Here is a 57,671-nt window from a genome sequence, read left to right on the forward strand (position 1 = left end):
TCTAACGCACAAGCCTGCAAGCTGTTAGAATCTCGCGCGGTTTGGGATGCTGCTGGCTATTAGCCTGACCAGCAGACTATCGCTCCCGAACCTGGCGACCCCACCCTGAAGGGGCTCCGCCGCCGCCGCCTGAGGAGAGAATTAGAAATGACCTTCGTCGTCACCGACAACTGCATCAAGTGCAAGTACACCGACTGCGTAGAAGTCTGTCCGGTGGACTGCTTTTACGAAGGCCCGAACTTCCTGGTGATTCACCCGGATGAGTGCATTGACTGCGCGCTTTGCGAGCCAGAATGCCCTGCTGTGGCTATCTTCTCCGAAGATGAAGTCCCGGAAGAGTTGCAAGAGTTCATTCAGTTGAACGTTGAGCTGGCCGAAATCTGGCCCAACATCACTGAGAAAAAAGAATCGCTGCCAGACGCTGAAGAGTGGGATGGTGTGAAGGGCAAGATCAAAGACCTCGAACGCGGATAATCACCGCGCCCCCGAAAAGGCCCCTTGCGGGCCTTTTTGCTTTGTAGGCAGGCAAAAAAAAGGGGCGGTATGACCCGCCCACATTTTTTCCCTAGTCCCTGTGTTCCTTCTCATCGTCCTGATGAATCGCTTCCTGCAATGTCCTTAACCATCGTCCCTGATGGCTGTGTCTATCCTTTGACACAGTGCCGATAGTAGAGAGTTCCCCAGCAAGAGCAATCGCACATCCCAGGGGAAAGGGTGAGCACGCTGCCGCCAAGTTGCTAAAAAAATCCTTTTAAATCAATCAAATAATAAAAAACAACAACACTAATGGATGCCTGCCTCGAGGCAAAAAAACCGAACACTTACAAAATAGTAGGCCAAGGCTTACACCAGCAAAAGACTAAACAGGGGATGGTGACAGGACGCTGTCCTGCCCATCAGCTTTCTTGAGCGCAATAAAAAACCCCGAACCAGTCGAGGTTTTTTATTGCCGGATGAACGCGTTCCAGTTACTGGAACAGCGACTCACTCGACAGGCCGTTCTTCTCAAGAATTTCTCTAAGGCGCTTGAGGCCTTCAACCTGAATCTGTCTGACCCGCTCGCGGGTCAGGCCAATCTCCAGGCCTACATCTTCCAGAGTGCTGCTCTCGTGGCCGCGCAACCCGAAGCGGCGTATCACCACCTCTCGTTGTTTGTCGGTCAGCTCCGAGAGCCACTGGTCAATACTTTGCGACAGATCATCGTCCTGAAGCAACTCGCAAGGGTCGGTTGGACGGTCATCAGTCAGGGTGTCCAGCAGGGTTTTATCCGAATCCGGACCCAGTGAGACGTCGACCGAAGAAACCCGCTCATTGAGGCCCAGCATGCGCTTGACCTCACCTACCGGTTTTTCCAGCAGGTTGGCGATTTCTTCAGGGGAAGGTTCATGATCGAGCTTTTGTGTCAGCTCACGTGCTGCCCGCAGGTAGACGTTGAGTTCTTTGACCACATGGATCGGCAACCGGATGGTCCGGGTCTGATTCATGATCGCGCGCTCGATGGTCTGACGAATCCACCAGGTTGCGTAGGTCGAAAAGCGGAAGCCGCGTTCCGGATCAAACTTCTCCACTGCGCGGATCAAGCCGAGGTTGCCCTCTTCGATCAGATCGAGCAACGACAGCCCGCGATTGACATAGCGTCGAGCGATTTTCACTACCAGCCGCAGGTTGCTTTCAATCATGCGCTTGCGCCCAGCCGGATCGCCACTCTGCGACAAACGCGCAAAATGAACTTCTTCTTCTGGAGAGAGCAATGGGGAAAAGCCGATTTCATTGAGATACAACTGGGTCGCATCGAGCGCCCGCGTGTAATCAATGTACTTGTGTTGCTTTAGTGAAGCGGAGTGTTTGGATTTGGCGCGAACTGAAGGTGCAGCAAATCCCTCATTCGACATCGAATCCGTAGCGACGCCAGTCTCCATAAGGAGAACCTCATCGTCGATGTCAAACTCCGGCACTTCTTTACTGAGAGCCATTGTTATAGTCCTTTGGTGAGTTCGACCTCAAGCTCAAGCGACGCCTTTATCCTTGGCAGCGCTGGAGCCTGTTCCTACTACGCGAAGGAACAGGCTGGTAACGGATCAACGACGTGGCAGGAATTGCAACGGATCTACAGGTTTACCCTGACGGCGAATCTCAAAGTGCAGTTTCACCCGGTCTGTACCAGTTGACCCCATTTCGGCAATTGTCTGTCCGACTTTGACCTGCTGCCCCTCCCGAACCAACAGCCTACGGTTATGGCCGTAAGCACTTACGTAGGTATCGCTGTGTTTGATGATGACTAACTCGCCGTAGCCCCGCAAGCCACTCCCGGCGTAAACAACCGTCCCATCAGACGCAGCTAAAACAGGCTGTCCCAAATCTCCGGCGATATCAATGCCTTTATTCAAACTGCCGTTTGAAGAGAATTTTCCAATCAGGATGCCGCTGGAAGGCCACCCCCAACCGGTCGGAGCAGGCCCTGCTGGCGGAAGCGGAGCAGGTGCCGGCTTGCTTGCAGCACTGGCTGTAGCGCCGGCTGTGGTGTCGACTGCAGTGCCGACCGGACGACGAATTACCGTGAATTTACTGGAAGAGGAAGGTGTTGAATTCGATGTTGAAACGACGGTTGTCGGTGTTGAACCTGAACGGCCGTCGAAGCGAATCGTCTGACCCGGATGAATCGTATAAGGCTCAGGAATATTGTTGCGTGCCGCCAGGGCCTTGTAGTCCCAACCATAGCGAAAAGCGATCGAGAACAACGTATCGCCGCGGCGAACGACATATTGGCCAGTCGTCACGACCGGCTTCTGGGGCGCCGCGTTATTGCGATCAACCACCTGCGCTCCACCCGAAGGGTTGCTGGAGCACGCAACCAACATGGAACTCAAGACAAGGCCAATCACCAGTCGCTGAAAGCTTGTTATACCCATACGCTGCGCAATGACTGTGAGACTCACCCGCCGCTCCCTTTGTGGTGGCTGATAATAAAGATTGCCTGTTCAGGCCTGGAATGTCGCAAGTATAACCGGCCGCTCACTCTTTACCGCTGGCAAAGCGAAATCGAGAGAAGCACACGACTGCTGACCGACGTTCAATAGCGTTTATTTGAATAGCCCCGCTGTAAGACAAACGCTATCAAGCAGAATTCATCGCGATTAAACAAAAGTTCAAGCCAATGGACCGTTGAGCAAAGGCACAAAGCGTACAGCGCCCAAAACCTGCCGAGAAAAGCCCTGCTCTTCACGGATGATCAGCATCAGTTGCTGTACCTCACCAGCGCCAACCGGGATCACCAAACGCCCCCCAGGGGCCAGTTGATCGAGCAAGGCTTGAGGGACATCGGTGGCAACGGCGGTGACGATGATGCCGTTATACGGTGCCAGCGCCGGCCAACCTTCCCAGCCATCCCCCCAACGAAACACCACATTACGCAGGTTCAATTCGACCAAGCGTTCCTTGGCGCGATCTTGCAGTACTTTGATCCGTTCGACCGAGAACACACGCTCAACCAGTTGCGACAGGACCGCTGTTTGATAGCCGGACCCGGTGCCAATCTCCAGAACTTTGTCCAAGGGACCCGCCGCCAACAACAGCTCGCTCATGCGAGCCACCATATAGGGCTGGGAAATTGTCTGGTTATGGCCAATCGGCAATGCGGTGTCTTCATAGGCGCGGTGCGCCAGCGCCTCATCGACGAAGAGATGACGCGGGGTACGACGGATTACTTCCAACACCTGAGCGTTAGTCAGTCCCTCTTCGTACAGCCGCTGAATCAAACGCTCGCGAGTTCGTTGAGAGGTCATACCGATACCTCGACGCAACAGGTCGTCTTGTTCACGTCCCATCAACTCAACCCCTCCAGCCAACCATCGATACTTCTGAAGGCATCATTGAAGGTGCGATCGAGCTGCAACGGGGTGATCGAAACATAACCTTGCATCACCGCATGAAAGTCAGTGCCCGGGCCGCCGTCTTCGGCATCGCCGGCAGCCGCGATCCAGTAACCGGCATTGCCTCGTGGGTCGACCACTTTCATCGGCGCCGCAGCACGGGCGCGATGGCCCAAGCGAGTCAGCTGAATGCCACGAATGTGATCAAGTGGCAGATTAGGAATATTCACATTCAGCACGGTACGCGGCGGCAAATCCAGCAGGGCTTGAGCCTCTACCAGTTTGCGCGCGAAGTACGCGGCGGTCGACAGGTTCTCGACCTGACGCGACACCAGCGAAAAGGCAAAGGACGGACGCTCGAGAAAACGCCCTTCGAGTGCCGCCGCGACAGTACCGGAATACAGCACGTCGTCACCCAGGTTGGCGCCCAGGTTAATCCCTGAAACCACCATGTCCGGCTCGCGTTCCAATAGGCCATTGAGGCCCAGATGAACACAATCGGTGGGTGTTCCATTGATGCTGATAAAGCCGTTTGCCAAGGTTTGCGGGTGCAACGGACGGTCGAGCGTCAGCGAGCTGCTGGCGCCACTTTTGTCTTGATCCGGGGCGATAACCACGCACTCGGTGTAATCCGCCAGCGCAGCATAAAGCGCGGCGAGACCGGGTGCTGTCACCCCATCGTCGTTAGAAATCAGAATACGCATGGGCTGTCCGTCTGCCCCACCGGCACCAGATCGACGAGTTCGCGCACTAATACAGTCGCGAAGCATCCGGCCGGCAGGACGAATTCCAATTGCAGAATGTCAGGCTCGGGATAATGCCACGTCAATCCGCCAATGGGCAGCCGCAGGATGCGTCGTTCGTGGCTCATTCCGGCGTTGACCAACCAATCGCGCAGATCGGCTTCACGGGCTGCGACTTCCTGCTCAAGGACATGCGTGGCACCCGTCGCAGGTGAATCGCCTTCGCCCCACTGCGGCCCGGTCGGGTGCAGATCAAGAATAGCCAAACGCGGATCGCTGCATTCCGCTTCACCTGCCGGGAAAAAGCTGCGGCTATCGGTGAACGCGAGCAAATCGCCAACCTGCGCTCGCTGCCAACTGCCATCGGCAACACGCGCCGCCAGCACCTGATTGAACAAATAGCTGCGGGCGGTGGAGAGCAGTCGGGAACGCACATTGCGTTGTTCTGGCAGAGCCTTGCGAGCGGCCCAGTCACGAGCATCGACCACATTACCGCCATGATGGCCGAAGCGTTGGGCGCCAAAATAGTTTGGAATACCCTGCTTGGCGATCAGTTGCAGACGCTCTTCGATTGCGGCTTTGTCACCGGCGAACTGAGTCAAACGCAGGGTAAAACCATTAGCCGCATGGGCACCGCGTTGTAACTTGCGTTTATGCCGAGCGCTTTTCAGAATTTTCAGCGTGTCGTTTTCAGCCGCCGACAGATCGGGGTCAGCCTTGCCAGGCAGTTGCAGGCTGAACCATTGCCGGGTCAGCGCCTGACGATCCTTCAGCCCTGCATAACTCACGGTGCGAAGCGGCACACCTGCAGCCTTGGCAATGCGCCGGGCCGCATCTTCGGTATTCAGGCCGCGTTTTTCCACCCATAACCACAGGTGTTCACCGTCACCGCTCAAGGGAATATCCAGCACTTCGTCGACCTGAAAATCTTCAGCCGTCGCTTTCAGTACCGCCGTTCCAAGCGCTTCGCCATAGGCGCGCGGGCCAAGCAATTGCAGTTCATTCATGCTCGCAGCAACAAGGCAACGGAGTGCACGGCAATGCCTTCTTCGCGACCGACAAAGCCGAGCTTTTCGGTGGTGGTAGCTTTCACGTTCACTTGATCCAACTCAACTTGAAGATCCGCGGCAATCAGCGCGCGCATCGATTCGATATGCGGAGCCATTTTTGGCGCCTGGGCAACGATGGTGTTATCGACGTTGGCGACTTTCCAGCCTTTGGACTGAACCAAAGCAACGACGTGACGCAGCAGCGCACGACTGTCAGCACCTTTGAATTGCGGGTCTGTGTCCGGAAAGTGTTTGCCGATGTCACCCAACGCGGCAGCACCGAGCAACGCATCGCTCAGGGCGTGCAGCAAGACGTCACCGTCGGAGTGGGCGAGCAGCCCGAAGCCGTGTGCAATCCGCACGCCGCCCAGAGTGATGAAATCGCCTTCAGCGAAACGGTGCACATCATAGCCGTGGCCAATACGCATAAAAAAACGCCCCGATTTAGTCAGGGCGTGATTCTACCTGCTTTGTCGGACATTAGGCGTTTAGAGCTTGTCCATGATGTCGCAAGTGATCGTCGATGAAGCTGGCGATGAAATAATAGCTGTGGTCGTAGCCTGGCTGCAGTCGCAAGGTCAACGGGTGGCCTGCGAGCTTGGTCGCTTGTAGCAGCGCTTCGGGCTTGAGCTGTGTCGCCAGAAAATCATCGCGATCACCTTGATCCACCAGCAACGGTAGCTTCTCGGTCGCCTCGGCGATCAACGCACAGGCATCCCACTCGCGCCAACGCGCACGCTCTTCACCCAGATAGCGCGAGAACGCCTTCTGACCCCAAGGGCAATCCATTGGATTATTGATCGGCGAAAAGGCCGACACTGACTGATAGCGCCCAGGGTTACGCAACGCACACACCAGTGCGCCGTGGCCACCCATGGAGTGACCACTGATTCCACGCTTGTCGGACGCAGGAAAATGCGCCTCGACCAGTGCCGGCAATTCCTGCACCACGTAGTCATGCATCCGATAGTGTTTGGCCCAAGGTTCTTGCGTGGCATTCAGATAAAAGCCGGCACCCAGCCCAAAATCCCAGGCGCCATCCGGATCACCCGGCACATCAGCCCCGCGTGGGCTGGTGTCTGGTGCGACGATGATCAAACCGAGCTCGGCGGCCATTCGCATGGCACCCGCCTTGTGCATGAAGTTCTCGTCGGTGCAGGTCAACCCGGACAGCCAGTACAGCACCGGCAGCTTGCCACCCTGCTCCGCTTGCGGCGGCAGGTACACGGCAAACACCATGTCGCAGCCCAGGATTTCAGAGTGGTGTTTGTAGCGTTTATGCCAGCCGCCGAAGCTTTTCTGGCAGGACAGGTTTTCAAGGCTCATGGCCGACCTCAAAAATGGATGACGGTACGAATGCTTTTGCCTTCATGCATCAGTTCGAAAGCCTTGTTGATGTCTTCCAGGCCCATGGTGTGGGTGATGAAGGTATCCAGCGGGATCTCACCGTTCTGCGCCATTTCAACGTAGCTCGGCAACTCGGTACGACCGCGTACGCCACCGAAGGCGGAACCGCGCCAGACCCGACCAGTCACCAACTGGAACGGACGGGTAGAGATTTCCTGACCGGCGCCAGCCACACCGATGATCACCGACTCGCCCCAACCCTTATGACAGCACTCCAATGCAGCGCGCATCAGTTGTACGTTGCCGATGCATTCGAAGGAAAAGTCCACACCGCCGTCGGTCATGTCGACGATGACGTCCTGAATCGGGCGATCGAAGTCTTTCGGGTTGACGCAATCGGTCGCGCCCAACTGCTTGGCGATTTCGAATTTGGCCGGATTGATGTCGATGGCAATGATGCGCCCAGCTTTGGCTTTGACTGCGCCGATCACCGCCGACAGGCCGATGCCGCCGAGACCGAAGATCGCCACGGTATCGCCCGGTTTGACCTTGGCCGTGTTGATCACCGCACCGATCCCGGTGGTGACGCCACAACCCAGCAGGCAGACCTTTTCCAGCGGTGCTTCTTTAGGGATCTTAGCGACCGAGATTTCTGGCAATACGGTGTATTCGGAGAAGGTCGAGGTGCCCATGTAGTGGAAAATCGGCTGACCTTTATAGGAGAAACGCGAAGTGCCGTCGGGCATCAAGCCTTTGCCCTGGGTCGCACGAATCGCCTGGCAAAGATTGGTTTTGCCCGACAGGCAGAATTTGCACTTGCCGCACTCGGGCGTGTAAAGCGGAATCACGTGATCGCCGACCGCCACCGAGGTCACGCCCTCACCGATCGCCTCGACCACCGCGCCACCTTCGTGACCAAGGATCGACGGGAAGATGCCTTCCGGATCCGCGCCAGACAGGGTGTAAGCATCGGTATGGCAGACACCGGAAGCGACGACTCGCAACAGGACTTCACCAGCCTTGGGCATGGCGACATCGACTTCAACGATCTCAAGGGGTTTCTTGGCCTCGAAGGCAACGGCAGCGCGCGACTTGATCATCCTGCATCTCCAGTGAATAAAAACGAGACAAGGAGTGTAAAACACTGCAAGACGATTAATAATCAGATCAAAAGCAAAACATTATTGCTGTACAGGGATAATCACAATGCACGTCTCGTTATGAATGCCTCTTTATGAACGAGAACCGCTGGGAAGGCATCGACGAGTTCGTCGCGGTCGCCGAATGCAGCCAATTCACCGCCGCCGCTGAACGCCTTGGTGTTTCGTCTTCGCACATCAGCCGGCAGATCGTCCGACTCGAAGAGCGCCTGCAAACTCGCCTGCTCTACCGCAGTACTCGCCGAGTGACGTTGACCGAGGCCGGGCAGACCTTCTTGCAGCACTGCCAACGTTTGCAGGATGGTCGCGAAGAAGCGTTGCGCGCAGTCGGTGATCTGACTAGCGAACCCAAAGGCATGCTGCGCATGACCTGCGCCGTGGCTTACGGCGAGCGCTTTATCGTGCCGCTGGTGACCAGCTTCATGGGGCTCTATCCACAATTACGGGTGGATATCGAGTTGAGTAACCGACAGCTCGATCTGGTGCACGAAGGCCTGGACCTGGCAATTCGCCTCGGCCGCTTGCAAGACTCACGACTGGTAGCCACACGCCTGGCACCACGGCGCATGTATCTGTGCGCCTCACCCTCCTATCTGGAACGTTACGGCCGACCGCACAGCCTGTCCGAACTGAGTCGGCATAACTGCCTGATCGGTAGTTCGGATATCTGGCAACTGGAACAGAACGGGCGGGAATTTTCGCAAAGAGTGCAGGGAAACTGGCGCTGCAACAGTGGGCAGGCGGTACTGGATGCGGCGCTACAAGGCGTCGGTCTGTGCCAGTTACCGGACTATTACGTGCTTGAGCATCTCAACAACGGCAGGCTGATTTCCTTGCTCGACGCCCATCAACCACCCAACACTGCAGTCTGGGCCCTTTATCCGCAACAACGGCATCTGTCACCGAAGGTGCGAAAGCTGGTGGATTACCTGAAGGAGGGGCTGGCCAAACGGCCGGAGTATAGTGTTTGATCGATGATCAAAAGGTCGGGACCGAGATCAAAAGATCGCGCAGCCTGCGATCTTTTACCTGCGATTGGCCCAGCGCTGACGCAGCCATTCGAGGTCTTCGGGACGGGTGACTTTAAGGTTGTCTGACCGACCTTCAATCAGGCGCGGGGCCTGACCTGACCACTCCATGGCCGAGGCCTCGTCGGTGATTACCACGTCCGCCACCAGACTGTCTGCCAAGGCCCGATGCAACGCACCGAGACGGAACATCTGCGGTGTATAGGCTTGCCAGATCAAACTGCGATCAACGGTTTCTACCACCCTGCCCTGCTTGTCGACACGCTTCAGAGTGTCGCGCGCCGGCACAGCCAATAGCCCGCCAACAGGATCATCCGCCAGCTCAATGAGCAGCTTGTCCAAATCATCGCGAGACAGGTTCGGCCGTGCAGCATCGTGGACCAACACCCAGTCCTCGTCTGCAGCACCTTGCGCATGTAAATGAAGCAACGCGTTGAGTACCGAGCCCGAGCGCTCCTGGCCGCCATCTACCCGCTGAATTCGCGGATCATGGGCGCAAGCCAGTGTTGGCCAATAGGGATCATCAATAGCAAGACTGACCACCAGCCCCTTCAAGGCCGGATGGTCGAGGAAACAGCCGAGACTGTGTTCGAGAATTGTGCGCCCGCCCAGTTGCAGATATTGCTTGGGACGGTCCGCGGCCATACGGGCACCGACGCCCGCGGCAGGAATGACGGCCCAGAAGGCCGGTAACGTCTGAATCATTGGGCCAACTGGTAGAGGGTTTCACCCTCCTTGACCATACCCAACTCATGGCGAGCACGCTCTTCAACGGTCTCCATACCTTTTTTCAACTCGAGGACTTCGGCATCCAGAACGCGGTTACGCTCCAGCAGTGCCTCATTTTCGGCGTGCTGGTCAGCAATTTGCTGAGTCAGGTCGGCTACCTGCGCCAGGCTGCCATTCCCCACCCACAGGCGGTACTGCAGGCCAGCCAGCAGCAAGAGCAAGACGAGGAACAACCAATTGGGACTGCGCATCGAATATCGGGTTTCCAGTGAAAAAAGACAGCCATGCCAACAACTTTGAAACGACTAATAGCACGAAGCCTGGAAGAACCAGGCTCGTACTCTAAGGCATCAGATTAGTAGCAAAAAACTCGCTATCACGACTTTTTCGACACAATCCGGTGTCTTTTTACCATGCAGTGCCGTGCCTCACCAATACGCTCCTTTTTTGACGAGTGACTGTTGTCGTCAGACAAGGCGCCGCGACGAGTCATAGCTGGCTATGGCGAGGAGCGGCAACGCTGTATGACGGCAACAGACACCGTCAAAAAGGAGCAGTATTGGCGAGGCACGGCACTCTATCAGCCGCGAAACTCGCTGCGACCATTGTACTTGGCCTTGGCGCCCAGTTGCTCTTCGATACGCAGCAATTGGTTGTACTTGGAAACGCGGTCGGAACGGCACAGCGAACCGGTTTTGATTTGGCCCGCAGCAGTGCCCACCGCCAGATCGGCAATGGTCGAATCTTCGGTTTCGCCGGAGCGGTGCGAGATCACAGCAGTGTAACCAGCGGCCTTGGCCATCTGGATGGCTTCCAGGGTTTCGGTCAGGGTGCCGATCTGGTTGAACTTGATCAAGATCGAGTTGGCGATCTTTTTATCGATGCCTTCTTTCAGGATCTTGGTATTGGTCACGAACAGGTCGTCGCCTACCAGCTGGGTCTTCTCGCCGATCTTGTCGGTGAGGATTTTCCAGCCAGCCCAGTCGGACTCGTCCAGGCCATCTTCGATGGAGATGATCGGGTAACGCTCGGTCAGGCCTTTGAGGTAGTCGGCAAAACCTTCAGCGGTGAACACCTGGCCTTCGCCGGACAGGTTGTACTTGCCGTCTTCGTAGAATTCGCTGGCGGCGCAGTCCAGAGCCAGGGTCACGTCGGTGCCCAACTTGTAACCGGCGTTGGCCACGGCTTCGGAGATCACTTTCAAAGCGTCTTCGTTGGACGCCAGGTTCGGCGCGAAACCACCTTCGTCACCGACGGCAGTGCTCAGGCCACGGGCCTTCAGCACAGCTTTGAGGTGATGGAAAATTTCGGTGCCCATACGCAACGCTTCAGAGAACGTCTTGGCGCCAACCGGCTGAACCATGAATTCCTGGATGTCGACGTTGTTATCAGCGTGCTCACCACCGTTGATGATGTTCATCATCGGCACCGGCATCGAGTAAACACCCGGCGTACCGTTCAGGTTGGCGATGTGAGCGTACAGCGGCAGGTCCTGATCATGGGCTGCAGCCTTGGCCGCGGCCAGGGAAACGGCGAGGATCGCGTTGGCGCCCAGGGTTCCCTTGTTTTCGGTACCGTCCAGCGCGATCATCGCGCGGTCCAGAGCCTGCTGGTCAACCGGGTCTTTACCCAGCAACAGGTCACGGATCGGACCATTGATGTTGGCTACAGCCTTGAGCACGCCCTTGCCCAGGTAACGGCTCTTGTCGCCATCACGCAGCTCGAGTGCTTCACGCGAGCCGGTGGAAGCACCGGACGGCGCGCATGCACTGCCGATGATGCCGTTATCGAGAAGCACGTCCGCTTCGACGGTGGGATTGCCACGGGAGTCGAGAACTTCACGACCTTTGATGTCGACGATTTTTGCCATTGTTGTGAACACTCCAAAGTTGACGAAAACGACGCAGCTGAAGGAAATCTTTTATCGCCGGCAAGTGTTGAGTAGCGGGCAGACTTGCGGACGATAAGCCTCAGGCCCGGAGGCCTGAGAAATAATCGTGCGGTACTTTACCGGAGAAATCAGGTTTACGCGGTTTCTACCGTCGGAAAACTCTTCACCAGCTCATCCAGAGCCTTGAGCTGAGCCAGAAATGGCTCCAGCTTGTCCAGACGCAAGGCACAAGGGCCGTCGCATTTGGCGTTGTCCGGATCCGGATGCGCTTCGAGGAACAAACCAGCCAGCGACTGGCTCATGCCGGCCTTGGCCAGGTCAGTGACCTGGGCGCGACGACCACCCGCGGAATCGGAGCGACCACCAGGCATTTGCAGCGCGTGGGTCACATCGAAAAATACCGGGTATTCGAACTGCTTCATGATGCCGAAGCCGAGCATGTCCACAACCAGGTTGTTGTAGCCGAAACTCGAACCGCGCTCACAGAGGATCAACTGATCGTTACCCGCTTCTACGCACTTGCTCAGGATGTGTTTCATTTCATGAGGGGCGAGGAATTGGGCTTTCTTGATGTTGATCACCGCGCCGGTCTTGGCCATGGCCACCACCAGATCGGTCTGACGCGACAGGAAGGCCGGCAACTGGATGATGTCACAGACCTCGGCGACCGTGGCTGCCTGCTCAGGCGCATGGACATCGGTGATGATCGGCACGCCGAACGCTTCTTTGATGTCCTGGAAAATCCGCATACCTTCTTCCAGGCCAGGACCACGGTAAGAGGTCACGGACGAGCGGTTCGCCTTGTCGAAGCTGGCCTTGAACACGTAAGGAATACCGAGTTTCTCGGTAACCCGTACGTACTCTTCACAGACCTGCATGGCCATGTCACGGCTTTCCAGCACATTCATACCACCGAACAACACCATCGGCTTATCGTTGGCGATCTCGATGTTGCCTACGCGGATGATTTTCTGTGCCATGGAATCAAGCCTTCTTCTGATGTTGAGTCAAAGCCGCCTTGACGAAGCCACTGAACAACGGGTGACCGTCGCGCGGTGTCGAGGTGAACTCAGGGTGGAACTGGCAAGCGACGAACCATGGATGATCCGGTGCTTCAACCACTTCAACCAATGCACCATCGCCGGAGCGACCGGTGATTTTCAGACCGGCTTCGATCAGGCTCGGCAACAGCTTGTTGTTCACTTCATAACGATGGCGATGACGCTCGACGATGACGTCTTTGGCATAGCAATCGTGAACCAGAGAACCCGCTTCCAGCAGACAATCCTGCGCGCCGAGGCGCATGGTGCCGCCCAGATCGGAAGTTTCGGTACGGGTTTCGACCGCGCCGGTGGCGTCTTCCCACTCAGTGATCAAGCCAACCACAGGATGACCGCTGGTGCGATCGAACTCGGTGGAGTTGGCGTCTTTCCAGCCCAGCACGTTACGGGCGAACTCGATGACCGCCACTTGCATGCCCAGGCAGATGCCCAGGTACGGCACCTTGTTTTCGCGAGCGTACTGCACGGTGATGATCTTGCCTTCCACGCCACGCAGACCGAAGCCGCCCGGCACCAGGATGGCATCGACGCCTTCCAGCAGCGCGGTGCCCTGGTTCTCGATGTCTTCGGAATCGATATAGCGCAGGTTGACCTTGGTGCGGTTGGTGATGCCAGCGTGACTCATCGCTTCGATCAGCGATTTGTAGGCATCCAGCAGCTCCATGTACTTGCCGACCATGGCGATGGTGACTTCGTGCTCAGGGTTGAGCTTGGCGTCGACCACAGCTTCCCACTCGGACAGATCGGCACCGTTGCATTGCAGGCCAAAACGCTCGACGACGAAATCATCCAGGCCCTGGGAATGCAGAATGCCCGGAATCTTGTAGATGGTATCGGCGTCTTCCAGGGCAATCACCGCACGCTCTTCAACGTTGGTGAACTGGGCGATCTTGCGTCGCGATGCGATGTCGATCGGGTGGTCCGAACGGCACACCAGCACGTCCGGCTGCAGGCCGATGGAGCGCAGTTCCTTGACCGAGTGCTGGGTGGGCTTGGTCTTGGTTTCGCCGGCAGTGGCGATGTATGGCACCAGGGTCAGGTGCATCAGCATCGCGCGCTTGGCGCCGACTTCGAAGCGCAACTGACGGATGGCTTCAAGGAACGGTTGGGATTCGATGTCACCCACGGTGCCGCCGATCTCGACCATGGCCACGTCGGCATCGCCTGCGCCCTTGATGATCCGGCGCTTGATTTCGTCGGTGATGTGCGGAATCACCTGGATCGTTGCACCCAGGTAGTCACCACGGCGCTCCTTGCGCAGGACGTGTTCATAGACGCGGCCAGTGGTGAAGTTGTTGTTCTGGGTCATGGTCGTGCGGATGAACCGCTCGTAGTGGCCCAGGTCCAGGTCGGTTTCGGCGCCATCGTGAGTGACGAACACTTCACCGTGCTGGAACGGGCTCATGGTGCCCGGGTCAACGTTGATGTAGGGGTCCAGCTTGAGCATGGTGACCTTAAGTCCCCGCGCCTCCAGGATGGCCGCCAATGAAGCCGAGGCAATGCCTTTCCCCAATGAAGAAACAACACCGCCCGTGACGAAGATGTAGCGCGTCATGAAAAACCCTAGAAGTCTGCGTTAAAGCGGTCGAAGCCGCCGGGGAAAGCGAAGGAGGGCCGAAGCCCCCGATCACCTGCATTAATTACAGTGCATCTTTCGAAAAACTGCTGCGTTGGAACAGATCGGCAGAGACCACCGATGCGGTACGCGCTACACATTTTTTTTGAGAATCGCCCAGCAAAGACTGCTTGGTAATCGGCAACTCCTGCAATTCATGCGAATCCACAGAAGTTGTATCAAGAAGGGAGCGTAGTCTACCGGAAAGCCCCTTTCAGCTCAAACCTTGATCGCTCATCGGTGGCTGCCAAGTCAATTTCCAGCATTCATGGGCACTTGCATCCAGCCCGGGAAGGCTCGCAACCGCCAGTAATTGCTCGTCGCGGTACACCAGCGGCAATCTGCCACGGGCAAACAACGGCACACCGTTTTCGTTAAGCAACCGCTTCAAATCCCGATGACCACGCCCCGACAGGTGCATGACTTCGCCGCCTTGCCGGTAGCGGACGTGTAATGGCCCTTCGGGAATTTGGCCACTGAGTCTCAACTGGCCGTTATTGGGCAGCAGCAGAACCGAGGACGGATCCGTCCAGATCGGGGCCGGTTCTGCCGCTCGCAGCCAACTGCCGGACAACCACCAGATCCGGCCACCGGCCCGATGCAGTTCACCGTCCGCCAGTCGCCAGACGGGTCGCGCATCGCCCGATGCGTCCCGCAAAGCCTGCCAACCCGACCAGTGGTCGCTATCGGGCAAAAGGGTCCGCGCCGACAGCCAGTGACTCAAGGCATTACGCTGGCGCGCCATCGACAGTTTTTCCAGGGGTGCCAACGCCAGCGAAGGTAATCCCAGCCAATCGAACTCGCTACTCGTGCCTGCATTGGCGAGATCCATTTCAGCCAATTCGTCGAGCAGACCTTGGGCCTCATTCAAATGTGCAGCACTGCGAGCGATGGTCGCCACCGCCTGCGGCCAACGCGCGGTCAGCACCGGGAACACCTGATGGCGCAAGTAGTTGCGGGAAAACCGTCGATCATCATTCGAGGGATCTTCGATCCAGCTCAATTGCTGCTCGCAGGCATAGGCTTCCAGCTCATCGCGCGACACATCGAGCAGCGGCCGCAGTAGCTGCCCGAGCCCCAGCGGACGTTGCGCAGGCATGGCAGACAAACCTCTCACTCCTGCCCCACGCAACAAACGGAACAACAACGTTTCAGCCTGATCGTCACGATGCTGAGCGGTCAACAGCACTTCATTGGCCTGAGTCACCTCAGCAAACGCGGCATACCGCGCATCGCGGGCGGCGCGCTCAAGACTCGCACCAGGTTGCACCTGCACACAAATCACCTGCAGGGGCACGCTCAAGACGTCACACATCACCTGGCAATGACTCGGCCACGCATCTGCCGCAGCTTGAAGGCCGTGATGGATATGGATGGCAGAAAGTGCCGGCAGGGATTCGGTTTTAGCGAGTTGCGCGAGCAGATGCAGCAGAACGGTGGAGTCGAGACCACCGGAGAAGGCGATGCGCCAGGTTGCAGCGTTGCGCCAAGGCGTGAGGCTCAGCAGGAGCCTGGCAGGCAGATCAATGTTGGATTGACTCATATCCGTCACTTCGCGCAAATCAAATGTGGGAGCGAGCCTGCTCGCGAAGGCTGCTTAACATTCAACACATCGGTTGACTGTTATACCGCCTTCGCGAGCAGGCTCGCTCCCACATGGGTATAGCGAGGTCAGATCAAAGACCGTAGCTCATCAGACGCTCGTAGCGACGGGCCAGCAGCGCGTCGTTATCGAACTTCTTCAGCATCGCCAGTTGCGAGCTGAGTTCAGCACGGATCGACGCTGCAGCGGCTGCAGGGTCACGGTGAGCGCCACCCAGCGGTTCGCCGATGACTTTGTCGACGATACCCAGGCCTTTCAGACGATCAGCAGTGATACCCATAGCCTCAGCGGCATCTGGCGCCTTCTCGGCAGTTTTCCACAGAATCGAGGCGCAACCTTCCGGAGAGATAACCGCGTAAGTCGAGTACTGCAGCATGTTCAGTTGATCGCAAACACCAATCGCCAGCGCACCACCGGAACCACCCTCACCGATCACGGTGGCGATGATTGGGGTTTTCAGGCGTGCCATGACTCGCAGGTTCCAGGCAATCGCTTCGCTCTGGTTGCGCTCTTCAGCATCGATGCCCGGGTATGCGCCCGGCGTGTCAATGAAGGTCAGGATTGGCATCTTGAAGCGCTCAGCCATTTCCATCAGACGGCAAGCCTTGCGGTAGCCTTCCGGACGCGGCATGCCGAAGTTGCGGCGAACTTTCTCGCGCACTTCGCGGCCTTTCTGGTGACCGATGATCATCACCGGCTGATCGTCCAGACGGGCAACGCCACCGACAATGGCAGCATCGTCGGAGAAATGCCGATCGCCGTGCAGCTCATCGAACTCGGTGAAGATATGCTCGATGTAATCGAGGGTGTATGGGCGACGCGGATGACGCGCCAGGCGCGCGATCTGCCAACTGGTCAACTTGCCGAAGATGTCTTCGGTGAGCGTGCTGCTCTTGTCTTGCAGACGAGAGATCTCATCGCCGATATTCAGCGAATTGTCATTACCGACCAAGCGCAACTCTTCGATCTTGGCTTGCAGGTCGGCGATCGGCTGTTCGAAATCAAGAAAATTCGGGTTCATAGGCGTCCGTCTTGGGTCGACGTCCAAGAGAGCTTGGGCCGGCCGGTTGTCTATTCGCGCCCTACCTTAAGGGACGAGCGCGTTCAGGTCGAGATTAAAAACTTGGTCGAGATCAGGGCGTGCTCAAATGACAAAGAGCGGCACCTCACCGTCAACGGTATTGGAGGAAGACGTTGTCTCGCCCGAACTGGTCACGCAGGGCTTGAATCAAGCTGTCTGCCGGGTCGATTCGCCAGGTTTCACCAAACTGCAGCAAAGCCTTGGCGTCCGGGCCGGTGTACTCCACGGTAATCGGGCATGCCCCGCGATGACGCTTGAACAACTCGCCCAGCCAGCGTAGTCGATCGCCTTTCAAGGCTTCGGTGTGCACCTTCAGACGCAGGCTTTCAGCCAGATTGGTGCGAGCATCTTCCATGCTCATCACTCGTTTGACCCGCAAACGCAGGCCACCGGAGAAGTCGTCGTTGCTGACTTCGCCTTCGACCACCACCATCGCATCGGTCTGCAACATGGAATGCGCCGTGTGGAACGCCTCGGCAAAAAGCGACGCCTCGATCCGCCCCGAGCGGTCGTCGAGGGTGATAAAACCCATCTTGTCGCCCTTTTTGTTCTTCATGACCCGCAGAGCGATGATCATGCCCGCGACCGTCTGGGTATCCCGAGCCGGCTTCAGGTCGATGATGCGCTGACGGGCAAAGCGTCGAATTTCACCTTCGTATTCGTCAATCGGGTGACCGGTCAGGTACAGACCCAGGGTATCTTTCTCCCCTTTCAAGCGTTCCTTGAGGGTGAGCTCCTTGGCCTTGCGGTGATTGGCGTAGACGTCGGCGTCTTCTTCAACAAACAGGCCGCCAAACAGGTCCGCATGACCGCTGTCATGGGTACGCGCGGTTTGTTCGGCAGCCTTGATCGCCCCTTCCATGGCCGTCAGCAAGACCGCACGATTCTGGTCAATGCTCGCTTGATAGGCTTTCGGTTCGTCATGGAAATAAGGGCCCAGACGATCCAGCGCACCGCTGCGGATTAAACCGTCCAGGGTGCGCTTGTTGATACGTTTGAGATCGACACGGGCACAGAAGTCGAACAGATCCTTGAACGGACCGTCCTGACGCGCCTCGGTGATGGCCTCGACCGGCCCTTCGCCAACACCCTTGATCGCGCCCAGCCCGTATATAATGCGGCCTTCGTCATTCACCGTGAACTTGAACTCCGAAGTATTCACATCCGGTGCGTCGAGACGCAGCTTCATGGTGCGAATTTCTTCGATCAAGGTCACGACCTTGTCGGTGTTGTGCATATCCGCTGACAGTACCGCGGCCATGAACGGCGCCGGGTAGTGAGTTTTCAGCCACGCCGTCTGGTAAGAAACCAGACCGTAGGCGGCGGAGTGGGATTTGTTGAAGCCGTAACCGGCGAATTTCTCTACCAGGTCGAAGATGTTACCGGCAAGGTCGGCATCGATATTATTGGTCGTGCAACCTTCAATGAAACCACCGCGCTGCTTGGCCATTTCTTCGGGTTTTTTCTTACCCATGGCCCGACGCAGCATGTCCGCACCACCGAGGGTATAGCCGGCCATGACCTGGGCGATCTGCATCACCTGTTCCTGATACAGGATGATGCCGTAGGTTGGCGCCAGTACCGGCTTCAAGCCTTCGTACTGATAATCCGAGTGCGGGTAGGCAAGTTCGGCGCGACCGTGCTTACGGTTGATGAAGTCGTCAACCATGCCCGATTGCAACGGACCGGGACGGAACAGCGCCACGAGTGCGATCAAGTCTTCCAGGCAGTCGGGCTTGAGCTTTTTGATCAGCTCTTTCATGCCGCGCGACTCAAGCTGGAACACCGCAGTGGTTTCGGCTTTTTGCAGCAACTGGTAAGTCGGTTTATCGTCCAGCGGGATGAAGGCGATATCCAGCGGCGGCTGATCAACCTTGGCGCGCTCGCGGTTGATGGTCTTCAGCGCCCAATCGATGACTGTCAGGGTCCGCAGACCGAGGAAGTCGAACTTCACCAGACCGGCTGCCTCGACGTCATCCTTGTCGAACTGGGTAACCAGGCCGTCGCCGGCTTCATCGCAATAGATTGGCGAGAAGTCGGTAAGCTTGGTCGGCGCGATAACCACGCCACCGGCGTGCTTACCCACGTTTCGCACAACCCCTTCGAGCTTGCGGGCCATTTCCCAGATTTCCGCTGCTTCTTCATCGATCTTGATGAAGTCCCGGAGGATTTCTTCCTGCTCATAGGCTTTTTCAAGGGTCATGCCGACTTCGAAGGGAATCATCTTCGACAGTCGATCCGCCAAGCCGTAGGATTTGCCTTGCACCCGCGCTACGTCGCGAATTACAGCTTTCGCCGCCATGGAACCGAACGTAATGATCTGGCTAACGGCGTTGCGACCATATTTTTCGGCCACATACTCGATCACCCGGTCACGACCATCCATGCAGAAGTCGACGTCGAAGTCGGGCATGGATACCCGTTCCGGGTTAAGGAAACGTTCGAACAGCAGGTCATATTCCAGCGGGTCGAGGTCGGTGATCTTCTGCACGTAGGCCACCAGCGACCCGGCGCCCGACCCACGGCCAGGACCGACCGGCACGCCATTACTCTTGGCCCACTGAATAAAGTCCATAACGATCAGAAAGTAACCAGGGAAACCCATCTGGATGATGATATCCAGCTCGAAATTCAACCGGTCGACGTAGACCTGACGTTTAGTTTCGTAGTCTTCAGTGGTTTCCTTGGGCAGAAGAACGCTCAGGCGATCTTCCAGACCGTCGAAAGAGACCTTGCGGAAGTATTCGTCGATGGTCATGCCATCGGGAATCGGGAAGTTGGGCAGGAAGTGCTTGCCGAGCCTTACTTCGATGTTGCAACGCTTGGCGATTTCGACGGAGTTTTCCAGCGCTTCAGGCAAGTCACTGAACAGCTCAGCCATTTCCTCGGCGCTTTTGAGGTACTGCTGATCGCTGTAGTTCTTCGAACGGCGCGGATCGTCAAGGGCGCGGCCTTCGCCGATGCAAACGCGGGTTTCGTGGGCTTCGAAGTCTTCCCGCTTGATGAAACGCACGTCGTTGGTCGCCACCAATGGCGCGCCGATCTTCTCGGCCAGGGCCACGGCACCGTGCAGTTGCTCTTCATCATTCGGTCGGTTGGTGCGCTGTACTTCCAGATAGAAACGATCCGGGAACACCGTCATCCATTCGCGGGCCAACGTCTCGGCTTCATCCGGATTGCCGCTGAGCAGGGCGATGCCGATTTCGCCCTCCTTCGCCGCAGACAGCATGATCAAGCCTTCACTGGCCTCAGCCACCCACTCGCGCTCGATGATGATCTGGCCGTTGCGCTGACCATCGATAAAGCCGCGGGAGATCAGTTCGGTAAGGTTGCGGTAGCCAACACTGTTCATGACCAACAGGCTGATACGGCTGAGAGCGTTTTCGGGGTCTTTGTTCGACAGCCACAGGTCGGCGCCACAGATCGGCTTGATCCCGGCACCCATGGCAGCCTTGTAGAACTTGACCAGGGAACACATGTTGTTCTGGTCGGTGACCGCCACGGCAGGCATGTTCATGCCGACCAGGGTCTTGACCAGCGGTTTGATCCGCACCAGACCGTCGACCAGGGAATATTCAGTGTGCAGGCGTAGGTGAACGAATGAAGCCGGCATAGTGATCCTGTGTAGAACTCGAAAACGACAAGGCCCGGATTGTACCGGGCCCTGAGCAAAACATCAGCCTGTTGACTATACCTCAGTCAAACCTTCCAGCGCTTCATACGCCAGACGCACAGGCGCGAACGAACGCCGATGAATAGGCGTCGGACCCAAGCGGGCCAGGGCCTCCAAGTGGACCGGAGTCGGATAGCCTTTGTGCCCGCCAATGCCATAGCCGGGGTAAATCAATTCGAAAGCAGCCATTTCACGGTCACGGCTGACCTTTGCCAAAATCGACGCTGCGGCAATTGCCGGAACCTTACTATCGCCTTTAACCACCGCCTCGGCAGGCATCGAAAGTTTCGGGCAGCGATTACCGTCAATCATCGCCAGTTTCGGGGTGATGCTTAGCCCTTCTACCGCGCGCTGCATGGCCAGCATGGTGGCGTGCAGAATATTCAGCTCGTCGATTTCTTCGACTTCAGCCCTGGCAACGCACCAGCTCAGGGCCTTTTCACAGATCTCGTCATAGAGCTTTTCGCGACGGGCTTCGGTGAGTTTTTTCGAGTCGTTGAGCCCGAGAATCGGCCGGTTCGGATCGAGAATCACCGCCGCCGTCACCACAGCACCGCACAACGGCCCGCGACCGACCTCATCGACGCCAGCCACCAGGTCTTCGACGTCGGCGACCAAAGTAAAATCCAGACCCATCTGCATCTTTACGCTACTCATACTGGTTTGCCGATCAAGTTCAATACCGCTTCGGCGGCCTGATTCGAGGCATCTCGACGCAAGGTCCGATGAATCTCGTCAAAACCACGGGTCTGTTCTTCGCCGCCCGCAATCAATGGCGACAAGGTCTGCGCCAAGGCCTCAGCGGTCGCATCATCCTGCAACAACTCGGGCACCAGCAAACGCTGCGCCAGCAAGTTGGGTAACGAGATGTAGGGGCTTTTTACCATGCGTTTGAGAATCCAGAACGTCAGCGGCGCCAGGCGATAAGCAACCACCATCGGCCGTTTGTATAGCAGGGCCTCCAGGGTCGCGGTACCAGAGGCAATCAACACTGCATCACAGGCAGCGAGAGCCTGATGGGAACGACCGTCGAGCAGGGTCAACGGCAAGTCGCGGCCTGCCAGCAGTTCTTCGAGCTGCACACGGCGTTCAGAACTGGCGCACGGCATGACAAAACGCACACCTGGCCGCAAGGCACGCAGGCGCTCGGCAGTGTCAAGAAACAGAGCGCCCAGACGACCGACTTCACCGCCACGGCTGCCCGGCATCAAGGCAACCAGCGGCCCATCGGGCAACCCCAGCTCAGCTCGGGCAGCGGCGCGATCTGCCTCAAGCGGGATCGCATCGGCAAGAGAGTGACCGACAAAACGTACCGGCACGCCCTTCTCTTCGTAGAATTTCGCTTCGAACGGAAACAGCGTCAGCATCAGATCGCAGCCTTCACGAATCTTCAGTACGCGCTTCTGACGCCAGGCCCAGACCGACGGGCTGACGTAATGTACCGTCTTGATCCCGGCCCGCCGTAGTTTGAGTTCGATATTCAGCGTGAAGTCCGGCGCATCAATACCGATGAATACGTCCGGTTTCTCAGCGATCAGCGTTTTGACAAGCTTTTTGCGTCGAGCCAACAGCTCACGCAAACGCCCCAGAACCTCAACCAACCCCATGACCGCCAGACGTTCCATCGGGAAATAGGAAGTCAAACCTTCGGCCTGCATCAGAGGACCGCCGACACCGATAAACTCAACCGATGGATGTTGTGCCTTGAGGGCACGCATCAGGCCCGCGCCCAAGATATCGCCGGAGGCCTCGCCTGCCACCAGTGCAATACGCAAAGTGGCCATGATTAACGAGTAATGCCGCGAGTCGAAGACTGGATCGAATCACGGAATACCGCGACTTCTGGAAACTGTGCAGACGGCTCGGCCAGTTCGGCGAGCGCCTGATCGACAGTCAGCCCCTGACGGTAAACCACCTTGTAGGCGCGACGCAGAGCGTGGATTGCGTCTTCGCTGAAACCACGACGGCGCATGCCTTCGAAATTCATGCTGCGCGCCTCGGCAGGATTACCGAACACCGTGACGTAAGCCGGAACATCCTTGCCGATGGCGGTACCCATGCCGGAAAAGCTGTGGGCGCCGATATGACAGTACTGGTGAACCAGGGTAAAGCCGGAGAGGATCGCCCAGTCTTCAACGTGTACATGACCGGCCAACGCGGTGTTGTTGACCAGTATGCAATGGTTGCCAATGACGCTGTCGTGGCCGATGTGTGCATAGGCCATGATCAGATTGTGATCGCCCAGGGTCGTTTCGGCACGATCCTGAATGGTTCCACGGTGAATCGTCACGCCTTCACGGATGACGTTGTGGTCACCGATCACCAGGCGGGTTTCTTCGCCTTTGTATTTGAGATCGGGCGTGTCCTCACCCACCGAGGAAAACTGGTAGATGCGATTGTGCTTACCGATTCGGGTTGGGCCTTTGAGAATCACGTGTGGCCCGATCACTGTACCCTCGCCGATTTCCACACCTGCGCCGACGATCGACCAAGGGCCGACCTCGACGTCGCCGGCCAGAATGGCCGTCGGATCGATGATTGCGCGAGGGTCAATCAAACTCATAGTTTGCGTTCCGCGCAGATAATTTCAGCGGAGCAGACTGGCTTGCCATCGACCGAAGCCTGGCATTCGAACTTCCAGATCTGACGCTTGCAGCTCAAGAATTTGGCTTCAAGAATCAGCTGATCGCCTGGCAGTACCGGCTGACGGAAGCGCAGCTTGTCGGAACCGACGAAGTAGTAAAGGGTGCCATCGGCAGGCTTCACGCCCAGCATCTTGAAACCAAGGATACCGGCAGCCTGAGCCATCGCTTCGATGATCAGTACGCCCGGCATGATTGGATGCGCCGGGAAGTGACCATTGAAGAAAGGTTCGTTGATGCTGACATTCTTGTAGGCACGAATGCGCTTGCCTTCAACATCCAGATCCACTACCCGGTCCACCAACAGGAAAGGGTAACGGTGAGGCAAGTATTCGCGAATCTCGTTGATGTCCATCATTTCGGGGGGAAGCCTGTAGTAAAGATTGGGAGCGCGCGACTGACGCGCATTCCTCTAGCAAATCAAGGAGGCAGTCTAGCGGCTGTGCACACTTGATATGGAAATGGTATCAGCCATCTGATGAGGCATTACCGCCAGGGGTCACGTCCCCTACACGCTTTTCCAATTGCCGCAGGCGTCGCGCGATATCGTCGAGCTGACGAATACGTGCCGCGCTTTTTCGCCATTCGGCAGCAGGTTGCATCGCCGTACCGGAAGAATAGGAGCCCGGCTCTGTAATCGAGTGGGTCACCATGGTCATTCCGGTCAGGAAAACGTTGTCGCAAATATCGATGTGTCCAACCAGACCGACACCGCCGGCGAGCATGCAATGCTTGCCGATTTTGGTGCTGCCGGAGATCCCCACGCACGCCGCCATGGCAGTGTGATCACCGACCTGTACGTTGTGCGCGATCTGAATCTGGTTATCCAGCTTCACGCCATTACCGATCACGGTATCGGCCAACGCACCGCGGTCGATGGCAGTGTTCACACCAATCTCCACATCGTCACCGACCAACACGCCACCGATCTGGGCAATCTTCTGCCAGACACCTTTTTCATTGGCAAAGCCGAAGCCTTCACCCCCGATGACCGCGCCGGACTGAATCACTACGCGCTTACCGATCCGCACGTCGTGGTACAGCGTCACTCGGGGAGCCAGCCAGCCGTCTTCACCGATTTCAGAGCGAGCACCAACAAAGCAGTGAGCGCCGACCGTGACACCAGCGGCAATGCGCGCGGCGCTTTCGATCACGGCAAATGCACCAATGCTCGCGGCCGGATCGACCACCGCATCCTCAGCCACAACCGCAGTCGGATGAATACCGACGCTGGCTTTAGGCTTGGGATCGAATAGATGGGAAATCCGCGCGTACGCAAGATACGGGTCGGCCACAACTAGCGCATCACCCGTAAAACCTTCAGCGTCAGCGGCCTTCAGCAATACAGCTGCGGCCTGGCTGTCTGCCAGGTATTTACGGTATTGGGGATTTGCCAGAAAGCTCAACTGAGCTGGGCCAGCCTCCTGCAAGGTGGCTAGCCCAGTGATTTCTTTCTCCGCGGAACCACGTAGGGTGGCGCCGAGGAACTCGGCCAACTGGCCGAGTTTTATAGTCACTGTCATGGATTACTTCAGCTGATTCATGCGCTCGATAACCTGGCGAGTGATGTCGTACTGAGGTTTGACATCAATCACTGCGCCACGCTCGAAGACCAGGTCAAAAGCACCTTTCTTGATGACTTCTTCCACAGCGCTATCCAGTTTCGGCTTGAGCTGTTTCAGCATTTCACGGTCGGCAACGGCTTTGGCTTCGTTCAGTTCCTTGGACTGGAACTGGAAGTCACGGGCCTTTTGCTTGAACTCGAGCTCAAGACGCTCACGCTCGCCTTGCTGCATTTTGTCACCGCCGGCAACCAGGCGGTCCTGGATGCCTTTGGCACTGCTTTCCAGGGTTTTCAGCTTGGTCAGTTGCGGGCCGAACTTCTTCTCGGCATCCACGGCGTATTTCTTTGCCGCGTCGGACTCCAGCAGAGCCATTTGATAGTTCAGTACTGCAATTTTCATTTCGGCAAATGCCGGGGTCGCTACCAGGACAGTTGCCAGGAGAACCAATTGAGTCAACTTACGCACGATGCACTCCTACAAAATCCATTGTCGTTATCTTGGGTCAGGCTATTAGAAAGTCTGGCCGAGGGAGAATTGGAACACCTGGGTTTCAGCGTTATCAGGCTTCTTGACGGGCATTGCCAACGCAAAGCTCAACGGACCCAAGGCGGTAACCCAGGTCACACCGACACCGACGGAACTGGCCAGATTGCTAAGGCTGATTTCGTTACATTGCGTATTAGAGCTCGAACCATTGGTGTTCTTGGTTTGCGTACACGTGGAGTCAAATACGTTACCCACGTCCCAGAACACAGAGGTGCGCAGGGAGCGCTGATCCTTGACGAAAGGCAACGGGAACAGAAGCTCCATGCCCCCCTGAATCAACACGTTACCACCGAATGGAAGTGCGCTCTGATCCGGGTCAGCAGCAGTACCTACGTTGCCAGTACCAGCCTCCCCACGACTCGGGGTACTGCGAGGCCCTAACGTACTGTCCTTGAACCCGCGAACCGAGTTGAAACCACCTGCGTAATAGTTCTCGTAGAACGGCAGTCCGTCGGTCGATCCGTAACCATCACCATAGCCCAGCTCAGTGTGCAGGCGCACGGTGTAGTTGTCAGTCAATGGCTGGAACACCTGGCCCCGGTAGTCGAGCTTGAAGAACGAAAGATCACTACCAGGGGTCGTTGCTTCCAGAACCAGGCTCTGGGAATGGCCACGGGTCGCCAACACGCCCTTGTTCAGGGTCGACTCGGACCAGCCGGCCGACGCCTTGAAGTTCAGGTAGTTGTCGCCGTTTTTATTAACGAAACCGAAAATCTCGTCAACGGTGTACAAGCCGGTCTTGATCTTGTCTTCTTGCGCAGTCAGGCCGAAGGTCAGACGTGAGGTTTCACTGATCGGGTAACCGACGCTGACACCTGCACCCAGGCTGTCTACGGCATAGCTTGCTACGTTGACATCAAGGTTTTTGTAGTCAGTGGTGCGGTAGAAAGCGTTGTAACCCAGGCTGACGCCGTCAGCAGTCCAGTAGGGGTCGACATAACCGAAGTTATAGCGGCTCTGGTATTGGCTACGGGTCAAGCCGATGCTGACCTTGTTACCAGTACCCAGGAAGTTGTTCTGGGTAATCGAGCCACCGAGGATCAGACCGGCGCTCTGAGCAAAACCGACGCTGGCGGTGATCGAACCGGAAGCTTGTTCTTCGACGCTATAGTTGACGTCGACCTGGTCGTCAGTACCCGGCACTGCCGGAGTCTCGACGTTGACTTCCTTGAAGAAGCCCAAACGCTCAAGACGGGTTTTCGACTGGTCGATCAGGTAGGTCGAAGCCCAGCCACCTTCCATCTGACGCATTTCCCGACGCAGCACTTCGTCTTCCGACTTGGTGTTGCCACGGAAGTTGATACGGTTCACGTAAGCACGCTTGCCAGGATCAACCACGAAAGTGATATCTACAGTGTGGTCTTCTTCATGGGGCTGCGGTACACCGTTGACGTTGGCGAAGGTATAGCCTTCGTTACCCAGACGACGGGTGATCAACTCGGACGTGGTGGTCATCAGCTTGCGCGAGAAAACCTGACCTTTCTGCACCAGCAGCAACGACTTGACCTGGTCTTCAGGCACTTTCAAGTCACCGCTCAGCTTGACGTCACGAACGCTGTACTTCTCGCCTTCGTTAACGTTGACCGTGATGTAGACGTGCTTTTTGTCCGGGGTGATCGAAACCTGGGTCGAAGCAATATCCATATTGATATAGCCACGGTCCAGGTAGTAGGAACGCAGACGTTCCAGGTCACCGGACAGTTTTTCACGAGCGTACTTGTCATCGTTCTTGAAGAACGACAACCAGTTGGTGGTTTTCAGCTCGAACAGGTCGATGAGGTCTTCATCAGGGAACACCGTGTTACCCACCACGTTGATGTGCTGGATAGCCGCTACGGTGCCTTCGTTGATATTGACCTTCAAGGCAACGCGGTTACGCGGCTGCGGCACCACTTCGGTGTCAACGGTCGCCGTGTAGCGGCCCTGAGCAACATATTGACGTTGCAGTTCGTTACGCACGCCCTCAAGGGTCGCACGCTGGAAGATCTCGCCTTCGGACAGACCGGATTGTTTGAGGCCTTTCATCAGGTCTTCAGTGGAGATCGCCTTGTTCCCGTCGATCTCAATACTGGCGACTGATGGACGCTCGACTACAGTAATGACCAGGACATTGCCATCGCGGCCCAGCTGGATATCTTGAAAGAAACCGGTTTTGAACAACGCACGAGTGGATTCCACCAGGCGACGATCATCCGCCTTTTCACCGACGTTCAACGGTAAAGCACCAAAGACGCTACCCGCGGAGACCCGCTGGAGGCCATTGACGCGAATATCAGAGATAGTGAAGGACTCGGCGTGAACTTCGGCGATCATCAATACGGTGAGAACCGCAGTTAGCAGCAGACGTTTCATGAAGTCCTTTCTTATTCCAACTGGCAATAAACAAACTGCCGCAAAATGCGGCAGATTCGCAATTCAGCGAAGCGTTACAGTCGACCCAGATCGTTGACCAGAGCAAGCAACATCACCCCGACCACCAAACTGATACCGATCTGTATCCCCCAACCCTGCACCCGATCCGACAAGGGACGACCACGCGCCCACTCAATCAGATAAAACAACAAATGCCCCCCATCCAGTACAGGAATGGGCAACAAATTGAGAACTCCCAGGCTAATACTCAGATAAGCCAGGAAATTCAAGAAATCAGCGACACCCGACTGGGCAGAAGCGCCCGCCACTTTAGCAATGGTTATCGGTCCACTCAAGTTTTTTACCGAGAGCTCACCGAACAACATTTTCTTTAGTGAATCAAGGGTCAGCACGCTCATGGTCCAAGTACGTCGAGCACCCTCGCCGATCGCAGCCAGCGGACCGAAGCTGACCTCGCGAATCATGCTTGGTGGCCAATCGACAGCCTTTACCCCTGCCCCCAGATAACCACTTGCAGCTTTATCCTTGCCACGAGTAGCCAAGGTAACCGGGACGTCGATTTGAGCACCATCACGCTCGACATGCAGCACAATTTTGGTATCAGGCCGTACACGGACCGAGTCAACGACTTGCTGCCAATCGCTCAACACCTGGCCATCCAGCGCCAGCAGACGGTCACCCGCCTTCAGACCGGCAGCCTGCGCAGGCCCTTTTGGATCAAGCTCTGCCAGCACTGGCGGCAACACTGGACGCCAAGGACGTATCCCCAGCGAGCGAATCGGATCGGGCTCATCAGCACCTTTAAGCCAGTGATCCAAAATCAGCTCACGAGGTGAGTCGACAGTCGAGCCCTGCTCGCGCAGCAGCAACTGCAAAGAGCCACTTTCACCCAGCCGGCGCACCAGTTGCAGATTCACCGCCGCCCATCCAGAGGTCGGCTCACCATCGATCGCAACGATTTCCTGACCCGGACTCAAACCGGCTTTAGCGGCCAGGCTACCGACTTCTACCGCACCTATAACCGGCCGGACCTGCTCGCTGCCGAGCATCGCCAATACCCAGAAAAACACCAGCGCCAGCAGAAAGTTGGCAATCGGACCCGCTGCGACGATAGCGATACGCTGGCGAACAGTCTTGCGATTGAAGGCTTGATCGAGCTGATCCGCCGGCACTTCGCCTTCGCGCTCATCGAGCATCTTCACGTAGCCGCCCAACGGGATGGCAGCGATCACGAACTCCGTGCCGCGGCGATCATGCCAGCGCAGCAAGGGCATACCGAAGCCCACAGAGAAACGCAGAACCTTGACGCCGCAGCGGCGAGCCACCCAAAAGTGACCGAATTCATGGAAGGTGACCAGCACGCCCAGAGCAACCAGGGTGCCGAAAATCATATAGAGCGCGCTCATCTACTTTCTCCGCATTCCTATCCAGTGCCGATACGCTCAAACACGCCGCAACATCTATCGCCCGTGGCGACTCAACCATTGCTCGGTCAGGGTACGGGCTTTGGCGTCCGCCGAGAACACCGCGTCGAGTTCGCCGACGACAACCACAGGCTCGAGGCTCAAAACTTCCTCAATGATACTCGCGATCTCCGGGTAGCGGATGCGCCGATCAAGAAACGCTGCCACAGCCACTTCATTTGCCGCATTCAACATGGCGGGCGCACTGTTACCCGCTTCCGCCGCCTGACGCGCAAGTCGCAAGCACGGGAAACGCTGCTCATCGGGAGCCTGGAAGTCCAGGCGCGCGATTGAGAACAGATCAAGAGGCGCCACCCCGGAGTCGATTCGCTCAGGCCAGGCCAAGGCATTGGCAATCGGTGTACGCATATCAGGGTTACCCAATTGCGCCAACACCGAGCCATCGACATAGTCGACCAACGAATGAATCACGCTTTGTGGATGGATGACCACTTCGACCTGAGCAGGCTTGGCATCAAACAACCAGCAGGCCTCGATCAATTCAAGACCTTTGTTCATCATGCTTGCCGAATCAACCGAGATCTTGCGGCCCATCGACCAATTGGGGTGCGCACAAGCCTGCTCGGGTGAAACATGCGCAAGTTCGGACAATGGCGTTTGCCGGAACGGGCCACCGGAGGCGGTCAGCAGAATCCGCCGAACCCCGACAGCTCCAAGCCCTCGAGCAAAGTCGTTGGGCATGCACTGAAAAATCGCGTTGTGCTCGCTGTCGATCGGCAACAGGACCGAACCGCTCTTGCGCACGGCCTGCATAAACAAGGCGCCAGACATCACTAGCGCTTCTTTATTAGCCAAGAGGATTTTTTTGCCGGCTTCTACAGCCGCCAGGGTCGGACGCAATCCCGCAGCCCCGACGATCGCCGCCATCACTGCATCGACTTCAGGATCGGCTGCGACCTGGCACAACCCCTCCTCTCCCACCAAGACGCGGGTTTTCAGACCTGCAGCCCGCAAATCGTCCTGCAGGCTACGTGCAACAGCAATTTCAGGAACAACAGCGAAGCGCGGCGTGTGCCGAACGCACAACGCAAGCAATTCACTCAGACGACTAAAACCACTCAAGGCGAACACTTGGTAGCGCTCTGGATGACGGGCAATGACATCAAGAGTGCTCAGGCCAATCGAGCCCGTCGCCCCCAAAACCGTGATCTGTTGTGGGCGGCTCACGATGCAGCCATCCATAGCAGAACAGCAAATACCGGAATTGCCGCCGTCAGGCTGTCGATTCGATCCAGCACACCGCCATGACCCGGCAGCAGATTACTGCTGTCCTTGATCCCTGACTGACGCTTGAACATGCTTTCGGTCAAATCGCCGACCACCGAGATCACCACGACAATCGCGGCGCCGATCAACCCTAGTAGCATTTGTGCCCCACTCCAGTCTCGGACAAGGCCGACAACGGCAGTGATCAGCAAGCTAAGCAGCAAACCACCGTATACCCCTTCCCAGCTTTTGCCCGGACTGACCTGCGGAGCCAGTTTGCGCTTGCCAAAAGCCCGACCGGAAAAGTAAGCACCGATATCAGCCCCCCAGACCAGCACCATTACCGCCATGATCAGCCAGTTACCCAAAGGTTGTTGCTTGATCAGGATCAGCCCCTGCCAGGCAGGCAACAAGATCAACAGACCAATCACCATTTTGCATGCAGCGCTGGCCCAATGTTCGCTGGTCCGTGGATAAGTCAGTACCAGGAAAGTCGCCAGCAACCACCAGAGAACGGCAGCACCCAACACCCATGGAGCCAGACCGGGAAGCACATGCATGAAAAACAGCAGCAGCGCGACCAAGGCCGCGTAAGCAACCCGAGCAGACTGAGCGGTGAAACCCGCCAACCGAGCCCATTCCCAGGCAGCCAGAGTCACCACCAGCCCGATAAACAAAGCAAAACCAGTACCTTCGAGCAGGAAAAACCCACACAAGGCGATCGGCAGCAGGATCAGCGCAGTAATGATTCGTTGCTTAAGCATTAAACCCGGGCTCCCGCTTCGACCTGCTCGCTCGTTTTACCGAAGCGGCGCTGGCGAGAAGCGTAATCGGCCAGCGCGGTACGCATGGCATCGTGTTTGAAGTCCGGCCAGAACAGGTCGGAGAAATACAGTTCGGCGTAAGCCAACTGCCACAACAGGAAGTTGCTGATGCGGTGCTCGCCGCCAGTACGAATGCATAAGTCTGGCAAGGGCAAATCACCCGTTGCCAGGCAGGTTTGCAGCAATTCCGGCGTAATGTCTTCAGGCTGCAGGTGCCCGGCCTGAACCTCGCGCGCCAGGCGCTGAGCAGCCTGAGCAATGTCCCACTGACCACCATAATTGGCAGCGATTTGCAGAATAAAACGATTGCTGCCCGCCGTCATTGCCTCAGCTTCACGCATGGCCGCCTGCAGTTCCGGATGGAAGCGCGAGCGGTCACCAATGATGCGCAAACTGATGTTGTTGTCGTTGAGGCGCTTGGCCTCACGACGCAATGCCCTGAAGAACAGATCCATCAAGGCACTGACTTCGTCAGCCGGACGCTGCCAGTTCTCGCTGGAGAAGGCAAACAAGGTCAACACTTCGACCTTGGCCTCGGCACATACCTCAATGACCGCGCGAACAGCATCGACGCCCGCCTTATGCCCGGCAACACCCGGCATAAAGCGTTTTTTGGCCCAGCGATTATTGCCGTCCATGATGATCGCGACGTGGCGCGGCACCGAGGGCGGTCCAGCCTGTTTGGTCTTTTCCATGAAAACGCGACCCTTATACGGCCATCAGGTCCGCTTCTTTTTGCTTCACGGCCGCTTCGATCTCAGCCACGAACTTGTCAGTCAGTTTCTGGATGTCGTCTGCGGCGCGACGTTCTTCGTCTTCGCTGATTTCTTTCTCTTTGACCAGATCTTTCAACTGGCTCAAAGCATCGCGACGAATGTTACGCACTGCTACACGGCCGTCTTCTGCCGCTTCACGTGCCTGCTTGGTGAAGCCCTTGCGGGTTTCTTCGGTCAGGGCAGGCATGGAGATCAACAGCAGCTCGCCCAGGTTGGTCGGATTGAAGCCCAGACCGGAGCTCTGGATCGCCTTGTCGACCGCTTGCAGCATGTTACGCTCGAAAGCCACGACTTGCAGAGTGCGCGAATCCTTGACGGTCACGTTCGCAACCTGGTTCAGAGGGGTGTCCGAACCGTAATACGGCACCATCACACCGCCCAGGATGCTTGGATGAGCCTGCCCGGTACGGATTCGGCTGAATGCGTGATGCAGCGATTCCAGAGATTTCTGCATGCGCTCTTGAGCGTCTTTCTTGATTTCGTTGATCATTGTTGGCCTTCCTCGATCAGGGTCCCTTCAGCGCCGCCATGTACGATGTTTAGCAGGGCGCCGGGCTTGTTCATGTTAAATACGCGCAATGGCATTTTGTGGTCGCGGCACAAGCAGATAGCTGTCAGATCCATTACACCCAGCTTGCGATCCAGCACTTCATCGTAAGTCAGATGATCGAACTTCTCGGCATGCGGGTCTTTGAATGGGTCAGCGGTGTAGACACCATCAACCTTGGTTGCCTTCAACACCACGTCGGCATTGATCTCGATGCCCCGCAGACAGGCTGCAGAATCCGTGGTGAAGAACGGATTGCCGGTACCGGCAGCGAAGATGACGACATCCTTAGCGTTCAGGTGACGCATGGCTTTGCGGCGATCATAGTGATCGGTCACGCCAACCATGGAAATAGCCGACATCACAATGGCCGAGATATTTGCACGCTCCAGCGCGTCACGCATGGCCAGAGCGTTCATCACAGTGGCCAGCATGCCCATGTGGTCGCCTGTCACCCGATCCATGCCGGCAGCACTCAGCGCGGCACCACGGAACAGGTTGCCACCACCGATCACCAGGCCGACCTGTACGCCGATACCGACCAGTTGACCGACTTCCAGCGCCATGCGATCCAGCACCTTGGGGTCGATCCCGAACTCTTCCGAGCCCATCAGGGCCTCGCCGCTAAGCTTGAGTAGAATGCGTTTATAGCGAGCCTGATAACCACTGCCCTGCTGAGCCATTGCGAATCTCTCCTGCGGCGTATTTTAAAAATTCTTTGCCGGCTGTTTGCAGCCTGCGTTCACTCTAGCTTGACGCTATCACAGCGCCATCGGAACACGGCTTTGTAAGCCAGTTCCGAAGGGAAACCAAATAAATTGATCACCCCATTTGAAAAGAGGCTGCGCGCGTGAGCGGGCAGCCTCTTCAGGGCGACAGTTAAAAAACCGTCTTATTGCTTGCTTGCAGCCACTTGCGCTGCAACTTCTTCAGCGAAGTTGTCGACTGGCTTCTCGATGCCTTCACCTACCTGGAAGCGAGTGAAGGAAACGATTTCAGCGCCGCCTTTCTTGGCCAGGTCACCAACGGTCACTTCAGGGTTCTTGACGAAAGCCTGGTTGACCAGGCTGGCTTCGGCAAGGAACTTGCTGATACGACCAGCAACCATCTTCTCGACGATTTCGGCTGGCTTGCCTTTGATCTTGTCTTCGTTGAGGCTCAGGAAAACGCCTTTTTCGCGTTCAACGGCTTCAGCGGAGACTTGCGAAGGCAGCAGGAATTCAGGGTTGCTTGCCGCTACGTGCATCGCGATGTCTTTGGCCAGCTCAGCGTCGCCGCCTTTGAGGACAACAACAACACCAATTTTGTTGCCGTGCAGGTAAGCGTTGACGACGTCGCCTTCAACGCGGGCCAGACGACGAATGTTGACGTTCTCGCCAACTTTAGCCACCAGCGCTTCACGAGCAGATTCCTGAGCGGCGATCAGCGGAGCTGCGTCGGTCAGTTTGTCAGCGAAGGCTTTTTCGATGCTGTTGGCTACGAAGTTCTTGAAGTCGTCCTGCAGAGCCAGGAAGTCGGTTTGCGAGTTGACTTCGAGGATCACGGCAGACTTGCCATCTTCAGCAACTTTAACGCTGATAGCACCTTCAGCAGCAACGTTGCCTGCTTTCTTGGCAGCCTTGATAGCGCCAGAAGCACGCATATCATCAATGGCTTTTTCGATGTCGCCGTCAGCCTTGGTCAAGGCCTTCTTGCAATCCATCATGCCTTCGCCGGTACGCTCGCGCAGTTCTTTGACCAACGCTGCAGTAATCTCTGCCATTTCAAAATTCCTCTTGGATAGGTTTTCAACCATTCCACCCGACCGAACGGGCGTTCAATTCTTGCGCTATTCCCGAAAGGCTTGTTAACCGCCGCTCATGACAAAAACTGTAGAGGACATTTTTTAACAAACGATTTTCGAGGTGGCAAAAAGGGGGCCAAGCCCCCTTTTTGCGTACTGAGTAAACGCTAAGCGCTAGTTACTCAGCCTTCAACTACTGCTGCTGGAGCGTCTTCGACGAACACTTCGGTGCCGCCAGCAACGTGGTTGCGACCTTTGATCACAGCATCAGCCATCGCACCCATGTACAACTGGATGGCGCGGATTGCGTCATCGTTGCCTGGAATGATGTAGTCAACGCCTTCCGGGCTGCTGTTGGTATCGACAACGCCGATAACCGGGATGCCCAGCTTGTTGGCTTCGGTGATCGCGATACGCTCGTGATCAACGTCGATAACGAACAGTGCGTCTGGCAGACCGCCCATGTCCTTGATACCACCCAGGCTACGATCCAGCTTCTGCAGATCACGAGTGCGCATCAGCGCTTCTTTCTTGGTCAGCTTGGCGAAAGTACCGTCTTCGGCCTGGATTTCAAGGTCACGCAGACGCTTGATGGAAGCACGGATGGTTTTGAAGTTGGTCAGCATGCCGCCCAACCAGCGGTGATCGACGTACGGCGAACCGCAACGTGCTGCTTCTTCAGCAACGATCTTGCCAGCGGAACGCTTGGTGCCAACGAACAGAATCTTGTTTTTGCCCTGGGCCAGACGCTCTACGAAAGTCAGAGCTTCGTTGAACATTGGCAGGGTTTTTTCAAGGTTGATGATGTGGATCTTGTTACGCGCGCCGAAAATGTATTTACCCATTTTCGGGTTCCAGTAACGGGTTTGGTGACCGAAGTGGACACCGGCTTTCAGCATATCGCGCATGTTGACTTGGGACATGATAGTTCCTTAATAAGTCGGGTTAGGCCTCCACGCATCCCAATGACCAACCAGCAGCGTCAAGCTGTAGGCACCCAGGTCATCGTGTCGACGCGTGTGTGGGTTTAAGCTTTTCGAGGTATCCCCGGAAAGCGGCGCATTTTATACCATAAGAAAGGGAAAAACGAAACCAGGATTCACACCTCCCAACGTCCGCTTTTGCCCTGACCTTGGAATCGGATCAGAATGCTCCATTACTATAGAGAGAAGCGATGGCAAGACGTTCATGATTTGCACCGACCGTCTGTTAGAATCGCGTTTTTTAGGGCTGCGAAGACGCAACATTTAGTCACGCATTCCATAATTCCGAGTTTATTCGCGCGTTGAGCGTAAGAGAGCCTGTATGACCGTCACCCTCAAAACCGCAGAGGACATCGCAAAAATGCGTGTCGCCGGCAAATTGGCCGCCGATGTGCTGGAAATGATCGCCGAACACGTCAAACCCGGTATCACCACTGACGAACTGGACCGCATCTGTCACGACTATATCGTCAATGAACAGAAGGCCATCCCTGCGCCTCTCAATTACAAGGGCTTTCCGAAGTCGATCTGTACCTCGATCAACCACGTGGTCTGCCATGGCATCCCGAACGAGAAGCCGCTCAAGGATGGCGACACTCTGAACATCGATGTCACCGTCATCAAAGATGGCTATCACGGTGACACCAGCCGGATGTTCCACGTCGGTACCGTGCCAGTCTGGGCTGAGCGTCTGTCGCAAGTCACCCAGGAATGCATGTACAAGGCCATCGAACTGGTCAAACCTGGCTGCCGTCTCGGCGACATCGGTGAAGTCATCCAGAAACATGCCGAGAAAAACGGTTTCTCGGTGGTTCGCGAGTTCTGTGGCCACGGCATTGGCAAGGTTTTCCACGAAGAACCGCAAATTCTGCACTACGGTCGCGCCGGTACAGGGATGGAGCTGAAAGAGGGCATGACCTTCACCATCGAGCCAATGATCAACCAGGGCCGCGCCGACACCAAAGTATTGGGCGACGGCTGGACCGCAATCACCAAGGACCGCAAGCTCTCCGCGCAGTGGGAACACACGCTGCTGGTGACCGCTACTGGCTACGAGATCTTCACCCTGCGCAGCGATGACACTATCCCTCGCGTTTCAGGCTGATCCGTCCTGCTCTTCCCTGACATGAAAGTATAGAAAGAAAGGAAAGCCAATCGATGCCGCAGGTGGATCCCGAACTTTTCGACCGCGGCCAGTTCCAGGCTGAACTGGCCCTGAAGGCAAGCCCGATTGCTGCCTTCAAGAAGGCTATCCGCCAGGCCCGCGAGGTGCTTGATGGACGCTTTCGTAGCGGGCGGGATATCCGCCGACTGATCGAAGATCGCGCCTGGTTCGTCGATAACATCCTGCAAAAAGCCTGGGAACAGTTCAACTGGAGCTTCGAGGCCGATATCGCGCTGGTCGCGGTCGGCGGCTACGGTCGCGGCGAGCTGCATCCCTACTCCGACATCGACTTGTTGATCCTGCTGGACAGTGCCGATCACGAAGTTTTCCGTGATTCCATCGAGCGTTTTCTGACACTGCTGTGGGACATCGGCCTGGAAGTCGGCCAGAGCGTTCGCTCGGTGGACGAATGCGCCGAGGAGGCCCGGGCCGATCTGACGGTCATCACCAACCTCATGGAAAGCCGCACCATTGCCGGTCCCGAGCGGTTGCGTCAGCGCATGCTGGATGTCACCAGCACTGAGCACATGTGGCCAGCCAAGGATTTTTTCCTGGCCAAGCGCGCCGAGCAAAAGGCCCGTCACCACAAGTACAACGACACTGAGTACAACCTGGAACCCAACGTCAAAGGCTCACCCGGCGGCTTACGGGATATTCAGACAATTCTCTGGGTAGCCCGCCGCCAATACGGCACGCTGAACCTGCGTGCGCTGGCTGGCGAGGGTTTTCTAGTGGAGAGCGAGAATGCCCTGCTGGCTTCGTCCCAGGAATTCCTGTGGAAGGTTCGTTATGCCTTGCACATGCTGGCGGGCCGCTCAGAAGACCGCCTGCTGTTCGATCACCAGCGCTCGATAGCCAGGCTGTTGGGTTTCGGGGGTGATGATGCGAAGCAGACTATCGAAAGCTTCATGCAGCAGTATTACCGGGTGGTCATGAGCATCGCCCAGCTCAGCGACTTGATCATCCAGCACTTCGAGGAAGTCATTCTCGCACCGGAGAATGAAGCGCCGCCGCAGCCACTCAACTCGCGTTTCCAGCTTCATGACGGCTACATTGAAGTCACCAACGTCAACGTCTTCAAGCGCACGCCGTTCGCCATGCTGGAGATTTTCCTGCTGATGGCTCAGCACCCGGAGATTAAAGGGGTTCGCGCCGATACCGTCCGTTTGCTGAGGGAGAATCGTCACTTGATCGACGACGATTTCCGTCAGGATATTCGCAATACCAGCCTATTCATCGAGCTGTTCAAGTGTGAGATCGGCATCCACCGCAACCTGCGGCGAATGAACCGTTACGGCATTCTCGGGCGCTATCTGCCGGAGTTCGGCTTCATTGTCGGCCAGATGCAACACGACCTGTTCCACATCTACACCGTCGACGCCCATACCCTGAACTTGATCAAACACCTGCGCAAACTGCAGTACACGCAGGTTTCCGAGAAATTCCCGCTGGCCAGCAAGCTCATGGGCAAGCTGCCCAAACCCGAGCTGATCTATCTGGCCGGCCTGTATCACGACATCGGCAAGGGTCGGCATGGCGATCATTCGGACATTGGCGCGGTGGATGCCGAAGCATTTTGTGCGCGCCATCAACTCCCGCAGTGGGACAGCCGCCTGATTGTCTGGCTGGTGCAGAACCACTTGGTGATGTCGACCACCGCCCAGCGCAAGGATCTGTCCGACCCGCAGGTGATCCACGATTTCGCGCAAATCGTCGTCGATCAAACCCGGCTCGACTACCTGTACGTGCTGACCGTCGCCGACATCAACGCGACCAACCCGACCTTGTGGAACTCCTGGCGGGCCAGCCTGTTGCGTCAGCTCTACACCGAGACCAAACGCGCCTTGCGCCGTGGCCTGGAAAACCCGGTGGACCGAGAAGAGCAGATCCGCCAGACCCAGAGCGCAGCCCTGGACATTCTGGTGCGCGGTGGCACCGATCCGGACGACGTCGAACAGCTCTGGTCCCAATTGGGCGATGACTACTTTCTGCGTCATACCGCCGGCGACGTGGCCTGGCACAGCGATGCAATCCTGCAACAGCCTGCCGATGGCGGCCCCTTGGTGCTGATCAAGGAAACCACCCAACGGGAGTTCGAGGGTGGCACGCAGATCTTCATCTACGCGCCGGACCAGCACGACTTCTTCGCCGTGACCGTGGCGGCGATGGACCAGCTCAACCTGAACATTCACGACGCCCGGGTTATCACCTCCAGCAGCCAGTTCACCCTCGACACCTATATTGTGCTCGACACCGACGGCGACTCGATCGGCGACAACCCCCTGCGCGTCAAGCAGATCCGCGACGGTCTGACCGAAGCCCTGCGCAATCCAGATGACTACCCGACCATCATCCAGCGGCGGGTACCACGCCAGCTCAAGCACTTCGCGTTCCCGCCACAGGTCACCATTCACAACGACGCCCAGCGTCCAGTGACCGTCCTTGAACTGAGCGCTCCGGACCGGCCCGGCTTGCTGGCGCGGATCGGGACAATCTTCCTCGAGTTCGACCTGTCGCTGCAGAACGCCAAGATCGCCACCCTCGGCGAACGCGTAGAGGACGTGTTTTTCATTACCGACGCGCATAACCAGCCGCTTTCAGACCCGCAGCTGTGCAGCCGTTTGCAGGACGCAATCGTCGAACAGCTGAGTGTCAGCTATGAACCCGATATCAAACTGTCGCGCATCAGTATCTGAATTAACAAATTTCCCCCTGTGGGAGCGAGCCTGCTCGCGAAAGGGCCGTCAACCCCAACATAAATGTCGACTGACACGCCGCTTTCGCGAGCAGGCTCGCTCCCACATTCAATGAGGCACCGATGAACAACGCTCTGAACCAGTTGCAGCCTTACCCGTTCGAGAAGCTCCGCGCCCTGCTCGGCAGCGTCACGCCAAACCCGGACAAGCGCGCCATCGCGCTGTCCATCGGCGAGCCGAAGCACCGTTCGCCAAGCTTTGTCGCCGAAGCGCTGGCGAGCAATCTGGATCAGATGGCCGTGTACCCGACCACCCTCGGCATCCCGGCCCTGCGTGAAGCCATCGCATCGTGGTGCGAACGCCGTTTCAGCGTTCCCAATGGCTGGCTCGACCCGGCACGCAACGTGCTGCCGGTCAACGGCACCCGCGAAGCGCTGTTCGCCTTCACTCAGACCGTGGTCAACCGTGGCGACGATGCACTGGTGGTCAGCCCGAACCCGTTTTATCAAATCTACGAAGGCGCAGCGTTCCTCGCTGGGGCCAAACCGCATTACCTGCCGTGCCTGGATGAAAACGGCTTCAACCCGGATTTCGATGCCGTTTCGCCGGACATCTGGAAACGCTGCCAGATCCTGTTCCTGTGCTCGCCGGGCAATCCGACCGGCGCGCTGATCCCGGTCGACACCCTGAAGAAGCTGATCGCCCTGGCCGACGAATACGACTTCGTGATCGCTGCCGACGAGTGCTACAGCGAACTGTACTTCGACGAGCAAACGCCGCCGGCCGGCCTGCTCAGCGCCTGCGTCGAGCTAGGTCGCAAGGACTTCAAGCGTTGCGTGGTGTTCCACAGCCTGTCCAAGCGCTCCAACCTGCCTGGCCTGCGTTCGGGCTTTGTGGCCGGCGACGCGGAGATTCTCAAAGGCTTCCTGCTCTATCGCACTTACCACGGCTGCGCCATGCCGGTTCAGACTCAACTGGCCAGCGTTGCCGCGTGGAACGACGAAGTGCATGTCCGGGCCAACCGTGCGCTGTATCGCGAGAAATACGATGCGGTGCTGGAAATCCTCAGCCCGGTCATGGATGTCCAGCGCCCGGATGGCGGCTTCTACCTGTGGCCGAACGTTGAAGGCGATGACGAGGCGTTCTGCCGCGATCTGTTCGTCGAAGAACATGTGACCGTAGTGCCGGGCTCTTATCTGTCCCGGGACGTCGAGGGTTTCAATCCGGGTGCCGGACGAGTGCGGATGGCGCTGGTTGCGCCGTTGGCGGAATGTGTTGAAGCAGCAGCGCGGATTCGTGATTTCATTCAGCGCCGCAAATAACCGCAGACCTGTAGGAGCGACGCTTGCCCGCGATAAACGATGATACGGTATCGCTGATAGACCGAGTCGCCTGAATCGCGGGCAAGCCTCGCTCCTACATAAGATGTGTTATTTCACCTGCCCCAGATTCGCCTCGCTCAAATCCAGCTCCCCCAACACTTCTCGCAGCACGTCGTCGCCAATCTGGTGATGGCGACTGAGGCTGTACAGCTCCAGGCGCTGAGCGCGCAACGCCTTGAGACGCAGACGACGCTCCAGCAGATCCATCTGAAACGCCAGCGCCTGAGCCTCTGCAGAGTCGTTGAAGACTTCCAGCTGATGCCGATACTCGGACATGATCCTGGCCTTGAGTTCGGTGGCCAAGGCCGCTTGCGCTGCGTCCTGCGGGTTGGCGGCCTCTGCCCGCTCTTCGGCTTCCAGCGCATGAATCGCTGCTTCGGCGGTCTTGCGCCACGCGTCGCGAACCTCACTGCGGCGTTTGTCGTCCGGGCTTTTCGCGATGCCGCGCAGCAACAGCGGCAACGCGATGCAAGCGGCCACCAAGGACAGCAGGATCACTCCGGCGGCAATGAAAATAAGCAAGTCCCGCTCGGGAAACTCTGCACCTGCACCGATCAATAACGGCACCGACATCACGCCGGCCAGGGTTACCGCACCGCGCACGCCGCCCACCGTCAACAGCCAGCAGGAGCGTGCCGTGGGCACCAGGGTCAACTCGCCTTTACCGCGCCAGCGGCGCAACAGCCCGAACACGCGCCAGATGCTTTGCACCCAGATAAACCGCAAAACCAGTAGCACCAGAAAAATCGCCACCACGTCCAGGCAGCGATAGAGCAGCGTTGGCCAAAGCGAAGGTTCGTGGCTGGCCACGGCTTTAATAATGTCTGGTAACTGCAAACCCAATAGCAAAAAGATCAGCCCATTGAAGGCGAACTCCAGCAACGACCAGACACTACGGTTGAGCAGTCGGGTGCTGGTCTGACGCGGCAACAAATCCAGCCAGCTCTGCATCATCCCCGCCGCTACTGCCGACAGAATGCCCGACGCACCCAAGCGCTCAGCCAATACATAGGCGGCAAACGGCAGCAACAACATGAACACCACATGAGTCGCCGGATCGTCCCAACCACGGGCGATCATCCAGGCCCGTAAACGCCCCACCAACCAACTCAGCGCAACACCGATGGCCAGCCCGCCGCAAGCCACCAAGACAAAGGTCAGGCTGGCATTGGCCAAAGAAAACACCCCGGTCACCGCCGCCACCAACGCGAACTTGAACGTCACCAGGCCCGACGCATCGTTCATCAAGGCCTCGCCCTGGAGCATATGCATCAAGGGCGTTGGCAAACGATTCTGGGAGATTGCCGACACTGCGACGGCATCCGTTGGCGAGAGCACTGCGGCCAAGGCAAAGGCCACCGGTAACGGGATGGTCGGCAGCAGCCAGTGGATGAAATAACCCGCGCCCACCACGGTGAACAGCACCAGGCCTACCGCCAACGTCAGGATCGGCCCGCGCAGACGCCACAATTCACGCTTGGGCATGCGCCAGCCGTCCGAGAACAGCAGCGGCGGCAAAAATAGAAAGAGGAAGAGTTCAGGGTCGAGGGCCACGTGCAAACCCAGAGTCGGCCAGGCCAGCAATGCTCCGGCAGAAATTTGCACCAGGGGCAGCGGCAGCGGGATCACCCGTCCAACCAAGCGCGAGACACTGACCAGCATCAGCAGGATGAGGACGGTATAGGCGGTTTGCATAACGCGAGATTCCCGATCAATCGCCAGCTAATGGCACACATCAGGCAACAATCGCCATTGAAGTGCCATATTAGCCGCTTAAGCTGCCGGCTGGCCGTTGTACAAAAGTCGCAGTTGGCCGGGGAACCTATAACACAATGCGACAAAGGTCGGCCGCAGCCGACGCCGAACCAGCCTGGTCATGGCATAATCCGTCACCTTACGTTTCCAGCACCTGCAAAGGGGGCAATTCCTTGACCGCTTCAAGTAAAACGTTGCACCTTTTCGGCATCAAAGCCTGCGACACCATGAAAAAGGCGCGCACCTGGCTCGATGAAAAAGCTGTCAGCTATGATTTCCACGATTACAAAACGGTCGGAATTGACCGTGAACACCTGAGCCAGTGGTGCAACGAGCACGGCTGGCAAGTGGTGTTGAACCGTGCAGGCACAACCTTTCGCAAACTCGAAGACGAACAGAAAGCCGATCTCGACCAAGCGAAAGCGATTGAACTGATGCTCGCACAACCCTCGATGATCAAGCGCCCAGTGCTTGATCTCGGTGACAGAACCCTGATTGGCTTCAAGCCAGATATCTACGCGGCGGCATTCAAGTAAGCCTGCCCGTTCATTTTTTGTAAGAGGTAACTGCATGTCCACTACTCTATTCAGCCTGGCATTCGGTGTCGGTACTCAGAATCGTCAAGGCACGTGGCTGGAAGTGTTTTACGCCCAGCCGTTGCTCAATCCGTCGGCCGAACTGGTCGCTGCCATTGCTCCTGTTTTGGGTTACACCGAAGGCAATCAGGCCATCGCTTTCAGCACCGCTCAAGCAGCGCAGCTGGCCGAAGCCCTGAAAACCGTCGATGCCGCTCAAGCCGCGTTGCTGACCCGCCTGGCCGAAAGCCACAAGCCGCTGGTCGCCACTTTGCTGGCAGAAGACGCTCAACTGAGCTCCACCCCTGAGGCCTACCTCAAGCTGCACCTGCTGTCCCATCGCCTGGTCAAGCCTCACGGCCTGAACCTGGCCGGCATTTTCCCGCTGCTGCCGAACGTGGCCTGGACCAGCTTGGGCGCGATCGACCTGGCCGAACTGGCCGAGCATCAACTCGAAGCCCGTCTGCGCGGCGAGCTGCTGGAAGTGTTCTCGGTGGACAAGTTCCCGAAAATGACCGACTACGTGGTACCGAGCGGCGTGCGTATCGCTGACGCGGCACGTATCCGTCTGGGCGCCTACATCGGCGAAGGCACCACCGTGATGCACGAAGGTTTCGTCAACTTCAACGCTGGCACCGAAGGCCCAGGCATGATCGAAGGCCGCGTTTCGGCGGGCGTATTCGTCGGCAAGGGTTCTGACCTGGGCGGCGGTTGCTCGACCATGGGTACCCTGTCCGGTGGCGGCAACATCATCATCAAGGTCGGCGAAGGCTGCCTGATCGGTGCCAACGCCGGTATCGGCATTCCGCTGGGCGACCGCAACACCGTTGAGTCCGGCCTGTACGTGACCGCCGGGACCAAAGTGGCGCTGCTCGACGAGAAGAATCAACTCGTTAAAGTGGTCAAGGCCCGTGAACTGGCCGGTCAACCTGATCTGCTGTTCCGCCGCAATTCGGAGACCGGTGCCGTGGAGTGCAAAACCCACAAATCGGCTATCGAACTGAACGAAGCGCTGCACGCTCACAACTAGGGTCTGCACGAAAAGTCGCCGAGCGAAGGTTAGGCAAGGCAAAAACAGGCGAGGAATGGCTGGGGTCGCACCCGACTTTACGGCTGTAAATGAGCATTCCGAGCCTGTTTTTAACGCAGCATAACCGAGCGCAGGCACTTTTCGTCCAGAGCCTAAGCAGCGACTCGATGCCACAGCAGCGAGCGCGTATCATCAGCGCCCGGCCTGCTCAAACGAGTCTTGACCACCATGCTTGTGCCCTCACCCTGGCGCGCCGATTTCCCGGCCATCGCTGCTCTGCAACGGCAAGACCAGACCTATCTGGACAACGCCGCCACCACTCAGAAACCCCAAGCCCTGCTGGACGCCCTGACGCACTACTACGCCAACGGGGCAGCCAATGTGCACCGTGCCCAACACCTGCCCGGCGCTCACGCCACCCAGGCGTTTGAGGACAGTCGTAGCAAGGTTGCCCAGTGGCTGAATGCCAGTGATGGCGGGCAAATCATTTTCACTCACGGCGCGACCTCTGCGCTGAATCTCCTGGCCTATGGCCTGGAACACCAATTCAATGCGGGCGATGAGATTGTCATCAGCGCCCTTGAACACCATGCCAACCTGCTGCCCTGGCAACAGCTGGCCCTGCGTCGCGGCCTTGAGCTGATTGTTTTGCCATTGGACGCCGATGGCCTGATCGATCTCGACGCCGCGGCCGGCCTGATAGGCCCGCGCACTCGCCTGCTGGCGGTCAGCCAGTTATCCAACGTACTCGGTGCCTGGCAGCCATTGCCGGCGCTGTTGGCGATGGCCAAGTCTCATGACGCCTTGACCGTGGTCGATGGCGCTCAAGGCGTGGTCCATGGACGACACGACGTGCAGGCCTTGGGCTGCGACTTCTATGTTTTTTCCAGCCACAAGCTTTACGGACCGGACGGCCTCGGCGTGCTTTACGGCCGCAATGAGGCGCTGCACCAACTGCGTCACTGGCAGTTCGGCGGCGAAATGGTGCAGAACGCGGACTATCAGCACGCCTCATTCCGCCCCGCCCCGCTCGGCTTCGAAGCCGGAACACCGCCGATTGCCAGTGTGATCGGCCTTGGCGCAACCCTCGATTACCTGAACGGGCTCGATCAGCAAGCGGTAAACGCCCATGAGGCCGCCTTGCATGCCTACCTGCTGCAAGGCCTGTATGCGCGTAAAGGCATTCGCCTGCTGGGCACACCGCAACTGGCACTGGCCAGCTTTGTCGTCGAGGGCGTGCACAACTCTGACCTCGCGCATCTGCTGACGGAACAAGGCGTTGCCGTGCGTGCTGGCCATCATTGCGCAATGCCGTTGCTGAAAAGCTTCGGCCTACCGGGAGCGATTCGGGTGTCCCTGGCGCTGTACAACGACTCTGAAGACCTCGAACGCTTCTTCGAAGCCCTTGATCAAGCCCTGGAGCTGCTGCGATGAGCTTGCCCGCCGAAGCCTCGACGGCTCTGGAAACGTTCCAGAGCGCCGCTGGATGGGAACAGCGAGCGCGCCTGCTGATGGAGTGGGGCGATCAGCTGCCGGCCTTGAGCGACGTGGAAAAGACCGACGCCAACCGGGTGCACGGCTGTGAAAGTCAGGTCTGGTTGATCGGTACATTGCAGGACGGCCATTGGCAATTCGCCGCCAGCAGCGATGCGCGGTTGATTCGCGGACTGGTCGCGTTGCTGCTGGCGCGGGTCAATGGTTTGTCTGCTGAGGAGCTACAGCAAGTCGACTTGCCGGACTGGTTCAACCAGTTGGGTTTATCGCGACAGCTTTCGCCGTCACGCAGCAATGGCTTGAATGCGGTGTTGCAGCGGATGCGCGAGTTGGCAGGCTAATCGCCTTCGCGAGCAGGCTCGCTCCCACATTGGAATGCGTTCCCCTGTGGGAGCGAGCCTGCTCGCGAAGGGGCCGTCAGCAGCAACCTTTTAAATCGCTGGTTTTACCCGATCCGCCGGCCGCCGTACGCCAGCAACGATCTTGTCCACAGCCTTGGTCGCGGCGACCATGCCGAAGGTCGCCGTGACCATCATCACTGCGCCAAAGCCGCCAGCGCAGTCGAGCTTCACGCCGTCGCCGACAAAACTCTTCTGCAAGCAAATGCTGCCGTCCGGCTTCGGATATCGCAGTTGCTCAGTGGAGAATACGCACGGCACGCTGTAATGGCGGGTCACGGTACGGGAGAAACCGTAGTCGCGGCGCAAGGTGGAGCGAACCTTGGACGCCAGCGGGTCATTGAAAGTGCGGTTTAAATCGCAGACCTGAATCAGCGTCGGGTCGATTTGCCCGCCGGCACCACCAGTGGTGATGATCTGGATCTTGCGGCGTTTGCACCAGGCGATCAGCGCCGCCTTGGCGTTAACACTGTCAATGCAGTCGATCACGCAATCGATGTTGGGTGTGATGTACTCGGCCATGGTCTCGCGAGTGACAAAGTCGGCCACCGCATGCACCGTGCAGTCCGGGTTAATCCCGCGCAGGCGCTCAGCCATCACCTCGACCTTGGCCTGACCGACAGTACTGTCCAATGCGTGCAGCTGACGATTGCTGTTGCTGACGCAAACATCGTCCAGGTCGAATAGCGAGATCTCGCCCACTCCGCAACGCGCGACGGCTTCCGCCGCCCAGGAGCCGACTCCGCCCACGCCAACGATTGCCACATGGGCCGCACGCAAGCGCGCAAGCCCTTCGATGCCATACAAACGGGCGACGCCAGCAAACCGCGGATCTTCTGTACTCATGACCATTACCCCAAAAACCGGCGCGCATTATAGGGCGGGCGTCGACGAAGAGCATCTTTGCGCTATGAACGGTGGCCAGGCTTGCTTTAATAGGCGACTCGGCACAATTATCTGAGCGACAAAACGGTCGACAAAGAACTTAAGTGAAGAGCCGTTGCCCAACTGCGACCTTCTCTTCACATGCTGTACGGTAAGTTGAAGGTCAGTGTAGGATGCGCGCCGTTTGGCACCTGCCGACAGTTCCTTCGTTCCACACCCTTTGGAACCCGAAATCTCTATGTCATCGCGTAAATTTGGACTCAATCTGGTGGTGGTGCTGGCAATCGCCGCGCTGTTCACCGGTTTCTGGGCGCTGATCAATCGCCCGGTCACGGCCCCCAACTGGCCAGAACAGATCTCCGGTTTTTCTTACTCGCCTTTCCAGCAAGGGCAGTACCCACAGAAAAACCAGTACCCATCCGACGATGAAATGCGTCGTGATCTGGAGATCATGAGCAAGCTGACCGACAACATCCGTACCTATTCGGTCGACGGCACCCTGGGCGATATTCCCAAGCTGGCGGAAGAGTTCGGCCTGCGGGTTACCCTTGGTATCTGGATCAGCCCGGACCTGGAGCGCAATGAGCGCGAGATCCAACGCGCCATCGAGATTGCCAACAGCTCGCGCAGTGTTGTGCGCGTCGTCGTGGGCAATGAAGCGATTTTCCGTAAGGAAATCACCGCCAAGGAGCTGAGCGCTCTGCTTGATCGCGTACGCGCGGCCGTCAAGGTTCCGGTCACCACGTCCGAGCAATGGCACGTCTGGGAAGAACACCCAGAGCTGGCCAAGCACGTCGACCTGATCGCGGCCCACGTCCTGCCCTATTGGGAGTTCGTCCCGGTGGACAAAGCCGGTCAGTTCGTCCTCGACCGTGCACGGGACCTGAAAAAGATGTTCCCGAAAAAACCTCTGCTGCTCTCGGAGGTTGGCTGGCCGAGTAACGGCCGCATGCGTGGCGGTACCGATGCCAGCCCGGCCGATCAGGCGATCTACCTGCGCACATTGGTTAACAAGCTCAACCGCCAAGGCTTCAACTACTTCGTGATCGAAGCGTTTGACCAACCATGGAAAGCCAGTGACGAAGGCTCGGTGGGCGCTTACTGGGGCGTGTTCAACGCCGCGCGTCAGCAGAAATTCAACTTCGAAGGTCCTGTCGTCGCGATCCCCCAGTGGCGCGTACTGGCCATCGGCTCGGCCGTGCTGGCCTTGCTGTCCCTGACTTTGTTGATGATCGACGGCTCAGCCCTGCGCCAGCGCGGTCGGACGTTCCTGACCTTTATCGCGTTCCTGTGTGGTTCGGTGCTGGTGTGGATCGGCTACGACTACAGCCAGCAATACAGCACCTGGTTCAGCCTGACGGTGGGCTTCTTGCTCGCCCTCGGTGCGCTCGGGGTGTTTATCGTGTTGCTGACTGAGGCCCACGAACTGGCCGAGGCGGTCTGGACTCACAAACGCCGACGCGAATTCCTGCCGGTGGTGGGTGATTCCGACTACCGTCCGAAAGTCTCGATCCACGTGCCCTGCTACAACGAGCCACCGGAGATGGTCAAACAGACCCTCGATGCCCTGGCTAACCTCGACTATCCGGACTTCGAAGTCCTGATCATCGACAACAACACCAAGGACCCGGCGGTCTGGGAACCGGTGCAGGCGTACTGCGAGACGCTCGGCCCGCGCTTCAAGTTTTTCCACGTCGCGCCGCTGGCTGGCTTCAAGGGTGGCGCGCTGAATTACCTGATTCCGCACACGGCTCCAGACGCCGAAGTCATCGCGGTGATCGACTCTGATTACTGCGTCGAGCCGAACTGGCTCAAGCACATGGTGCCGCACTTCGCCGACCCGAAAATCGCTGTGGTGCAGTCACCGCAGGACTATCGCGACCAGAATGAAAGCACCTTCAAGAAGCTCTGCTACTCGGAATACAAAGGCTTCTTCCACATTGGCATGGTCACCCGTAACGACCGTGACGCGATCATCCAGCACGGCACCATGACCATGACCCGCCGTTCGGTGCTCGAAGAGCTGGGCTGGGCCGACTGGTGCATCTGTGAGGACGCCGAGCTCGGTCTGCGGGTATTCGAAAAAGGTTTGTCCGCTGCGTATTACCACACCAGCTACGGCAAAGGCCTGATGCCCGATACCTTTATCGACTTCAAGAAACAGCGTTTCCGCTGGGCCTACGGGGCGATTCAGATCATCAAACGTCACACCGCAAGCCTCTTGCGCGGTAAAGACACCGAACTGACACGCGGCCAGCGCTATCACTTCCTCGCGGGTTGGTTGCCGTGGGTCGCGGACGGCATGAACATCTTCTTCACCGTCGGTGCTTTGCTGTGGTCGGCGGCGATGATCATCGTGCCGCAACGGGTCGATCCGCCGCTGTTGATTTTCGCGATCCCGCCGTTGGCGTTGTTCGTGTTCAAGGTCGGCAAGATCATCTTCCTCTACCGTCGTGCGGTCGGGGTCGACATGAAGGACGCGTTCGCGGCGGCATTGGCGGGTCTGGCGTTGTCCCACACCATTGCCAAAGCGGTGTTGTACGGATTCTTCACCAGCAGCATTCCGTTCTTCCGTACGCCGAAAAATGCCGACAATCACGGCTTTTGGGTGGCCATCTCGGAAGCCCGAGAAGAGATGTTCATCATGCTGTTGTTGTGGGGCGCGGCGCTGGGCATCTGCCTGGTACAGGGTCTGCCGAGCGCCGACATGCGCTTCTGGGTGACCATGTTGATGGTGCAGTCGTTGCCGTATCTGGCAGCGCTGATCATGGCCTTCTTGTCTTCGCTGCCCAAACCGGCACCTGAGACTGAGCCAGCGACGGCTTGATCTGTTATTAGATAACGTTAAACGGCGGCCTTCGGGCCGCCGTTTTGCTTTAGAATGATCGCCTTTTTCCACGCCAGAGAATTCGCGCCAGGATTTATCGGTGCGCACACCGGAGTTCTTACATGACGGCCCACGCCGACCTTTCGCCGACCCTTCAACTCGCCTGTGATCTGATCCGCCGTCCGTCTGTGACGCCGATCGATGCCGATTGCCAGAAGCTGATGATGCAGCGCCTGGGCGATGCTGGCTTCAAGCTGGAGCCAATGCGCATTGAAGATGTGGATAACTTTTGGGCGACCCACGGCAAACACGAAGGCCCGGTGCTGTGCTTCGCCGGCCACACTGACGTGGTGCCCACCGGCCCGGTGCAAGCCTGGCAGACCGATCCATTCGACGCGCTGATCGACGAACACGGCATGCTCTGCGGCCGTGGCGCCGCAGACATGAAAGGCAGCCTCGCGGCGATGCTGGTGGCAGCCGAGCGCTTTGTCGCTGACTACCCGGACCACAAAGGCTCGGTGGCTTTCCTGATCACCAGTGACGAAGAAGGTCCGGCCCATCACGGCACTAAAGCGGTCATCGAACGTCTTGTCGCCCGTAAAGAACGCCTGGACTGGTGCATCGTCGGTGAGCCGTCGAGTACTACTCTGGTCGGTGACGTGGTGAAAAACGGTCGTCGCGGCTCCCTCGGTGCCAAACTCACCGTCCGCGGTGTGCAAGGCCACGTGGCTTACCCGCATCTGGCGAAGAACCCGATCCATCTCGCGACCCCCGCGCTAGCCGAACTGGCCGCCGAGCATTGGGACCACGGCAACAGCTTCTTCCCGCCGACCAGTTTCCAAATCTCCAATCTGAATTCCGGCACTGGCGCGACCAACGTGATCCCGGGTGATCTGGTTGCCGTGTTCAACTTCCGCTTCTCCACCGAGTCGACCGTCGAAGGCCTGCAACAGCGGGTCGCCGATATCCTCGACAAACATGGCCTGGACTGGCATGTGGAATGGGCGCTGTCCGGTCTGCCGTTCCTGACCGAGCCGGGCGCGTTGCTCGATGCCGTCTCGCACAGCATCAAGGCCATCACGGGTCGTGAAACCAAGGCCTCCACCAGCGGCGGCACGTCCGATGGGCGCTTCATTGCGACCATGGGCACCCAAGTGGTCGAGTTGGGCCCGGTCAACGCGACGATTCACCAGGTCAACGAGCGCGTGCTTGCCAGCGACCTCGATGTACTGACCGAAATCTACTACCAGACTCTGATCAAGTTGCTCGCCTGATGCTCACCTGCCCTATCTGCAGCGCGCCGCTGAGCGCGGTCGACAATGGTGTGGCCTGCCCTGTCGGGCACCGCTTCGACCGCGCGCGCCAGGGTTACCTGAATCTGCTGCCGGTGCAGCACAAGAACAGCCGTGATCCCGGCGACAACCTGGCCATGGTCGAAGCCCGGCGTGATTTCCTTAACGCCGGCCACTACGCGCCTGTGGCCAAGCGCCTTGCCGAACTGGCCGCCGAACGTGCGCCACAGCGCTGGCTGGATATTGGTTGTGGTGAGGGTTACTACACCGCGCAAATCGCCGAAGGCCTGCCGAACGCCGATGGCTATGCGCTGGACATCTCCCGCGAGGCGGTGAAACGCGCCTGCTGGCGCAATCCGCAGCTGACCTGGTTGATCGCCAGCATGGCCCGCGTACCCTTGGCCGATGCCAGCTGCCAGTTCCTCGCCAGCGTCTTCAGCCCATTGGACTGGCAGGAAGCCAAGCGCCTGCTCAGCCCCGGTGGCGGCTTGATGCGCGTCGGGCCGACCAGCGGTCATTTGATGGAATTGCGCGAGCGTCTGTATGACGAAGTCCGCGATTACGCTGACGACAAGCATCTGGCCCTGGTACCGCAAGGCATGCAGTTGCAACACAGCGAAACCCTGGACTTCAAGCTCAGCCTGGTCGCGGCCCAAGACCGCGCCAACCTGCTGGCCATGACACCCCACGGTTGGCGCGCCAGTGCCGAACGCCGGGCGAATGTCATCGAACAGGCCGAGCCGTTCGAGGTCAGCGTGTCGATGCGCTACGATTACTTCGTTCTTCAATAACCCATTAATTTATGGCCTTCAGCATCTGCTGGGGGTCGACTAAATCCGCGAATGGATTTTTCAGACACGCAGTGAGGACATCCATGCGCCAACCCGATATCGAGATTTACCTGAAAGACGCCGACGTCGACTACAAGGCCATTTCGGCCTGGCTCGGCACGGCTCTGGGCCCTTGCACCGACTGGGTGCAGAAAGGCCAGACCTACAAATGCAAGGCCGGCAATGTGCCGGTGACCTGGCTACCCAAGGCCGTGGGCAAATGGAACAGCCTGCACCTGGACAGCGACCAGACCCCGTGGGACGACGACATCGCCTGCGCTCGCGCCGCGTTCGCCGCGTTGAACGTAGAAGTGCGCTGCGCACCGGGCACCTGGGTTGAGGATGAAGGTGAGGAAACGGCTGATCGCTGGATTCGCATCAGCGTTGATGGTGAAGAAGAGATTACCTGGCATACCGCATAACGCACCACCTGCACCGCAATGCTGCTCACTGACGCGTCCTTGATCAGCAAAAAAAATCCGGAATCTGTTAAGGACTCCGGATTTTTTTATGCCTGACTGTAGCAGCTGCCGAAGGCTGCTACGGGTATCTCTCACTGCTCCAGCTGCGGCGTCTCTTGGCCCATGCAGTGCACAGCCTTCTTCTTGTTGTTGACCAGCACGCCGGTCAACCCCTTCTGCTCGGTATCGAACAGCACCAATACGCCATCGACGCATTGCGCCACTTCAGCAGCGGGTTCCAGGGAAATTTTGTAATCCTCGCCCGGCTGGGTCTTGAGCATGGTGAAGTCGCTCAGCAGCAGCGCGTCCTCCGGTTTGGCGAAGTGCAGGTAGCCGTAGTACCACAGGACCCCGACGGTGCCGAGGATGGTGCAGATACCGGTGATGATCAGCGGGATGGCGTTACGTTCTTCACTCATTGCGGACTCTCTGGTGGTTCATCTTTTGAATTCAGGGGCACCGGGTAATTCGGGATTTCGCCCAGGCGGCGCAGGCCGTTGAAATGTTGCGGGTCTTCGAGATAGCGCAGCATGACTTTTCGCCAGACCGGGTCGGCAAAGGTCTGCACATGACCGCCACGGGTCAGCTGCAGCACCCTGGGCGGCGGCGCAGCTTGATACAGACGAATGCCGTTGGAAAGAGGCACCATCGGGTCATCGATGCTGTGGTAGATCAGTTTTGGCACGCCGCTGAGTTGTGGCATCGCATTGATCGCGCTATCAGCGTCCGGCACCAGCCAGGACAACGGCACCTGAAAAGGCCAGGTCAGCCAGGAGGTACTCAAGGCGAACTGCCCAACCTCGCGGTAACTGGCCGGTACACCGTCGAGTACGAATGCTTTGAGCTGGCGTTGGCGCTCGGGATGTTCGACCAAGTAGTGCACGGCCAGCGCACCGCCGAGGCTCTGACCGAGGAGCACAACAGGTTTGCCTTGAACCTCAGGGGCCTGGTCCAGCCATTTGAACGCGGCGTCGATGTCCTGGTAGATCGCCGGCAAGTCCGGTTCACCTTGCGACAGGCCATAACCGCGATAGTCCACCAACAGCACCTGATAGCCCTCCTCCGGCAGCCACCAACTGGCACCCAAGTGCCAGGCCAGATTGCCGCCATTGCCGTGCAGATGCAGCACAGTGCCTTTGACGGCCACTCCTGCCTTGGCCGGCAGCCACCAACCACGCAGTTTGAGGCCATCGGCAGTGGTCAGGGTCACGTCACGGTATTGCAGGTGGGCTTTTTCCGGGGTGAACGGCAGACCGGGCTCGGGGTAGAACAGCAAGGAGCTGCAACCACTCAAGGTCAGTAGCAGACTGATGATGCCGAGGATTCTCATCCGTTTGAAACCTCGCGAATAGAAAGTGAAACGCCGTACCTGTAGGAGCTGGGCTTGCCCGCGAAGAACGATAACGCGGTCCATCTGACAAACCGAGGTGCCCTCATCGCGGGCAAACGAAGCGTCGCCCGGCCCGCTCCTACAAGGGCAGTGCAATGCTGTGTCGTTACAGGATATTCGAGTAATCCGCCTCGATCCGATCCAGGCTCAGGTGATTAAGGAAGTTGGAGAAGCACATCCAGGCCGACAAGGCATTCAAGTCACGGAACTGATCCGGCAAATACTTGGGCGGTACGATCAGGCCTTCATCCACCAACTGGCGTAAGGTGCGCATGTCTTCCAGGGTGGTCTTGCCACAAAACAACAAGGGTATCTGCTCAAGCATGCCCTTACGCACGGCCAACTGAATGTAGTTGTAAACCATGATAAAGCCCTTGAGGTAGGACAAGTCTTTGGTAAATGGCAGACCATTAGGCACTGATCCGCGGAATACCCGACTGGCGTTGCTGTAGCTTTGCTCCATCTCGAAGCCCTGTTCGCGGAAGAATTCGTAGATCTGCAAGAAGTCCGCACCCTCTTCCACCATATGAATGGCGCGGGTGCGGTTGGTCAGTTTGCGCAAGCGGCTTGGATAGGAGGCAAAGGTGATGATCTCCATCAGGATCGCCAGGCCTTCCTGGGTCACGGTAGAGGACGGTGGGCCCTTGGACAGAAAGGTGCAGATCGGCTGGTTCAGGCCATTGAGCGTGGTGCCGACATGCACCAGCCCTTCATGGACTTCCAGGGCGCGCACGTCACGGTCGTTGAACATCGCATCGGCGCGGATCTTGATGTAGTCGGCACCGGCCGCCGCATCAGCGACGATCCCGTCGGACTCGAACACCCGAATGGTATCCTCTGCTTCGCCGAATACCTTGTTCAGGCGGGTTTGCAGCAGGTGGACGGCGTCTTTGGCGGTCAACGTCTTGGGTTCGTCCTTGAGGTCGCCACGGCCGTCGATGTTGTTCAGGTAATCAGAGAGCATCAGGCCCAGATCGGCCAGGGTCGGGTCACCGGCATGGAAGGCATCGGACGCCGCGCCGTAAAGCTCTTGGGAGATCAGACCGAAATCTTCGGTGCCGCGCGCTTCGAGCATGCGCACCACCATGCGGTACTCCTTGCACATGCGCCGCATGATCTGCCCGACCGGGTTGAACTGGCCCAGTTGACGGGTGATGTCACGCTCGATGTTCTGGAATTCCAGCTTCACCGCGCTGGAGTCGAACGACAGCGGGCGGTTGAGGTAGTAGTCGCGGTCAACGGCAGGCATTTCCTTACCGTTGGCCATGAGGAATCCTTTGCGGATGTTGTCGTCCCACTTGACCGCATCCAGTACACGGATCGGTGTTTGCGCCAGCACAATGCGATCGGACAAGGTGCGTATCGTCTGCTGGTAATCGTCCACCCGAAGCTCCTATTGATAATGTTCTGTGCCGCGTTTACTTGCCCGAGCGCTGGAACCGTGCCGCTTCGACGAATACGTCAGAATTGGCCGGATCATCCAGGTAGGCAAACACCTGTTCCAGCGGGTTGCTGATCAGCACGCCATCGCCTTCTTTGGTTTCAAACGGCTCACCACTCAAGGCCTCTTGCCCCAGCGCCTGCTGAATCTGCGCAAGGTCCAGGTTGTAGACCACCAATTCATCGTTATCGCTCAACTCGAAACCGGCGATAGCGAAGTGGCCGCCGAATTTGTCCGGGACCGCCGCCGACAAGTACCAGCGACTGCCATGGCGAGAAACGGTGAAGTCATAAGCATCGCGCTGTTTCGGCTCACCTTTGGGGTAACTGACGGCCTTATAGCGATTGGTCGCGACGCGGCTCAGCTCAAGGTTGAGCGCCTCGCCCCAGACGTTCTTGCTGGTCCATTTGCCGAGCATTGCGGCAGGCGCTGCCTGATCAGCCGGCAACGGCTGCTTGAAACTCACTAGACAGCCACTGAGCAGCAGAAACGACACGGCGATTGCGAGCACACGCCAGGACTTCATTCAACACTCCCTATATGACCGGCTTTTCGTAGGAGCTGCCGTAGGTTCGGGCCGCGTTCGGACGATCTGTTGATCTTCAGCGCTCTTGAGAACGCTAAAAGATCGCAGCCTTCGGCAGCTCCTACAGGGGACCGCGTGGTTCACACCGAGGCCAGCACCAAGTGCATGTAACGTTTGAGAATGCCGAGCATTTCTTCCTCGGCTTGAGGCTCTGGATCATTGAGCAGGCCCTGATATTCCATCCGTCCGATTATAGCCGTCAACACTTTGGCATCTTGTTGTGGCTCACGGGAACCTAATACCTGGAAAAACTGGCAAGTACCTTGTAGGAGAATTTGCTGGTGCGAACGCACCAACAGTGCCAGACGCGGGTTGAGCAGTGCTTCCTGGCGGAACGCCTGCTCCGCCATCAAGTGCTCACGACGGTTGTGCAATTGGCGCTGAACATAGTCGGCGGTCAACCGGGCAATATCATCGGCCAGTTGCGAGCGGGCCTGTGGGCTGCCGTCACCGTAGGCGACCATCTCGCGCAACAAGCCTTCGTTATTCGCCCAGAATTTGGCCATGAACGCTGCACTGCGTTCCACATATTGCGCGAAGGTATCGGTGAGCAAGTCATCGATATCCTTGAAATAGTAAGTGGTCGCCGACAGCGGCACGCCGGCCTCGGTCGCCACTGCACGGTGACGCACCGCTCGCACGCCATCGCGCACGACGATGCGCATGGCGGCATCGAGAATGACCTGTCGGCGCTGCTCGCTGCCCTGTCGGCTGGCCTTGCGGCCTTGGTACTGAACGCTTTCAGCGACCGCAGTGGCGATTCCAGCTGCACCTTCTAGAGCAATTGCACGGTTCACGACAGGTATTCCTCTCAAAATCACTATGAATTAGAAGCGGTACGTCAGTTCCACACAGACAATAAAAAGCCGCCTCTAAGCGGCGGCTTTTTATTCAAAACTCTTACGCTTGCGGCCGCATGTGCGGGAACAAGATCACATCGCGGATCGACGGAGCGTCGGTGAGCAGCATCACCAAACGGTCGATACCGATACCTTCACCTGCCGTCGGCGGCATCCCGTATTCCAGAGCGCGAACGAAGTCGGCATCGTAATGCATGGCTTCGTCGTCACCGGAATCCTTGTCACGCACCTGGGCCTGGAAACGCTCAGCCTGGTCTTCCGCGTCGTTCAACTCGGAGTAGGCGTTAGCGATTTCACGGCCACCGATGAACAGCTCGAAGCGGTCGGTGACGTTCGGGTTGGTATTGTTGCGACGTGCCAGCGGCGACACTTCGAACGGGTATTCGGTGATGAAGGTCGGCTGTTCCAGTTTGTGCTCGACCAGCTCTTCGAAAATCATGGTTTGCAGCTTGCCCAGACCTTCGAAGCCTTTGACATCGGCACCGGCTTTCTTGGCGATAGCGCGGGCTTTGTCGATATCTCGCAGATCAGCTTCGGTGATCTCAGGGTTGTACTTGAGGATCGACGCGAACACCGAGATGCGCTGGAACGGTTCGCCGAAGTGGAACACCTTGCCCTGATACGGCACATCGGTGGTGCCCAGAACCAGCTGTGCGAGTTCGCAGAACAGCTCTTCGGTCAGGTCCATGTTGTCTTCGTAGTCAGCGTAGGCCTGGTAGAACTCGAGCATGGTGAACTCGGGGTTGTGCCGGGTCGAAACGCCTTCGTTACGGAAGTTGCGGTTGATCTCGAATACGCGCTCGAAACCACCGACCACCAGACGCTTGAGGTACAGCTCCGGCGCGATGCGCAGGAACATGTCCAGGTCCAGAGCGTTGTGGTGAGTCTCGAACGGCTTGGCCGCTGCGCCACCAGGAATGGTTTGCAACATCGGCGTTTCGACTTCGAGGAAGTCGCGCTTCATCAGGAAGCTGCGAATGTGCGCGATCACTTGCGAGCGGATGCGGAAGGTCTGACGAACTTCTT

53 protein-coding genes (2 of these 53 cut by a window edge) are annotated in these 57,671 nt (G+C 57.8%); 14 read left to right on the plus strand and 39 right to left on the minus strand.

What is annotated here, in order from left to right:
- Both mutS and fdxA read left to right on the plus strand, forming a co-directional pair.
- Positions 1 to 5 carry the final stretch of a DNA mismatch repair protein MutS gene (gene mutS, locus ACZYSM_RS09390; protein ID WP_489071005.1) on the plus strand. Its footprint begins 2,575 nt before the window's first position, so only the last 5 of its 2,580 coding nucleotides appear in the window; its start codon lies off the left edge, out of view; its stop codon occupies positions 3 to 5.
- A gap of 142 nt (positions 6 to 147) precedes the next feature.
- Positions 148 to 474, plus strand: coding sequence for a ferredoxin FdxA (fdxA, locus tag ACZYSM_RS09395; RefSeq protein ID WP_489071007.1), 327 nt, complete (start codon positions 148 to 150; stop codon positions 472 to 474).
- A gap of 494 nt (positions 475 to 968) precedes the next feature.
- Here fdxA and rpoS read toward each other — a convergent pair whose 3' ends face one another.
- The 8 genes from rpoS to ACZYSM_RS09435 form a co-directional block, all read right to left on the minus strand.
- Entirely contained in the window at positions 969 to 1,973 is a 1,005-nt protein-coding gene (gene rpoS / locus ACZYSM_RS09400) for an RNA polymerase sigma factor RpoS (RefSeq protein ID WP_489071009.1), read from the minus strand.
- Positions 1,974 to 2,078: 105 nt separating this feature from the next.
- Entirely contained in the window at positions 2,079 to 2,936 is an 858-nt protein-coding gene (locus tag ACZYSM_RS09405) for a peptidoglycan DD-metalloendopeptidase family protein (RefSeq protein WP_489071011.1), read from the minus strand.
- A 210-nt stretch (positions 2,937 to 3,146) separates the two neighbouring features.
- Positions 3,147 to 3,782, minus strand: coding sequence for a protein-L-isoaspartate(D-aspartate) O-methyltransferase (locus ACZYSM_RS09410; RefSeq protein WP_419116336.1), 636 nt, complete (start codon positions 3,780 to 3,782; stop codon positions 3,147 to 3,149).
- Between the two features lie 41 nt (positions 3,783 to 3,823).
- Complete coding sequence (gene surE / locus ACZYSM_RS09415; protein WP_489071013.1) at positions 3,824 to 4,573, minus strand: 5'/3'-nucleotidase SurE; 750 nt, start codon at positions 4,571 to 4,573, stop codon at positions 3,824 to 3,826.
- Positions 4,561 to 5,619, minus strand: coding sequence for a tRNA pseudouridine(13) synthase TruD (gene truD / locus ACZYSM_RS09420; protein WP_489071014.1), 1,059 nt, complete (start codon positions 5,617 to 5,619; stop codon positions 4,561 to 4,563). Before truD ends, surE begins: the two co-directional genes overlap by 13 nt.
- On the minus strand, positions 5,616 to 6,089 hold the full coding sequence (gene ispF, locus ACZYSM_RS09425) for a 2-C-methyl-D-erythritol 2,4-cyclodiphosphate synthase (protein WP_489071016.1): 474 nt from the start codon (positions 6,087 to 6,089) through the stop codon (positions 5,616 to 5,618). Before ispF ends, truD begins: the two co-directional genes overlap by 4 nt.
- Positions 6,090 to 6,141: 52 nt before the next feature.
- Positions 6,142 to 6,987, minus strand: a complete 846-nt coding sequence (gene fghA / locus ACZYSM_RS09430) for an S-formylglutathione hydrolase (protein WP_489071018.1) — start codon at positions 6,985 to 6,987, stop codon at positions 6,142 to 6,144.
- An 8-nt stretch (positions 6,988 to 6,995) separates the two neighbouring features.
- Complete coding sequence (locus ACZYSM_RS09435) at positions 6,996 to 8,108, minus strand: S-(hydroxymethyl)glutathione dehydrogenase/class III alcohol dehydrogenase (RefSeq protein ID WP_489071020.1); 1,113 nt, start codon at positions 8,106 to 8,108, stop codon at positions 6,996 to 6,998.
- 134 nt (positions 8,109 to 8,242) lie between these two features.
- Between ACZYSM_RS09435 and ACZYSM_RS09440 the strand changes: the two genes are divergently transcribed.
- Positions 8,243 to 9,139 (plus strand): LysR substrate-binding domain-containing protein, encoded by an 897-nt coding sequence (locus ACZYSM_RS09440; RefSeq protein WP_489071022.1) that lies wholly within the window; start codon positions 8,243 to 8,245, stop codon positions 9,137 to 9,139.
- 54 nt (positions 9,140 to 9,193) lie between these two features.
- Here ACZYSM_RS09440 and ispD read toward each other — a convergent pair whose 3' ends face one another.
- From ispD to rpsB, 23 genes are all read right to left on the minus strand, one after another.
- The gene (gene ispD / locus ACZYSM_RS09445) at positions 9,194 to 9,901 is read right to left on the minus strand and encodes a 2-C-methyl-D-erythritol 4-phosphate cytidylyltransferase (protein WP_489071024.1); all 708 of its coding nucleotides are present in this window, start codon (positions 9,899 to 9,901) and stop codon (positions 9,194 to 9,196) included.
- Positions 9,898 to 10,176, minus strand: a complete 279-nt coding sequence (gene ftsB / locus ACZYSM_RS09450; protein WP_489071026.1) for a cell division protein FtsB — start codon at positions 10,174 to 10,176, stop codon at positions 9,898 to 9,900. Before ftsB ends, ispD begins: the two co-directional genes overlap by 4 nt.
- Before the next feature lie 329 nt (positions 10,177 to 10,505).
- Complete coding sequence (gene eno, locus ACZYSM_RS09455) at positions 10,506 to 11,795, minus strand: phosphopyruvate hydratase (protein WP_489071028.1); 1,290 nt, start codon at positions 11,793 to 11,795, stop codon at positions 10,506 to 10,508.
- Between the two features lie 155 nt (positions 11,796 to 11,950).
- Entirely contained in the window at positions 11,951 to 12,796 is an 846-nt protein-coding gene (kdsA, locus tag ACZYSM_RS09460) for a 3-deoxy-8-phosphooctulonate synthase (RefSeq protein WP_489071030.1), read from the minus strand.
- A 4-nt stretch (positions 12,797 to 12,800) separates the two neighbouring features.
- Positions 12,801 to 14,432, minus strand: coding sequence for a CTP synthase (gene pyrG / locus ACZYSM_RS09465; protein ID WP_489071032.1), 1,632 nt, complete (start codon positions 14,430 to 14,432; stop codon positions 12,801 to 12,803).
- A 274-nt stretch (positions 14,433 to 14,706) separates the two neighbouring features.
- Positions 14,707 to 16,035 carry a tRNA lysidine(34) synthetase TilS gene (gene tilS / locus ACZYSM_RS09470; RefSeq protein WP_489071034.1) on the minus strand — a complete coding sequence of 443 codons (1,329 nt, stop codon included), beginning with the start codon at positions 16,033 to 16,035 and terminating at the stop codon, positions 14,707 to 14,709.
- A 133-nt stretch (positions 16,036 to 16,168) separates the two neighbouring features.
- A complete protein-coding gene (locus ACZYSM_RS09475; protein WP_489071036.1) occupies positions 16,169 to 17,116 on the minus strand; it encodes an acetyl-CoA carboxylase carboxyltransferase subunit alpha in 948 nt (315 codons plus the stop codon).
- Positions 17,117 to 17,267: 151 nt separating this feature from the next.
- Positions 17,268 to 20,789, minus strand: a complete 3,522-nt coding sequence (gene dnaE / locus ACZYSM_RS09480; RefSeq protein WP_489071038.1) for a DNA polymerase III subunit alpha — start codon at positions 20,787 to 20,789, stop codon at positions 17,268 to 17,270.
- A 75-nt stretch (positions 20,790 to 20,864) separates the two neighbouring features.
- On the minus strand, positions 20,865 to 21,491 hold the full coding sequence (gene rnhB / locus ACZYSM_RS09485) for a ribonuclease HII (RefSeq protein WP_489071157.1): 627 nt from the start codon (positions 21,489 to 21,491) through the stop codon (positions 20,865 to 20,867).
- 11 nt (positions 21,492 to 21,502) lie between these two features.
- Positions 21,503 to 22,633, minus strand: a complete 1,131-nt coding sequence (gene lpxB, locus ACZYSM_RS09490) for a lipid-A-disaccharide synthase (RefSeq protein ID WP_489071040.1) — start codon at positions 22,631 to 22,633, stop codon at positions 21,503 to 21,505.
- A 2-nt stretch (positions 22,634 to 22,635) separates the two neighbouring features.
- A complete protein-coding gene (lpxA, locus tag ACZYSM_RS09495; protein WP_489071042.1) occupies positions 22,636 to 23,412 on the minus strand; it encodes an acyl-ACP--UDP-N-acetylglucosamine O-acyltransferase in 777 nt (258 codons plus the stop codon).
- Entirely contained in the window at positions 23,409 to 23,849 is a 441-nt protein-coding gene (gene fabZ, locus ACZYSM_RS09500) for a 3-hydroxyacyl-ACP dehydratase FabZ (protein ID WP_489071044.1), read from the minus strand. The genes lpxA and fabZ overlap by 4 nt, the downstream gene beginning before the upstream one ends.
- A gap of 109 nt (positions 23,850 to 23,958) precedes the next feature.
- Positions 23,959 to 25,014, minus strand: a complete 1,056-nt coding sequence (gene lpxD, locus ACZYSM_RS09505) for a UDP-3-O-(3-hydroxymyristoyl)glucosamine N-acyltransferase (RefSeq protein WP_489071046.1) — start codon at positions 25,012 to 25,014, stop codon at positions 23,959 to 23,961.
- Positions 25,015 to 25,017: 3 nt separating this feature from the next.
- Complete coding sequence (locus tag ACZYSM_RS09510) at positions 25,018 to 25,521, minus strand: OmpH/Skp family outer membrane protein (RefSeq protein WP_010444737.1); 504 nt, start codon at positions 25,519 to 25,521, stop codon at positions 25,018 to 25,020.
- Positions 25,522 to 25,566: 45 nt separating this feature from the next.
- Positions 25,567 to 27,954: an outer membrane protein assembly factor BamA gene (gene bamA, locus ACZYSM_RS09515; RefSeq protein ID WP_489071049.1), complete on the minus strand. Its 2,388-nt coding sequence runs from the start codon at positions 27,952 to 27,954 to the stop codon at positions 25,567 to 25,569.
- Between the two features lie 74 nt (positions 27,955 to 28,028).
- Positions 28,029 to 29,381, minus strand: a complete 1,353-nt coding sequence (gene rseP / locus ACZYSM_RS09520) for a sigma E protease regulator RseP (protein WP_489071051.1) — start codon at positions 29,379 to 29,381, stop codon at positions 28,029 to 28,031.
- A 54-nt stretch (positions 29,382 to 29,435) separates the two neighbouring features.
- Positions 29,436 to 30,626, minus strand: coding sequence for a 1-deoxy-D-xylulose-5-phosphate reductoisomerase (ispC, locus tag ACZYSM_RS09525; protein ID WP_489071053.1), 1,191 nt, complete (start codon positions 30,624 to 30,626; stop codon positions 29,436 to 29,438).
- Complete coding sequence (locus tag ACZYSM_RS09530; protein ID WP_489071055.1) at positions 30,623 to 31,429, minus strand: phosphatidate cytidylyltransferase; 807 nt, start codon at positions 31,427 to 31,429, stop codon at positions 30,623 to 30,625. Before ACZYSM_RS09530 ends, ispC begins: the two co-directional genes overlap by 4 nt.
- On the minus strand, positions 31,429 to 32,184 hold the full coding sequence (gene uppS / locus ACZYSM_RS09535; RefSeq protein ID WP_489071057.1) for a polyprenyl diphosphate synthase: 756 nt from the start codon (positions 32,182 to 32,184) through the stop codon (positions 31,429 to 31,431). Before uppS ends, ACZYSM_RS09530 begins: the two co-directional genes overlap by 1 nt.
- Before the next feature lie 13 nt (positions 32,185 to 32,197).
- Positions 32,198 to 32,755, minus strand: coding sequence for a ribosome recycling factor (gene frr, locus ACZYSM_RS09540; protein WP_489071059.1), 558 nt, complete (start codon positions 32,753 to 32,755; stop codon positions 32,198 to 32,200).
- A complete protein-coding gene (pyrH, locus tag ACZYSM_RS09545) occupies positions 32,752 to 33,495 on the minus strand; it encodes a UMP kinase (protein WP_489071061.1) in 744 nt (247 codons plus the stop codon). The genes frr and pyrH overlap by 4 nt, the downstream gene beginning before the upstream one ends.
- A 209-nt stretch (positions 33,496 to 33,704) precedes the next feature.
- Positions 33,705 to 34,574, minus strand: a complete 870-nt coding sequence (gene tsf / locus ACZYSM_RS09550) for a translation elongation factor Ts (protein WP_489071063.1) — start codon at positions 34,572 to 34,574, stop codon at positions 33,705 to 33,707.
- Between the two features lie 203 nt (positions 34,575 to 34,777).
- Positions 34,778 to 35,518 (minus strand): 30S ribosomal protein S2, encoded by a 741-nt coding sequence (rpsB, locus tag ACZYSM_RS09555; RefSeq protein ID WP_489071065.1) that lies wholly within the window; start codon positions 35,516 to 35,518, stop codon positions 34,778 to 34,780.
- 382 nt (positions 35,519 to 35,900) lie between these two features.
- Between rpsB and map the strand changes: the two genes are divergently transcribed.
- The 3 genes from map to dapC all read left to right on the plus strand — a co-directional run bounded on the left by map (position 35,901) and on the right by dapC (position 40,761).
- Positions 35,901 to 36,683: a type I methionyl aminopeptidase gene (map, locus tag ACZYSM_RS09560; RefSeq protein WP_489071067.1), complete on the plus strand. Its 783-nt coding sequence runs from the start codon at positions 35,901 to 35,903 to the stop codon at positions 36,681 to 36,683.
- A 53-nt stretch (positions 36,684 to 36,736) separates the two neighbouring features.
- The gene (locus ACZYSM_RS09565) at positions 36,737 to 39,439 is read left to right on the plus strand and encodes a [protein-PII] uridylyltransferase (RefSeq protein ID WP_489071069.1); all 2,703 of its coding nucleotides are present in this window, start codon (positions 36,737 to 36,739) and stop codon (positions 39,437 to 39,439) included.
- A gap of 122 nt (positions 39,440 to 39,561) precedes the next feature.
- Entirely contained in the window at positions 39,562 to 40,761 is a 1,200-nt protein-coding gene (gene dapC / locus ACZYSM_RS09570) for a succinyldiaminopimelate transaminase (protein ID WP_489071071.1), read from the plus strand.
- 108 nt (positions 40,762 to 40,869) lie between these two features.
- Here dapC and ACZYSM_RS09575 read toward each other — a convergent pair whose 3' ends face one another.
- Complete coding sequence (locus ACZYSM_RS09575; RefSeq protein WP_489071073.1) at positions 40,870 to 42,516, minus strand: Na+/H+ antiporter; 1,647 nt, start codon at positions 42,514 to 42,516, stop codon at positions 40,870 to 40,872.
- 287 nt (positions 42,517 to 42,803) lie between these two features.
- On the opposite strand from ACZYSM_RS09575, the gene ACZYSM_RS09580 reads away from it, so the two are divergent.
- The 4 genes from ACZYSM_RS09580 to ACZYSM_RS09595 all read left to right on the plus strand — a co-directional run bounded on the left by ACZYSM_RS09580 (position 42,804) and on the right by ACZYSM_RS09595 (position 46,016).
- On the plus strand, positions 42,804 to 43,112 hold the full coding sequence (locus ACZYSM_RS09580; RefSeq protein WP_489071159.1) for an arsenate reductase: 309 nt from the start codon (positions 42,804 to 42,806) through the stop codon (positions 43,110 to 43,112).
- A 34-nt stretch (positions 43,113 to 43,146) separates the two neighbouring features.
- A complete protein-coding gene (gene dapD / locus ACZYSM_RS09585; protein ID WP_489071075.1) occupies positions 43,147 to 44,181 on the plus strand; it encodes a 2,3,4,5-tetrahydropyridine-2,6-dicarboxylate N-succinyltransferase in 1,035 nt (344 codons plus the stop codon).
- A gap of 228 nt (positions 44,182 to 44,409) precedes the next feature.
- Entirely contained in the window at positions 44,410 to 45,615 is a 1,206-nt protein-coding gene (locus ACZYSM_RS09590; protein WP_489071077.1) for an aminotransferase class V-fold PLP-dependent enzyme, read from the plus strand.
- On the plus strand, positions 45,612 to 46,016 hold the full coding sequence (locus ACZYSM_RS09595) for a SufE family protein (RefSeq protein WP_489071079.1): 405 nt from the start codon (positions 45,612 to 45,614) through the stop codon (positions 46,014 to 46,016). Before ACZYSM_RS09590 ends, ACZYSM_RS09595 begins: the two co-directional genes overlap by 4 nt.
- Before the next feature lie 90 nt (positions 46,017 to 46,106).
- Here the strand turns inward: ACZYSM_RS09595 and tcdA are convergent, their stop codons facing one another.
- A complete protein-coding gene (gene tcdA, locus ACZYSM_RS09600; RefSeq protein WP_489071081.1) occupies positions 46,107 to 46,919 on the minus strand; it encodes a tRNA cyclic N6-threonylcarbamoyladenosine(37) synthase TcdA in 813 nt (270 codons plus the stop codon).
- A 277-nt stretch (positions 46,920 to 47,196) separates the two neighbouring features.
- Between tcdA and ACZYSM_RS09605 the strand changes: the two genes are divergently transcribed.
- From ACZYSM_RS09605 to ACZYSM_RS09620, 4 genes are all read left to right on the plus strand, one after another.
- Entirely contained in the window at positions 47,197 to 49,785 is a 2,589-nt protein-coding gene (locus tag ACZYSM_RS09605; RefSeq protein WP_489071083.1) for a glycosyltransferase, read from the plus strand.
- A gap of 122 nt (positions 49,786 to 49,907) precedes the next feature.
- Complete coding sequence (dapE, locus tag ACZYSM_RS09610; protein WP_489071085.1) at positions 49,908 to 51,059, plus strand: succinyl-diaminopimelate desuccinylase; 1,152 nt, start codon at positions 49,908 to 49,910, stop codon at positions 51,057 to 51,059.
- Positions 51,059 to 51,868, plus strand: coding sequence for a putative RNA methyltransferase (locus tag ACZYSM_RS09615; RefSeq protein ID WP_489071087.1), 810 nt, complete (start codon positions 51,059 to 51,061; stop codon positions 51,866 to 51,868). The genes dapE and ACZYSM_RS09615 overlap by 1 nt, the downstream gene beginning before the upstream one ends.
- Before the next feature lie 83 nt (positions 51,869 to 51,951).
- Positions 51,952 to 52,329: a hypothetical protein gene (locus tag ACZYSM_RS09620; protein WP_489071089.1), complete on the plus strand. Its 378-nt coding sequence runs from the start codon at positions 51,952 to 51,954 to the stop codon at positions 52,327 to 52,329.
- 131 nt (positions 52,330 to 52,460) lie between these two features.
- On the opposite strand, the gene ACZYSM_RS09625 is transcribed toward ACZYSM_RS09620, so the two are convergent.
- From ACZYSM_RS09625 to lysS, 6 genes are all read right to left on the minus strand, one after another.
- On the minus strand, positions 52,461 to 52,787 hold the full coding sequence (locus tag ACZYSM_RS09625) for a PA3694 family proteiin (protein WP_489071091.1): 327 nt from the start codon (positions 52,785 to 52,787) through the stop codon (positions 52,461 to 52,463).
- Positions 52,784 to 53,698: an alpha/beta hydrolase gene (locus tag ACZYSM_RS09630; protein ID WP_489071093.1), complete on the minus strand. Its 915-nt coding sequence runs from the start codon at positions 53,696 to 53,698 to the stop codon at positions 52,784 to 52,786. Before ACZYSM_RS09630 ends, ACZYSM_RS09625 begins: the two co-directional genes overlap by 4 nt.
- A 166-nt stretch (positions 53,699 to 53,864) precedes the next feature.
- A complete protein-coding gene (locus tag ACZYSM_RS09635) occupies positions 53,865 to 55,142 on the minus strand; it encodes a flavohemoglobin expression-modulating QEGLA motif protein (RefSeq protein WP_489071095.1) in 1,278 nt (425 codons plus the stop codon).
- 34 nt (positions 55,143 to 55,176) lie between these two features.
- Positions 55,177 to 55,725 carry a hypothetical protein gene (locus ACZYSM_RS09640; RefSeq protein ID WP_489071097.1) on the minus strand — a complete coding sequence of 183 codons (549 nt, stop codon included), beginning with the start codon at positions 55,723 to 55,725 and terminating at the stop codon, positions 55,177 to 55,179.
- 140 nt (positions 55,726 to 55,865) lie between these two features.
- Positions 55,866 to 56,570, minus strand: coding sequence for a TetR/AcrR family transcriptional regulator (locus ACZYSM_RS09645; RefSeq protein WP_489071161.1), 705 nt, complete (start codon positions 56,568 to 56,570; stop codon positions 55,866 to 55,868).
- A 115-nt stretch (positions 56,571 to 56,685) separates the two neighbouring features.
- Positions 56,686 to 57,671, minus strand: the 3' portion of a protein-coding gene (lysS, locus tag ACZYSM_RS09650; RefSeq protein ID WP_489071099.1) for a lysine--tRNA ligase. Its footprint extends 517 nt past the window's final position; only the last 986 of its 1,503 coding nucleotides appear in the window; the start codon falls outside the window, past its right edge; its stop codon occupies positions 56,686 to 56,688.

Source organism: Pseudomonas sp. F220 (genome assembly GCF_057813935.1).

What these genes read in the sequence shown, in the direction of transcription:
- fghA (WP_489071018.1), bottom strand. Translation starts at nt 6,987, where the DNA reads ATGAGCCTTGAAAACCTGTCCTGCCAGAAAAGCTTCGGCGGCTGGCAT.
- ACZYSM_RS09475 (WP_489071036.1), bottom strand. Translation starts at nt 17,116, where the DNA reads ATGAACCCGAATTTTCTTGATTTCGAACAGCCGATCGCCGACCTGCAA.
- map (WP_489071067.1), top strand. Translation starts at nt 35,901, where the DNA reads ATGACCGTCACCCTCAAAACCGCAGAGGACATCGCAAAAATGCGTGTC.
- dnaE (WP_489071038.1), bottom strand. Translation starts at nt 20,789, where the DNA reads ATGCCGGCTTCATTCGTTCACCTACGCCTGCACACTGAATATTCCCTG.
- rnhB (WP_489071157.1), bottom strand. Translation starts at nt 21,491, where the DNA reads ATGCAGATGGGTCTGGATTTTACTTTGGTCGCCGACGTCGAAGACCTG.
- ACZYSM_RS09630 (WP_489071093.1), bottom strand. Translation starts at nt 53,698, where the DNA reads ATGAGAATCCTCGGCATCATCAGTCTGCTACTGACCTTGAGTGGTTGC.
- ispF (WP_489071016.1), bottom strand. Translation starts at nt 6,089, where the DNA reads ATGCGTATTGGCCACGGCTATGATGTGCACCGTTTCGCTGAAGGCGAT.
- dapD (WP_489071075.1), top strand. Translation starts at nt 43,147, where the DNA reads ATGTCCACTACTCTATTCAGCCTGGCATTCGGTGTCGGTACTCAGAAT.
- pyrG (WP_489071032.1), bottom strand. Translation starts at nt 14,432, where the DNA reads ATGACGCGCTACATCTTCGTCACGGGCGGTGTTGTTTCTTCATTGGGG.
- kdsA (WP_489071030.1), bottom strand. Translation starts at nt 12,796, where the DNA reads ATGGCACAGAAAATCATCCGCGTAGGCAACATCGAGATCGCCAACGAT.
- ACZYSM_RS09590 (WP_489071077.1), top strand. Translation starts at nt 44,410, where the DNA reads ATGCTTGTGCCCTCACCCTGGCGCGCCGATTTCCCGGCCATCGCTGCT.
- rpoS (WP_489071009.1), bottom strand. Translation starts at nt 1,973, where the DNA reads ATGGCTCTCAGTAAAGAAGTGCCGGAGTTTGACATCGACGATGAGGTT.
- tilS (WP_489071034.1), bottom strand. Translation starts at nt 16,035, where the DNA reads ATGAGTCAATCCAACATTGATCTGCCTGCCAGGCTCCTGCTGAGCCTC.
- ACZYSM_RS09440 (WP_489071022.1), top strand. Translation starts at nt 8,243, where the DNA reads ATGAACGAGAACCGCTGGGAAGGCATCGACGAGTTCGTCGCGGTCGCC.
- lpxB (WP_489071040.1), bottom strand. Translation starts at nt 22,633, where the DNA reads ATGGCCACTTTGCGTATTGCACTGGTGGCAGGCGAGGCCTCCGGCGAT.
- ftsB (WP_489071026.1), bottom strand. Translation starts at nt 10,176, where the DNA reads ATGCGCAGTCCCAATTGGTTGTTCCTCGTCTTGCTCTTGCTGCTGGCT.
- ACZYSM_RS09435 (WP_489071020.1), bottom strand. Translation starts at nt 8,108, where the DNA reads ATGATCAAGTCGCGCGCTGCCGTTGCCTTCGAGGCCAAGAAACCCCTT.
- ispD (WP_489071024.1), bottom strand. Translation starts at nt 9,901, where the DNA reads ATGATTCAGACGTTACCGGCCTTCTGGGCCGTCATTCCTGCCGCGGGC.
- dapE (WP_489071085.1), top strand. Translation starts at nt 49,908, where the DNA reads ATGACGGCCCACGCCGACCTTTCGCCGACCCTTCAACTCGCCTGTGAT.
- pyrH (WP_489071061.1), bottom strand. Translation starts at nt 33,495, where the DNA reads ATGGCTCAGCAGGGCAGTGGTTATCAGGCTCGCTATAAACGCATTCTA.
- truD (WP_489071014.1), bottom strand. Translation starts at nt 5,619, where the DNA reads ATGAATGAACTGCAATTGCTTGGCCCGCGCGCCTATGGCGAAGCGCTT.
- surE (WP_489071013.1), bottom strand. Translation starts at nt 4,573, where the DNA reads ATGCGTATTCTGATTTCTAACGACGATGGGGTGACAGCACCCGGTCTC.
- ACZYSM_RS09615 (WP_489071087.1), top strand. Translation starts at nt 51,059, where the DNA reads ATGCTCACCTGCCCTATCTGCAGCGCGCCGCTGAGCGCGGTCGACAAT.
- fdxA (WP_489071007.1), top strand. Translation starts at nt 148, where the DNA reads ATGACCTTCGTCGTCACCGACAACTGCATCAAGTGCAAGTACACCGAC.
- ACZYSM_RS09605 (WP_489071083.1), top strand. Translation starts at nt 47,197, where the DNA reads ATGTCATCGCGTAAATTTGGACTCAATCTGGTGGTGGTGCTGGCAATC.
- tsf (WP_489071063.1), bottom strand. Translation starts at nt 34,574, where the DNA reads ATGGCAGAGATTACTGCAGCGTTGGTCAAAGAACTGCGCGAGCGTACC.
- lpxA (WP_489071042.1), bottom strand. Translation starts at nt 23,412, where the DNA reads ATGAGTTTGATTGACCCTCGCGCAATCATCGATCCGACGGCCATTCTG.
- ACZYSM_RS09580 (WP_489071159.1), top strand. Translation starts at nt 42,804, where the DNA reads ATGAAAAAGGCGCGCACCTGGCTCGATGAAAAAGCTGTCAGCTATGAT.
- ACZYSM_RS09625 (WP_489071091.1), bottom strand. Translation starts at nt 52,787, where the DNA reads ATGAGTGAAGAACGTAACGCCATCCCGCTGATCATCACCGGTATCTGC.
- rseP (WP_489071051.1), bottom strand. Translation starts at nt 29,381, where the DNA reads ATGAGCGCGCTCTATATGATTTTCGGCACCCTGGTTGCTCTGGGCGTG.
- ACZYSM_RS09410 (WP_419116336.1), bottom strand. Translation starts at nt 3,782, where the DNA reads ATGACCTCTCAACGAACTCGCGAGCGTTTGATTCAGCGGCTGTACGAA.
- ACZYSM_RS09620 (WP_489071089.1), top strand. Translation starts at nt 51,952, where the DNA reads ATGCGCCAACCCGATATCGAGATTTACCTGAAAGACGCCGACGTCGAC.
- ACZYSM_RS09565 (WP_489071069.1), top strand. Translation starts at nt 36,737, where the DNA reads ATGCCGCAGGTGGATCCCGAACTTTTCGACCGCGGCCAGTTCCAGGCT.
- tcdA (WP_489071081.1), bottom strand. Translation starts at nt 46,919, where the DNA reads ATGAGTACAGAAGATCCGCGGTTTGCTGGCGTCGCCCGTTTGTATGGC.
- dapC (WP_489071071.1), top strand. Translation starts at nt 39,562, where the DNA reads ATGAACAACGCTCTGAACCAGTTGCAGCCTTACCCGTTCGAGAAGCTC.
- rpsB (WP_489071065.1), bottom strand. Translation starts at nt 35,518, where the DNA reads ATGTCCCAAGTCAACATGCGCGATATGCTGAAAGCCGGTGTCCACTTC.
- bamA (WP_489071049.1), bottom strand. Translation starts at nt 27,954, where the DNA reads ATGAAACGTCTGCTGCTAACTGCGGTTCTCACCGTATTGATGATCGCC.
- ACZYSM_RS09640 (WP_489071097.1), bottom strand. Translation starts at nt 55,725, where the DNA reads ATGAAGTCCTGGCGTGTGCTCGCAATCGCCGTGTCGTTTCTGCTGCTC.
- eno (WP_489071028.1), bottom strand. Translation starts at nt 11,795, where the DNA reads ATGGCAAAAATCGTCGACATCAAAGGTCGTGAAGTTCTCGACTCCCGT.
- lpxD (WP_489071046.1), bottom strand. Translation starts at nt 25,014, where the DNA reads ATGACAGTGACTATAAAACTCGGCCAGTTGGCCGAGTTCCTCGGCGCC.
- frr (WP_489071059.1), bottom strand. Translation starts at nt 32,755, where the DNA reads ATGATCAACGAAATCAAGAAAGACGCTCAAGAGCGCATGCAGAAATCT.
- ACZYSM_RS09575 (WP_489071073.1), bottom strand. Translation starts at nt 42,516, where the DNA reads ATGCAAACCGCCTATACCGTCCTCATCCTGCTGATGCTGGTCAGTGTC.
- ACZYSM_RS09595 (WP_489071079.1), top strand. Translation starts at nt 45,612, where the DNA reads ATGAGCTTGCCCGCCGAAGCCTCGACGGCTCTGGAAACGTTCCAGAGC.
- ACZYSM_RS09530 (WP_489071055.1), bottom strand. Translation starts at nt 31,429, where the DNA reads ATGCTTAAGCAACGAATCATTACTGCGCTGATCCTGCTGCCGATCGCC.
- uppS (WP_489071057.1), bottom strand. Translation starts at nt 32,184, where the DNA reads ATGGAAAAGACCAAACAGGCTGGACCGCCCTCGGTGCCGCGCCACGTC.
- fabZ (WP_489071044.1), bottom strand. Translation starts at nt 23,849, where the DNA reads ATGATGGACATCAACGAGATTCGCGAATACTTGCCTCACCGTTACCCT.